Annotated in this window: 66 protein-coding genes, 1 tRNA gene, 1 other RNA gene and 1 pseudogene (2 of these 69 only partly in view); 8 read left to right on the top strand and 61 right to left on the bottom strand. The window is 58.5% G+C overall.

Features of this window, described 5'->3' with window-relative positions; genetic code table 11:
• The 11 genes from bfr to Q675_RS33440 form a co-directional block, all read right to left on the bottom strand.
• Positions 1–367: the 5' portion of a bacterioferritin gene (gene bfr, locus Q675_RS33390; protein WP_011784002.1), read on the bottom strand. It extends 110 nt beyond the left edge of the window; 367 of the gene's 477 nt are visible here — the first part of the coding sequence; its start codon is at positions 365–367; its stop codon lies beyond the left edge, outside the window.
• A 116-nt stretch (positions 368–483) separates the two neighbouring features.
• A complete protein-coding gene (locus Q675_RS33395) occupies positions 484–690 on the bottom strand; it encodes a bacterioferritin-associated ferredoxin (RefSeq protein WP_011784001.1) in 207 nt (68 codons plus the stop codon).
• A gap of 99 nt (positions 691–789) precedes the next feature.
• On the bottom strand, positions 790–2,079 hold the full coding sequence (gene pepQ, locus Q675_RS33400; RefSeq protein ID WP_011784000.1) for a Xaa-Pro dipeptidase: 1,290 nt from the start codon (positions 2,077–2,079) through the stop codon (positions 790–792).
• Between the two features lies 1 nt (position 2,080).
• Complete coding sequence (locus tag Q675_RS33405; protein ID WP_011783999.1) at positions 2,081–2,986, bottom strand: LysR family transcriptional regulator; 906 nt, start codon at positions 2,984–2,986, stop codon at positions 2,081–2,083.
• A 75-nt stretch (positions 2,987–3,061) separates the two neighbouring features.
• A complete protein-coding gene (locus tag Q675_RS33410) occupies positions 3,062–4,072 on the bottom strand; it encodes an ABC transporter ATP-binding protein (protein ID WP_011783998.1) in 1,011 nt (336 codons plus the stop codon).
• Positions 4,069–5,067, bottom strand: a complete 999-nt coding sequence (locus Q675_RS33415) for an ABC transporter ATP-binding protein (RefSeq protein ID WP_023008397.1) — start codon at positions 5,065–5,067, stop codon at positions 4,069–4,071. The genes Q675_RS33410 and Q675_RS33415 overlap by 4 nt, the downstream gene beginning before the upstream one ends.
• 4 nt (positions 5,068–5,071) lie before the next feature.
• Complete coding sequence (locus Q675_RS33420) at positions 5,072–6,004, bottom strand: ABC transporter permease (protein ID WP_011783996.1); 933 nt, start codon at positions 6,002–6,004, stop codon at positions 5,072–5,074.
• Positions 6,001–7,050, bottom strand: a complete 1,050-nt coding sequence (locus Q675_RS33425) for an ABC transporter permease (RefSeq protein ID WP_011783995.1) — start codon at positions 7,048–7,050, stop codon at positions 6,001–6,003. Before Q675_RS33425 ends, Q675_RS33420 begins: the two co-directional genes overlap by 4 nt.
• An 81-nt stretch (positions 7,051–7,131) precedes the next feature.
• Positions 7,132–8,694, bottom strand: a complete 1,563-nt coding sequence (locus tag Q675_RS33430) for an ABC transporter substrate-binding protein (RefSeq protein WP_023011774.1) — start codon at positions 8,692–8,694, stop codon at positions 7,132–7,134.
• A 156-nt stretch (positions 8,695–8,850) separates the two neighbouring features.
• The gene (locus Q675_RS33435) at positions 8,851–9,573 is read right to left on the bottom strand and encodes an LrgB family protein (RefSeq protein ID WP_014420317.1); all 723 of its coding nucleotides are present in this window, start codon (positions 9,571–9,573) and stop codon (positions 8,851–8,853) included.
• Positions 9,566–9,931: a CidA/LrgA family protein gene (locus Q675_RS33440; protein ID WP_022992106.1), complete on the bottom strand. Its 366-nt coding sequence runs from the start codon at positions 9,929–9,931 to the stop codon at positions 9,566–9,568. The genes Q675_RS33435 and Q675_RS33440 overlap by 8 nt, the downstream gene beginning before the upstream one ends.
• Before the next feature lie 78 nt (positions 9,932–10,009).
• Here Q675_RS33440 and Q675_RS33445 point away from each other — a divergent pair, with 78 nt between their 5' ends.
• Positions 10,010–10,555 (top strand): YaeQ family protein, encoded by a 546-nt coding sequence (locus Q675_RS33445; RefSeq protein ID WP_022992105.1) that lies wholly within the window; start codon positions 10,010–10,012, stop codon positions 10,553–10,555.
• Between the two features lie 90 nt (positions 10,556–10,645).
• Positions 10,646–10,722: transfer RNA gene (locus Q675_RS33450), tRNA-Arg, on the top strand.
• Positions 10,723–11,123: 401 nt separating this feature from the next.
• On the opposite strand, the gene Q675_RS33455 is transcribed toward Q675_RS33450, so the two are convergent.
• The 7 genes from Q675_RS33455 to Q675_RS33485 form a co-directional block, all read right to left on the bottom strand.
• Positions 11,124–13,283: a hypothetical protein gene (locus tag Q675_RS33455; protein ID WP_023011775.1), complete on the bottom strand. Its 2,160-nt coding sequence runs from the start codon at positions 13,281–13,283 to the stop codon at positions 11,124–11,126.
• 2 nt (positions 13,284–13,285) lie between these two features.
• Entirely contained in the window at positions 13,286–13,879 is a 594-nt protein-coding gene (locus tag Q675_RS33460) for a YmfQ family protein (RefSeq protein WP_023011776.1), read from the bottom strand.
• Positions 13,867–14,928, bottom strand: a complete 1,062-nt coding sequence (locus Q675_RS33465) for a baseplate J/gp47 family protein (RefSeq protein ID WP_023011777.1) — start codon at positions 14,926–14,928, stop codon at positions 13,867–13,869. Before Q675_RS33465 ends, Q675_RS33460 begins: the two co-directional genes overlap by 13 nt.
• Positions 14,929–15,378 (bottom strand): phage GP46 family protein, encoded by a 450-nt coding sequence (locus tag Q675_RS33470; RefSeq protein ID WP_023011778.1) that lies wholly within the window; start codon positions 15,376–15,378, stop codon positions 14,929–14,931.
• Positions 15,375–16,103, bottom strand: coding sequence for a phage baseplate assembly protein V (locus Q675_RS33475; protein WP_023011779.1), 729 nt, complete (start codon positions 16,101–16,103; stop codon positions 15,375–15,377). The genes Q675_RS33470 and Q675_RS33475 overlap by 4 nt, the downstream gene beginning before the upstream one ends.
• A complete protein-coding gene (locus tag Q675_RS33480; protein WP_031211641.1) occupies positions 16,094–17,134 on the bottom strand; it encodes a phage baseplate assembly protein in 1,041 nt (346 codons plus the stop codon). The genes Q675_RS33475 and Q675_RS33480 overlap by 10 nt, the downstream gene beginning before the upstream one ends.
• A gap of 142 nt (positions 17,135–17,276) precedes the next feature.
• Positions 17,277–18,440, bottom strand: coding sequence for a DNA circularization protein (locus tag Q675_RS33485; RefSeq protein WP_023011781.1), 1,164 nt, complete (start codon positions 18,438–18,440; stop codon positions 17,277–17,279).
• A gap of 34 nt (positions 18,441–18,474) precedes the next feature.
• Here Q675_RS33485 and Q675_RS33490 point away from each other — a divergent pair, with 34 nt between their 5' ends.
• The gene (locus Q675_RS33490; RefSeq protein WP_023011782.1) at positions 18,475–18,975 is read left to right on the top strand and encodes a hypothetical protein; all 501 of its coding nucleotides are present in this window, start codon (positions 18,475–18,477) and stop codon (positions 18,973–18,975) included.
• 2 nt (positions 18,976–18,977) lie between these two features.
• Here Q675_RS33490 and Q675_RS33495 read toward each other — a convergent pair whose 3' ends face one another.
• The 41 genes from Q675_RS33495 to Q675_RS38660 all read right to left on the bottom strand — a co-directional run bounded on the left by Q675_RS33495 (position 18,978) and on the right by Q675_RS38660 (position 46,427).
• Positions 18,978–20,873, bottom strand: coding sequence for a phage tail tape measure protein (locus tag Q675_RS33495; RefSeq protein ID WP_152525373.1), 1,896 nt, complete (start codon positions 20,871–20,873; stop codon positions 18,978–18,980).
• A 107-nt stretch (positions 20,874–20,980) separates the two neighbouring features.
• The gene (locus Q675_RS33500) at positions 20,981–21,361 is read right to left on the bottom strand and encodes a phage tail assembly protein (protein ID WP_023011784.1); all 381 of its coding nucleotides are present in this window, start codon (positions 21,359–21,361) and stop codon (positions 20,981–20,983) included.
• Complete coding sequence (locus Q675_RS33505; RefSeq protein ID WP_023011785.1) at positions 21,361–21,714, bottom strand: phage tail tube protein; 354 nt, start codon at positions 21,712–21,714, stop codon at positions 21,361–21,363. Before Q675_RS33505 ends, Q675_RS33500 begins: the two co-directional genes overlap by 1 nt.
• Positions 21,715–21,762: 48 nt before the next feature.
• On the bottom strand, positions 21,763–23,253 hold the full coding sequence (locus tag Q675_RS33510; protein ID WP_023011786.1) for a phage tail sheath subtilisin-like domain-containing protein: 1,491 nt from the start codon (positions 23,251–23,253) through the stop codon (positions 21,763–21,765).
• A gap of 3 nt (positions 23,254–23,256) precedes the next feature.
• Positions 23,257–23,466: a DUF2635 domain-containing protein gene (locus Q675_RS33515; protein WP_200861846.1), complete on the bottom strand. Its 210-nt coding sequence runs from the start codon at positions 23,464–23,466 to the stop codon at positions 23,257–23,259.
• A gap of 5 nt (positions 23,467–23,471) precedes the next feature.
• Positions 23,472–24,008 (bottom strand): hypothetical protein, encoded by a 537-nt coding sequence (locus Q675_RS33520; protein WP_023011788.1) that lies wholly within the window; start codon positions 24,006–24,008, stop codon positions 23,472–23,474.
• Positions 24,005–24,466 carry a phage virion morphogenesis protein gene (locus Q675_RS33525; protein ID WP_023011789.1) on the bottom strand — a complete coding sequence of 154 codons (462 nt, stop codon included), beginning with the start codon at positions 24,464–24,466 and terminating at the stop codon, positions 24,005–24,007. Before Q675_RS33525 ends, Q675_RS33520 begins: the two co-directional genes overlap by 4 nt.
• Positions 24,463–24,879, bottom strand: coding sequence for a gp436 family protein (locus tag Q675_RS33530; protein ID WP_023011790.1), 417 nt, complete (start codon positions 24,877–24,879; stop codon positions 24,463–24,465). Before Q675_RS33530 ends, Q675_RS33525 begins: the two co-directional genes overlap by 4 nt.
• A 1-nt stretch (position 24,880) precedes the next feature.
• Positions 24,881–25,177, bottom strand: coding sequence for an HI1506-related protein (locus Q675_RS33535; protein WP_023011791.1), 297 nt, complete (start codon positions 25,175–25,177; stop codon positions 24,881–24,883).
• An 81-nt stretch (positions 25,178–25,258) separates the two neighbouring features.
• Entirely contained in the window at positions 25,259–26,182 is a 924-nt protein-coding gene (locus Q675_RS33540; protein WP_023011792.1) for a Mu-like prophage major head subunit gpT family protein, read from the bottom strand.
• Between the two features lie 11 nt (positions 26,183–26,193).
• Positions 26,194–26,595, bottom strand: coding sequence for a hypothetical protein (locus tag Q675_RS33545; RefSeq protein ID WP_023011793.1), 402 nt, complete (start codon positions 26,593–26,595; stop codon positions 26,194–26,196).
• Positions 26,595–27,617, bottom strand: a complete 1,023-nt coding sequence (locus tag Q675_RS33550; RefSeq protein WP_023011794.1) for a phage protease — start codon at positions 27,615–27,617, stop codon at positions 26,595–26,597. The genes Q675_RS33545 and Q675_RS33550 overlap by 1 nt, the downstream gene beginning before the upstream one ends.
• A gap of 273 nt (positions 27,618–27,890) precedes the next feature.
• On the bottom strand, positions 27,891–29,165 hold the full coding sequence (locus Q675_RS37960; RefSeq protein WP_023011795.1) for a phage minor head protein: 1,275 nt from the start codon (positions 29,163–29,165) through the stop codon (positions 27,891–27,893).
• Positions 29,165–30,733: a DUF935 domain-containing protein gene (locus Q675_RS33560; RefSeq protein ID WP_023011796.1), complete on the bottom strand. Its 1,569-nt coding sequence runs from the start codon at positions 30,731–30,733 to the stop codon at positions 29,165–29,167. The genes Q675_RS37960 and Q675_RS33560 overlap by 1 nt, the downstream gene beginning before the upstream one ends.
• Complete coding sequence (locus Q675_RS33565; RefSeq protein ID WP_023011797.1) at positions 30,733–32,247, bottom strand: terminase large subunit domain-containing protein; 1,515 nt, start codon at positions 32,245–32,247, stop codon at positions 30,733–30,735. The genes Q675_RS33560 and Q675_RS33565 overlap by 1 nt, the downstream gene beginning before the upstream one ends.
• Positions 32,247–32,795, bottom strand: a complete 549-nt coding sequence (locus Q675_RS33570; RefSeq protein WP_023011798.1) for a DUF3486 family protein — start codon at positions 32,793–32,795, stop codon at positions 32,247–32,249. The genes Q675_RS33565 and Q675_RS33570 overlap by 1 nt, the downstream gene beginning before the upstream one ends.
• A gap of 3 nt (positions 32,796–32,798) precedes the next feature.
• A complete protein-coding gene (locus Q675_RS33575) occupies positions 32,799–33,098 on the bottom strand; it encodes a hypothetical protein (protein WP_023011799.1) in 300 nt (99 codons plus the stop codon).
• Positions 33,095–33,481, bottom strand: a complete 387-nt coding sequence (locus Q675_RS33580; RefSeq protein ID WP_023011800.1) for a hypothetical protein — start codon at positions 33,479–33,481, stop codon at positions 33,095–33,097. The genes Q675_RS33575 and Q675_RS33580 overlap by 4 nt, the downstream gene beginning before the upstream one ends.
• Positions 33,481–33,705 (bottom strand): TraR/DksA C4-type zinc finger protein, encoded by a 225-nt coding sequence (locus Q675_RS33585; RefSeq protein WP_023011801.1) that lies wholly within the window; start codon positions 33,703–33,705, stop codon positions 33,481–33,483. The genes Q675_RS33580 and Q675_RS33585 overlap by 1 nt, the downstream gene beginning before the upstream one ends.
• Positions 33,698–34,276 carry a 3TM-type holin gene (locus Q675_RS33590; protein ID WP_023011802.1) on the bottom strand — a complete coding sequence of 193 codons (579 nt, stop codon included), beginning with the start codon at positions 34,274–34,276 and terminating at the stop codon, positions 33,698–33,700. The genes Q675_RS33585 and Q675_RS33590 overlap by 8 nt, the downstream gene beginning before the upstream one ends.
• A complete protein-coding gene (locus Q675_RS33595) occupies positions 34,276–34,767 on the bottom strand; it encodes a D-Ala-D-Ala carboxypeptidase family metallohydrolase (protein ID WP_023011803.1) in 492 nt (163 codons plus the stop codon). Before Q675_RS33595 ends, Q675_RS33590 begins: the two co-directional genes overlap by 1 nt.
• A 158-nt stretch (positions 34,768–34,925) precedes the next feature.
• The gene (locus Q675_RS33600; RefSeq protein WP_023011804.1) at positions 34,926–35,132 is read right to left on the bottom strand and encodes a hypothetical protein; all 207 of its coding nucleotides are present in this window, start codon (positions 35,130–35,132) and stop codon (positions 34,926–34,928) included.
• 104 nt (positions 35,133–35,236) lie between these two features.
• Positions 35,237–35,461: a hypothetical protein gene (locus Q675_RS33605; protein ID WP_023011805.1), complete on the bottom strand. Its 225-nt coding sequence runs from the start codon at positions 35,459–35,461 to the stop codon at positions 35,237–35,239.
• Complete coding sequence (locus tag Q675_RS33610; protein ID WP_023011806.1) at positions 35,458–36,072, bottom strand: BRO family protein; 615 nt, start codon at positions 36,070–36,072, stop codon at positions 35,458–35,460. Before Q675_RS33610 ends, Q675_RS33605 begins: the two co-directional genes overlap by 4 nt.
• A gap of 257 nt (positions 36,073–36,329) precedes the next feature.
• Complete coding sequence (locus Q675_RS33615; protein ID WP_023011807.1) at positions 36,330–37,091, bottom strand: hypothetical protein; 762 nt, start codon at positions 37,089–37,091, stop codon at positions 36,330–36,332.
• 223 nt (positions 37,092–37,314) lie between these two features.
• Positions 37,315–37,719 (bottom strand): Mor transcription activator family protein, encoded by a 405-nt coding sequence (locus tag Q675_RS33620; RefSeq protein ID WP_023011808.1) that lies wholly within the window; start codon positions 37,717–37,719, stop codon positions 37,315–37,317.
• A gap of 1 nt (position 37,720) precedes the next feature.
• The gene (locus Q675_RS37760; RefSeq protein ID WP_023011809.1) at positions 37,721–38,236 is read right to left on the bottom strand and encodes a hypothetical protein; all 516 of its coding nucleotides are present in this window, start codon (positions 38,234–38,236) and stop codon (positions 37,721–37,723) included.
• Positions 38,233–38,832: a gp16 family protein gene (locus tag Q675_RS33630; protein ID WP_023011810.1), complete on the bottom strand. Its 600-nt coding sequence runs from the start codon at positions 38,830–38,832 to the stop codon at positions 38,233–38,235. Before Q675_RS33630 ends, Q675_RS37760 begins: the two co-directional genes overlap by 4 nt.
• Complete coding sequence (locus tag Q675_RS33635) at positions 38,829–39,242, bottom strand: hypothetical protein (RefSeq protein WP_023011811.1); 414 nt, start codon at positions 39,240–39,242, stop codon at positions 38,829–38,831. The genes Q675_RS33630 and Q675_RS33635 overlap by 4 nt, the downstream gene beginning before the upstream one ends.
• 247 nt (positions 39,243–39,489) lie before the next feature.
• Positions 39,490–39,729 (bottom strand): hypothetical protein, encoded by a 240-nt coding sequence (locus Q675_RS38140; protein ID WP_023011813.1) that lies wholly within the window; start codon positions 39,727–39,729, stop codon positions 39,490–39,492.
• A gap of 192 nt (positions 39,730–39,921) precedes the next feature.
• Positions 39,922–39,987, bottom strand: an RNA gene (locus Q675_RS37970) — hammerhead ribozyme type II.
• On the bottom strand, positions 39,986–40,249 hold the full coding sequence (locus Q675_RS33645) for a hypothetical protein (RefSeq protein WP_023011814.1): 264 nt from the start codon (positions 40,247–40,249) through the stop codon (positions 39,986–39,988). Before Q675_RS33645 ends, Q675_RS37970 begins: the two co-directional genes overlap by 2 nt.
• A gap of 135 nt (positions 40,250–40,384) precedes the next feature.
• Positions 40,385–40,999, bottom strand: a complete 615-nt coding sequence (locus Q675_RS33650) for a DUF3164 family protein (RefSeq protein WP_264673086.1) — start codon at positions 40,997–40,999, stop codon at positions 40,385–40,387.
• Between the two features lie 17 nt (positions 41,000–41,016).
• A complete protein-coding gene (locus Q675_RS33655; RefSeq protein WP_023011817.1) occupies positions 41,017–41,373 on the bottom strand; it encodes a hypothetical protein in 357 nt (118 codons plus the stop codon).
• Positions 41,370–41,609: a hypothetical protein gene (locus Q675_RS33660; RefSeq protein WP_023011818.1), complete on the bottom strand. Its 240-nt coding sequence runs from the start codon at positions 41,607–41,609 to the stop codon at positions 41,370–41,372. Before Q675_RS33660 ends, Q675_RS33655 begins: the two co-directional genes overlap by 4 nt.
• 3 nt (positions 41,610–41,612) lie before the next feature.
• A complete protein-coding gene (locus Q675_RS33665; protein WP_023011819.1) occupies positions 41,613–41,933 on the bottom strand; it encodes a transcriptional regulator in 321 nt (106 codons plus the stop codon).
• Positions 41,926–42,540 (bottom strand): hypothetical protein, encoded by a 615-nt coding sequence (locus Q675_RS33670; RefSeq protein ID WP_023011820.1) that lies wholly within the window; start codon positions 42,538–42,540, stop codon positions 41,926–41,928. The genes Q675_RS33665 and Q675_RS33670 overlap by 8 nt, the downstream gene beginning before the upstream one ends.
• A 3-nt stretch (positions 42,541–42,543) precedes the next feature.
• The gene (locus Q675_RS33675; RefSeq protein ID WP_200861847.1) at positions 42,544–43,254 is read right to left on the bottom strand and encodes an AAA family ATPase; all 711 of its coding nucleotides are present in this window, start codon (positions 43,252–43,254) and stop codon (positions 42,544–42,546) included.
• Positions 43,255–43,350: 96 nt separating this feature from the next.
• Positions 43,351–45,612, bottom strand: coding sequence for a Mu transposase C-terminal domain-containing protein (locus Q675_RS33680; protein WP_023011822.1), 2,262 nt, complete (start codon positions 45,610–45,612; stop codon positions 43,351–43,353).
• Positions 45,609–45,935: a hypothetical protein gene (locus Q675_RS33685; RefSeq protein ID WP_023011823.1), complete on the bottom strand. Its 327-nt coding sequence runs from the start codon at positions 45,933–45,935 to the stop codon at positions 45,609–45,611. The genes Q675_RS33680 and Q675_RS33685 overlap by 4 nt, the downstream gene beginning before the upstream one ends.
• A gap of 114 nt (positions 45,936–46,049) precedes the next feature.
• Positions 46,050–46,427, bottom strand: coding sequence for a helix-turn-helix domain-containing protein (locus Q675_RS38660; protein ID WP_152525374.1), 378 nt, complete (start codon positions 46,425–46,427; stop codon positions 46,050–46,052).
• A 167-nt stretch (positions 46,428–46,594) separates the two neighbouring features.
• Between Q675_RS38660 and Q675_RS33690 the strand changes: the two genes are divergently transcribed.
• The 3 genes from Q675_RS33690 to Q675_RS33700 all read left to right on the top strand — a co-directional run bounded on the left by Q675_RS33690 (position 46,595) and on the right by Q675_RS33700 (position 50,032).
• A complete protein-coding gene (locus tag Q675_RS33690) occupies positions 46,595–47,272 on the top strand; it encodes a helix-turn-helix transcriptional regulator (protein WP_152525375.1) in 678 nt (225 codons plus the stop codon).
• 896 nt (positions 47,273–48,168) lie between these two features.
• Positions 48,169–48,753 (top strand): hypothetical protein, encoded by a 585-nt coding sequence (locus Q675_RS33695; protein WP_023011825.1) that lies wholly within the window; start codon positions 48,169–48,171, stop codon positions 48,751–48,753.
• A 100-nt stretch (positions 48,754–48,853) separates the two neighbouring features.
• Positions 48,854–50,032 (top strand): hypothetical protein, encoded by a 1,179-nt coding sequence (locus Q675_RS33700; RefSeq protein ID WP_023011826.1) that lies wholly within the window; start codon positions 48,854–48,856, stop codon positions 50,030–50,032.
• Between the two features lie 84 nt (positions 50,033–50,116).
• Here Q675_RS33700 and Q675_RS38470 read toward each other — a convergent pair.
• Positions 50,117–50,336: pseudogene (locus Q675_RS38470) on the bottom strand (transposase); the annotation flags it as partial.
• A gap of 482 nt (positions 50,337–50,818) precedes the next feature.
• Between Q675_RS38470 and Q675_RS33710 the strand changes: the two are divergent.
• Positions 50,819–51,772, top strand: coding sequence for a DNA-binding protein (locus Q675_RS33710; protein WP_081698879.1), 954 nt, complete (start codon positions 50,819–50,821; stop codon positions 51,770–51,772).
• A 770-nt stretch (positions 51,773–52,542) separates the two neighbouring features.
• On the opposite strand, the gene Q675_RS33715 is transcribed toward Q675_RS33710, so the two are convergent.
• Positions 52,543–53,214, bottom strand: coding sequence for an SOS response-associated peptidase (locus Q675_RS33715; RefSeq protein ID WP_031211662.1), 672 nt, complete (start codon positions 53,212–53,214; stop codon positions 52,543–52,545).
• A gap of 310 nt (positions 53,215–53,524) precedes the next feature.
• Here Q675_RS33715 and gmtY point away from each other — a divergent pair.
• Positions 53,525–53,937: part of a gamma-mobile-trio recombinase GmtY coding region (gene gmtY, locus Q675_RS33720; protein WP_023011830.1), annotated on the top strand (this coding region is incomplete at its 3' end). Its footprint extends 843 nt past the window's final position; the window shows 413 of its 1,256 annotated nt.

A 53,937-nucleotide genomic window follows, 5' to 3' on the forward strand; every position in this document is an offset into this window, starting at 1 on the left:
TGCTCCGGAACAGTTCACGGCTGGCAAAGTCCTGAACCTGCTCGCAGTAGATGATGGCTTCTTTCAGGTCTGTGTGCGCGGTGTGCTCAAGCTTGAGATCGCACTCGATCATTTCCTGAACATTCTCGCCAATCAGCAATTTGTTCAGATCCTGCAGATTTGGCAGGCCCTCAAGGAAGAGAATTCGCTCGATCAGCTGATCGGCGTGTTTCATTTCATCGATGGATTCTTCGTATTCTTTCGCCGCGAGCTTGGTGATACCCCAGTCTTTGTACATTCTCGAATGCAGGAAGTACTGGTTGATGGCCGTCAGCTCGTTGGCGAGGACCTTGTTCAGATGCTGGATGACTTTTTTGTCGCCTTTCATAACCGGATTCCTTGTGTCGCGAAAGCGTTAATTCACAAGGATAGTCGGTTTAACGGCAATAAAAAATCACGGATGGGAAAGAGGTGCAATTGCAATATGTGGACAGGCCCGCCCGCTCAGGCGGGTTGCGCCAGCATATTGGCGAGCGCCATATAATCCGGTGACCGGGACTCTTTCAGAATTTCCCGGGCAGTGCAGGCGCAACGACCGCACTGGCGACCGACGCCAAGTTCCTTGCCGAGCTGGCGCATGGAACTGACACCGCTTTCAGCGGCTTCGCGGATTTCTCTGTCTGTTACCCCGTAACACAGGCAAACGTACATAGGGCGCTCTCACTAACAGCAATAAAGTTAGTGATAATTATTGTTATTAACAAACAGGATTGCAACCCTTTTGCAGTCAGTTTTTGTAGTAAAAAGTGACTATTCGCATTCTCGCGTTAAGTTCCGGGCCCCGGCCGCTGTGACCACCACATTATCTTCAATCCGGATTCCACCACAGCTCTTCAGTTCATCAATCAGCGCCCGGTTCAGATACTGGGCTTCAGGCCCGTTCAGCAAAGGCTCCAGCAGCGATGGAATAAAATAGAGCCCCGGCTCGATGGTGACCACCATGCCGGCTTCCAGGGTGCGGGTCAGGCGCAGGAACGGCGCATCTTCCGGGGACGGCGTCGGTTTGCCGGCGACATCGTGCACCTGAATGCCCAGAAAATGCCCTATGCCATGGGGAAAGAACGCCCGGGTAATGCCCTGCTCCACCATGGCTTCATCCGCTAAACCGGACACCAGCCCCGAAGCTGATAGCAGGGTCGCAATGCCCAGGTGAGCCTTGCGGTGAATGTCCACGTAGTCCACGCCGGGCGACACCATCTCGCATAGCCGCAGCTGCAGTTTCTCCAGCCCGTGAACCAGCGCGGTGAATCTCGGCTCATCCGGCCCGGCGGTGGTGCGGGTTATATCTGAACAGTAGCCACGGTAGCGCACCCCGGCATCAATCAGCAGACTGCGGGGCCGGCGGGGAGGCTTCAGGTCGTAGTACTGGTAGTGCAGTGTGCCGGCATGTTCGTTCAATCCGATGATGCTGTGATAAGGCGCCTCCACTTCCCGCTGGCCGGTGGCCTGCTGGTAGGCGAGATTGATACCGAATTCGCTGTCGCCGGCCAGAAACGCCTCTCTGGCCGCCCTGTGACCAGCCAGGGCGATCCGGTTAGCGTGTGCCAGGCATTCAATTTCGTAAGGAGTTTTGCGCACGCGGGCTTCTTCCACGGCTGCCACCAGTGCCGCCGGGTTATGATCTCCCGGCACGCCATCCAGCACCAGCGGATCACCGATTACCACCAGCCGCCCCGGGCTATCGAGCTCCGGGGCGCCAGATTGCTGCCGGCTGCGCACGTCTACAACCTCTAGCCAGGGTTCTTCAGCCATCACCGGGTTGGCGTGCCAGAAGTCCACCGGCTGGTATAGCCAGAGCACCGGTTTCTGGCCGGGCCGAACCAACAGCCAGCTGTGCTCCTGGCCAGCCAGCCCGGTCCAGTGCAAAAACGGGCCGAAGCCCTGAAATACATAGGCCTGATCATCCCGATACCGGTAGGGCGCCGCGCCCGAGGCAATCAGCAGGCTGTCATAACCGTGATCAGCCATGGCCCGTTCGTACCGGTTCTGCAGCTCACGGATGTGGGCAGGCTGCAGGTCGAGGATGTCTTGATTTGGCATATCAGGTTTCCAGTTGTTTCCAGAGATTCAGTATGTCGTCTGAGCGGGCGTCACTCAGGCGGATCAAACGTATTTCCAGCGGTACGTCCCAGCGCTCATCACCAGCCCGTACCAGGCGCCCAAACTGTTCGCTTTTTTCCGTCATCCGCTTGGGCAACCAGCCCATGCCGAAGCCCTGTTTGACCAGGGCCTTGATGCTCGCGGACTGGGTATTCTCGTTCAGTGGTAAAAGATTCGCCGGCAGCTTGCCGCGTTGCAGATGCCCGTCGATAGCCGACTGCAAAAAACCACGGCTGTGGTAGGCAATCAGAGGCACAGGCTGTTCATTGGTGCCCGGCAACCGGTAACGGGGCTCGCCCTGCTCATTGGCGATACTGACCGGCACCAGTGCTTCCCTGCCGATGGTCTGCCACTGAAACTTGTCACTGGCCAGGCGATCCCCCCAGGGCAAATCCGGGTGCCAGTAACACAACACCAGGTCACATTCGCCGCTTTCCAGGGCATCCAGAAACTGCTCCCCCACCCAGTTGGTGGCGGTCAGGTTCAGTTGAAGGCGCTCGGCAATGCCCATCTCCGTCGCCCAACCCTGATAGAAATGCGAAAACAGCCCCTGGGTAGAACCAACGCTGATGCGGGCAGACGCTTCCGCATCCAGAGCGGCTATCCGGTCCCGGGTGTCCCGGACCTCCCGGGTGATGCGTTCACACAGTTCCTGAAACACTTCTCCGGCCGGGGTCAGGGACAATGGCAGAGTCTGCCGATTGATCAGGGTGGTGCCCATGGATTCCTCCAGCAGCTTGATGCGCCGGCTGAACGTAGGCTGGCTCACGTGCTGCTGTTCGGCAGCCCGTGAGAAGTGGCGCGTGCGGGCAAGCGCCAGAAAGTCTTCCAGCCAGCGTATTTCCATGGGAACCCCTGAGGTTTGGCAATGATCACAACCGGTACGTTGCTGCAGGCATGATAGCCTATGCGCGCCCGGCCGTTACAAACGCCCTTCCTCAACGGCGTGACAGGCCACCTGCGCCCCGCCGTCGGTGGCGATCAGCTGTGGAACTTCCTGCCGGCAACGCTCATTGGCGTAGGGGCAGCGGCCGTGGAACACGCACCCCGAGGGCAGATTCACCGGCGTGGGCACCTCGCCCTGAAGGCGAATGTGATTGGGCCGGTCATCCTCGAGTTTCGGGATGGCCGACAGCAACGCCTGGGTATAGGGATGCCGGGGCATGGCGAACAGGGTTTTGGTGTCTGCCAGCTCACACACCCGGCCCAGGTACATGACGGCCACCCGGGTACCGAAGTGTTCTACCACCGCGAGATCGTGGGTAATGAACAGGTAGGTCAGACCACGGCTTTCCTGGGCATCCATCAACAGATTCAGCACCTGGGCCTGGATAGACACATCCAGGGCCGAGATGGGCTCATCGGCAACGATAAATTCCGGGTCCACCGCCAGGGCGCGGGCAATGGCAATCCGCTGGCGCTGACCACCGGAAAACTCGTGGCCAAAGCGACTGCCCCAGTCCGGATCGATGCCCACCGAGTGCATCACCTCGTGGATCTTGTCCCGCACCTGGGTTGGAGACCAGTCCTGATGGTGAAAACGGATCGGTTCTTCCAGGGTCTGCTGAATCGTCATCCGCGGGTTCAGGGACGCATAGGGGTTCTGGAAAATCATCTGCATCTTGCGCCGGTATGGCAATGCCGCCTTGCCGCCCAGGTTGTCGATGCGTTGACCGTCGTAGTGAATCTCGCCGGCACTGGGGGAAATCAGCCCCATCACCGTGCGGGCCACGGTGGATTTTCCGCAGCCGGACTCCCCCACCACGCACAGGGCCTCGCCCTTGTTCACATCCAGGTTCACGCCGTTGATGGCATGCACGGCTTCCTGCTTGCGGCGAAAGCGACCGCCTTCAAACTGAATCTGTTCCAGAAAGCCGCCGGAAAGGTCAAAACGCTTTTCCAGGTTCCGGATACTAACCAACGGGGAGGTCATGATTCCGCCTCCTGCATGCGTTTCTCCTGCTCAATCAGGTTGGCAACTTCGTAACAGGCGACATCGACATTGCCCGAGCGCACATACTCCGGCATGGCGCGCTTGCACTGGTCGGTGGCGAAGTTGCAGCGGGGATGGAACGGGCAACCCGAAGGCACATTCTTCAGGGATGGCATGGAGCCCGGTATCTGGAACAGCCGCGCTCCCGGCTCACCCATCTGGGGCAGCGCGTTGATCAGCCCCTGGGTGTAGGGATGCTGGGCATCGTTGATGATTTCCCGGGTCGGGCCCTGTTCGATGATCCGGCCGGAGTACATGACCAGCATGCGCTGGGTCACCTGCGAGACCACCCCGAGATCGTGGGTGATCAGCATCAGCGCCACGTTTTCCTGCTCACACAGGTTCAGCAGCAGGTCCATGATCTCGGCCTGGATGGTCACATCCAGGGCGGTCGTGGGTTCATCGGCAATAATGATTTCCGGGTCCAACAGCAGGGCGATGGCAATGATCACCCGCTGGCGCATGCCCCCCGACAATTCATGGGGATACTGGTCCAGCCGCTTTTCCGGCGAGGGAATCTGCACTTTCTGCAGGCGATCCAGGGCAATGGCCCTCGCCTCTTTCTTGCTGATCTTCCGGTGTGCCAGGATCGCCTCCACCATCTGGGTGCCGATGGTGAGCACCGGGTTCAGGGTCATCATCGGATCCTGGAAAATCATGGCGATGCGGTTGCCACGGATTTTGCGCAGCTCCCGCTCGCTCATGGCGGCCAGATCTTTGCCTTCAAACAGAATCTGGCCACCGGCGATATAACCGGGCTTGGCAATCAGGTTCAGGATAGAGAAGGCCGCGACTGATTTGCCGGCACCGGATTCACCCACCAGGCCCAGCCGCTCGCCCTTGTCCAGGCTGAAACTAATACGACGCAGGGCGGTCAGATCGCCACCGCGCACCGCGAAACGTACATCCAGATTTTTCACTTCCAACAGTGCCATGGTGTTACCCCTTATACAGCCGTGGGTTCATCACATCCCGCAACCAGTCACCCAACAGATTGATGACCAGCACGAGCACCACCAGCACCAGACCCGGGATCAGGGTGATCCACCAGGAACCGCTCTGGATGTAGTCAAAACCGGATTTGATCAACGAACCCAGTGACGGCTGGGTTTCCGGCATGCCAAGGCCGAGGAACGACAGCGCCGCTTCGGAGATAATGGCATTGGCAATCTGTACCGTGGCAATCACAAAAATGGGCGACAGGGTATTGGGCAGGATGTGCCGGAACATGATGCGTGGCGTACCGAACCCCATCACCTTGGCCGCGTCCACATACTCTTTCTTCTTCTCCGCCAGCACCGAGGCCCGCACGGTACGGGCTATCTGCGGCCATTCCGCCACCCCGATGATGAAGATCAGCATGTAGATGGCAATCTCACCGAACATCAGGTTGCCAAAACTGGCCTTGAACACCGCGCCGACAATGATCGCCACCATCAGGGTGGAGAACGACAGCTGCACATCGGCAATGCGCATCAGGATGGCATCAACCTTACCGCCCAGATAGCCGGCCAGCAGGCCAAACAGGATACCCAGCGCCGCCTGCAACACCACGGCACCAAAGCCAATCATCAGCGACACCCGGGTGCCGTAAAGTATGGTGGAGAGCAGATCCCGGCCCTGGGCATCCGTTCCCAGCGGGAACGCGGGATCAGCGCCGTCCAGGCCCACCGGTGGAAGCTCGGAGTTCATGATGTTGATCTGCGCCAGATCATAGGGATCGGCGGGCGCCAGCCAGGGCGCAAACACCGCCGCCAGCACCATGGCCAGCAGCACCAGAAAGCTCGCAATCGCTACCTTGTCGCGTTTGAAGCTGTACCAGAAAAAGGACTCGCGGAAGCGGTCCCAGCGGGAAACCGTTGCCGTTGTCATGCTTTCTTACCTGTCAGTTTGACGGTGGGATTGACCAGTCCGTAGATCAGGTCCACCAGTGTGTTGGTCACCACAAATATCAGGCCCACTACCATCAGGTAAGCCACAATCAGGGGAATATCACTACGGGTGATGGCCTCCAGGAACATCAGGCCCAGACCCGGCCACTGAAACACCGTCTCGGTCAGGATGGTGTAGGCCACCATAATGCCGATCTGTACGCCGCCCACGGTAATCACCGGCAGCATGGTGTTCTTCAGGGCATGCAGGAAATTGATACGGCCCGCGCTCAAACCCTTGGCCCGGGCATAGCGGATGTAGTCGCTCTGCAGTACTTCCATCATCTCGGCCCGGATCAGGCGGATAAACAGCGGCAGCATAATAGACGCCAGCGACACGCAGGGCAGCACCAGATGGGCCAGGCCTTCGCTGGTAAACAGGCCGGATTCCCAGGTGCCGAACAAGTGCACCAGGTCATCACCCCGGCCATAGGACGGCAGCCCACCTTCGGTGGTAAAGAAATCGTTGAGCCACTGGCCCCAACCGGTATCGGCCGGAAACCAGTTGACCGTCACACCAATGGAGAACAACTGAATCAGAACAATGGCCGTGAGAAACACCGGTATGGAAATACCGACCGTACTCACGCCCATGAAGAATTTGGACAGCCAGGCCTGGGGCCGGATGGCGGCGTACACGCCAATAGGGACCGACAGGAAGATGATGATCAGACTGGCGCCGATCACCAGTTCCAGGGTGGCTGGCAGATGTTCGGCAATCACTTCCAGCGCCGGCTTGCTGTAAAAATAGGAATTGCCCAGGTCACCCTGTATGGCATTACCCGCAAACCTCAGGTACTGGACCAGAAAGGGGTCGTTCAGCCCCAACTCCTCACGAATGGCTTCCCGCTCCTCGGCAGAGACGGACATGCCCACCATTTCCTGAAGCGGGTCCCCGAGGCCATCCTGAATGGCAAAGGCGATGATGCTGATCACAAACATGACCAGCAGCGCCTGGGATATCCGCTGAACCAAAAACGCTAGCATGAAGGATTTACCGTTGATGAATACGTGAAAGCCTCTCTCCCGCACCGGGAGAGAGGTTGGGTCTCAGGGAGCGCGCTCCCCTTATTCGATAACCAGATCGCCCAGGTAGGGGAAGTTCATGACATTGAGCACCGGCTCGATGTTCACGCCCTTGCGGGAGGCCCAGGCCAGGTCCTGCCAGTGCAGCGGTACGAAGGCTGCGTCGTCGTACAGACGCTGTTCCACTTCCTGCAGCATGGCCGCACGCTTGTCCAGGTCGGTCTCCACGTTGGCTTTTTCCACCAGGGCATCGATTTCCGGGTTGCAGTAGTTGCCGGCGTTGTACTGGCCATCACCGCTGTCAGCATCCGGGCAGAAGGTGAGGAATTCATAGAAGTTGGCCGAATCCTCGCTGTCTGCGTGCCAGCCAATCAGCATCATATCGGCGGCACGGTTATCATACTCCGGCCAGTACTGGGCTTTCGGCAGGGTTTTCAGGTCCACCTTGATGTTGATGCGCGCCAGCATGGCCGCCGCTGCCTGCGCGATCTTGTCGTCGTTCACGTAGCGGTTGTTGGGGGCCATCATGGTGATGGTAAAGCCGTCCTCATAGCCGGCTTCTTTCATCAGCTGCTTGGCTTTCTCAACATCGAAGCGAGGCTTCAGGTTTTCGTTATGGCCCTGGTAACCCGCTGGCGACATCTGTGCTGCCGGCGTGGCAAAGCCTTTCATGATCTTGGCAGCAATACCTTCCTGGTTGATGGCGTAGGCGATGGCCTGGCGAACTTTCGGGTTCTTGAAGGCTTCAACCCGCTCCTGATTCATATGGAACAGGATGATACGGGTGCCGCTCATGGTCACCAGTTCGCTGTTGCGGTCGCGCTTGATGCGGTCCAGATCATTGGGTGGAACCGGAGCGATGAAGTCGACACCGCCAGACAGCAGGGCGGATACCCGGGTAGCGTTTTCCTTGATGGGAGTCAGCACGATCTTGCCCACGTTGCCCGGAGACTCGGTATCCCAGTAATCATCGAAACGCTCGAACTCGACACGCACGCCCTGTTTACGCTCGGTTACCGTGTAAGGACCGGTGCCGGACAGGTTCTCGGAAGCGAAGGAGTTGCCGTGCTTGAGGATGGCGTCCTTGTCTTTGCCATCTTCGGTCTGGCCGGAATAGAACTCACTGTCCAGCGGGAAAATGTAGGTGGCGGTGTTCAGCAGCAGAGGGTAAGGCTCGCTGGTGACCAGCTCGAAGGTGTAATCGTCGATCACATTGATGGCGCTGAAGGGTTTGAAAATCGCCTTGAAGTCCTGGCTTTCCTTCAGTCGCTCAAAGGTGAACTTCACGTCGGCCGTGGTCAGTTCGTTACCGGAATGGAACTTCACACCTTCGCGCAGTTTGAAGCGCATGGTCTTGTCGTCCACACGCTCCCAGCTTTCTGCCAGGCGCGGCTCGAAACCCAGATCTTTGGTCCAGCGCAACAGCGGATCAAAGGTCATGTGGGACAACTGCAGAATGCCGCCAGACAACTGCTCATGAATATCGAGGGTTACGGGATCGGCGTCGTACGCCATTTTCAGTTCTTTGGTCGCGTCGGCTGCCAGGGCCAGAGGCGCAGACGCCAGGGCCATGGAGCCAACAAAAGCTGCCAGTATTTTTTTCATCGCGTTTTCCGTCGCTGTTTTAGGAATTTTCACGGAACATCGGTGCAGGACGGCACCGATTGCCTGGCAAACAAGCTAGTCTCGGAAAACCCTTACGGCAATCGAAATTGCAACATGGACCTATTCGTATGGTGAATGACCCAAAAAGCAGCAGCCTCAGAACGGAAAGACAAAGGGCAAAAACAGCGCCGTAAACACACCCGTCAATCCCATCCCCAGGGAGGCAAAAGCGCCCGCCGTGGGGCTGATCTCAAACGCCCGGGCAGTGCCAATGGCATGGCCATTAAGCCCCAGGGCAAAACCCACCATTCGGTCATCGGAGATCTTCATCCATTTGGCACCCCAGTCCACAAATACCGAGGCCAGCACGCCTGTAATCAGCAGACCGCCGAGGGTGAGTGCAACCGAGCCACCCAGCTGTTCCGCAATACCCATGGCAATGGGCGCGGTAACCGACTTCGGCGCCAGCGACGCCAGTATGGAAAGCGGAGCGTCCATCAGCCAGGCAATACCCACCGCATAGACGGCTGCCAGACTGGCCGCCAGTGGCAAGGTGCACAGAATTGGCCGCCAGAGCGCGCGAATATGGTGCATCTGCTGATACAAAGGCACACCCAGGGCCACCGTCGCCGGGCCCAACAATACCGTTAACCAGCGCGCCCCCTGCTGATAGGTTTCATAGCCAATACCACTGGCCGCCACCGCCGCCGCCAGAATCACCGCCGCCATCAATACCGGCGGCATCCACAGGGGGCGTCCCACCTTCGCGAACAACCAGTTTGCCGCCATAAACGCCGCCAGCGTCAGGGCAATGGAAAGCATCGGGCCTGTGGTCCAGACCAGCAGCAATTCCTGCATTCGTCCGTTGAACTCAGTCATGACTGTGCCCCCGGGTGCGATCTCCCGCTGTTTTCTTCATCAGCCACAGCGTGGTCACGGAACTCAGCAAGGTACCCGCAACCAAAGCCACTGCAACGGAAGACCAGTGGCCCGCAAAGCGATCGGCAATAAAGAACACCCCGACAACACCCGGTGAAATCAGCAGCACCAGCACCGAGATCAGCCCGCGACTGGCTTCCGCCAACTGATCACTGACCCGCCCCCTCAACATCAGAGTGGCCGTGACCATCACCATCCCCAGCACGCCACCACTGATGGGCAGGCCGACCAGTACCCGCAATGCCTCACCCAGCAGAAAAAACACCACCAGAACCAGAAAACCCCGCAACAACACCATGCTGCTATGCCCCGCCACGCTCAATATGCTCTACACTAACGCCCTGACCCGCCCAAAGACCACAGGACTATTCATTCAATGGCACTGAAAGCCACCATCTTCAAAGCCACCCTCCATATCGCCGATATGGACCGGCACTACTACGCCGACCACCATCTGACCGTTGCCCGCCATCCCTCTGAAACCGACGAGCGGATGATGATCCGGCTGCTGGCCTTCGCCCTCAACGCCAACGATAACCTGGAATTTACCAAAGGCCTGAGCACAGACGACGAGCCGGAACTCTGGCAAAAATCCCTGACCGGAGACATCGAACTCTGGGTGGAACTGGGCCTGCCCGAGGAAGACCGCCTGCGCAAGGCCTGCAACAAGGCCAACCAGGTCATTCTCTATACCTACGGCGGGCGTGCGGTGCCGGTGTGGTGGGACAAGCACCATAACAAGCTGGAAAGATTTAGCAACCTTACTATTGTCGACCTTCCGGCAGAGGAAACAGCGGCATTGGCCGCCTTGGCAGAACGGTCTATGACCTTGCAGGTAAGCATTCAGGATGGCGAAGTGACCATCAGCAACGAGCATAACCTGGTCAACCTGACGCCAGACCAGCGGCTACCCCGAATCTGAACGAAACGGTTAATGGCCGGGGCTGGACAGAAGCCGCCGGCACACGTAAGATTGCGCACTCGAAATTGACGAGCACTCGTTATTTCGAATGCGCCCGTAGCTCAGCTGGATAGAGCGTTGCCCTCCGGAGGCAAAGGTCATAGGTTCGAATCCTATCGGGCGCGCCATATTTTTCAAGGGCTTGCAGGCAACTGTAAGCCCTTTTTCATTCTCTCTCCTCGAAAAATAACCACTCTTGTAACCACACGATACAAAGCGAAACTTCTATCCGGACGCCCGCCAGTCAAAACACATCAAGAGACAACGAATCTCCAAAGAGCATTCGCCCCAAGCCAGTATTGCAGACTGCCCAACCAACCCGGCCCGAGACACGCCTCTACTGCTAGCTCCTTTTAGACTAGACGCCACTATAGACACGAAAAAACCAACAGGTAGGTGTAGGCCGCCAATTAGATTGAGACGGAATGTCAAAAGATTAGAGACTAAATGCGATTGACGCTCGTGATACCAATGTTAGCTCCATGCTAACTTCGTCGTTTCAATAGTTTTCCAGAAAGGATCCGGCCGTCTAGACCCTCACGACTTCCCAATCAACAGAAACGCTATTCCCGGCCCCAGGTGCCGCTTCAAGTGCAACCTGAATAGATCCTAGGTTTCTTCCCGTCACTCGCGCCCTCGTTGCCTCTATGGGCGGGGACCCGCTCACTCCGGAAACCGTTACAAAAACCTTATAATTGTAATCCGGCTCAGTCACTGGGAGGCTCGGGAGCGCCGACGTCTCTGCGTCGCTGATTGTCACGGTTCCTTTATTTTGGTTCTCAAAGTTGCGGCCGATCTCATACAATCGGCCAAGCCCGTTAACCCAAAACGTAATGCTCTGCCCGAACTCGTTAAATACTACATTCCGGTAGCCTTTAAGAATCACTATATCGGTCGGCCCGCCGCTTTCCAGCGTAACCGGAAACCCGTTCTGATAATTCCACAAGGTGAAGAACTGGTGGCGCTTTAGTCCGGTGATGGCTGATATCGTGGTCGCCGCGCTAATCTGATTTCCGAGCTGTATCTCTCCTAATCCTTGAGCGTTAAGCGTTGCCGTCGCTGTGCCTATACCGTCTATAGTACCCCTTGAGGTTCCTTCCCCTGGGTTTGATCGGTACCCGTAGATCGGGAGCGCAATAGTCCCGTCCGGGGTACCGTTGTTGATAGCATACGGGGCGTTGTTTCGGACAAAAGGCCGACCGGCTGAAATGGCCGGTTCGATAAAGTTAAAACCGGTGCAGTCCAGAAACTCATTATTTCGGTGGTCCACGTGGTCCGTCTCAATGTGTACGTCCGTCCGGTTTCTGGATATTTGTTCCGCGTTCCTGAACTTGTTACAGATAACGCCCGCCCCCTTAAATGCGATTTTTCCGAGCCGCGAAAAGTCGGAGCTTGGGGCATGGCGGGTTTTAGTAAAGTCGTTATAGGACGACTGATCTTCGAGGATGATGTCGTATTCTTGATTTTCGAAATACGCGTTGACCTCGTTGCTGTAAGCTCGGATCAACTTGATACCGAAGCTGGTCGAACCGTCGCCCGGCCCCCCGGTCGGATAACCGTCGTTATAGGGTATATTTGAGTCGATGTATGCTTTGTTGAACTTGTTACCGGTCGGATAGGGAGGCCCCCCAGTGCCGTCGATAAGCACGCCGCCGACCCGGTTCTGTCGGATTTTCGCCCCGCTGAAATCGTTCAGGTTCGTGTCAGGTGCCAGTAGGCGGACGCCGATCTGGTTGAACATGAATTCGCAATCGCCCACGCACTTGTTGTTGTAGCCCCGCGCTATTGTTAGGCCATACTGGAACCCATAGGACTTAAAATTGATAAACGTGCAGTCGAAACAGTCCGCTAGAGCCAGGCCGGAACCAGTAGAGGGGGGCGTGTATGTCGCTCCTGGAAAGTAGATGTTTGGCCCGCCGATGGTTATGTTTTCCCAGGTATGAGCACCATAGTTTTCATTCTGCCCGTCAAAAATGAAGCCGTCGCCATTGTGGGTAACATTGATATTACAGTGATCAACGCTATAGAAGCGGTATTCTTTACTAAGCGGATCGAGCGTAACCGGCGAATCTAACCGCAGTTGGGTTGGCAGTTCAATCGCGCCTGTTAGGCCGCGCGCGGCGATAGCTGCGGATAGCTGCGAGGCGCTGTCTTGCGATTGGTCATTGTACGCGCCAAAGTCTACGGCCCGTATATGATTTTCAAGACGAACAAAGCACCCTGTTCCAGTGGAATCTGTTTCACCAACGCCATCCAGATAATCAGAAATTGAAAGCTGTGCACTCAGCGCTGGTACAGTTGGGCTGATTACTGTCCCGCCGTTGTGGTCACTCTTTGGCCTGTCGGACTCAAATACAAAACGCCCACCACCGACCGGGTTGGCCATTACCGCACCGCCAGCGTGCCATGCAATTACTGAATATTGTGCATTCGAGATAGGATCTGTTAGGCCGCTAAAGGACTCCGAAACACTACCAACCCGAATAACGCGCCGGCCAAAAACCTTCGACAACTGTGTAGAATCGGACTTCTCCAAAACCTGCCCGTCGCCCTCTATCGATTGTGCAACTTCCTCCTGGACCGAATTAAGCCATTCATCGGTGACAACCGTTGCCCTCGTCCCATTCGCCGGATCGCCCTCAGAAAACTTGTTATCCGGCGTTGCTCCTGGACCATCAATACGAAACATGTTTATTCCCCATAACTAAAGTTAACAATGGTGTGTGCGGGCTTGAGTTGCTCTATTGGGCACTCCAGCCGGTCGTCTCCCCAGCTGCGCACGGGTTCGCCGGCCGCGCTTTGGCCGGCGCTGAATTCGGTGACGGCGGTTTCCGCTGCGTTGACCATCCAGTAGTAGAGCCAGCCGTCGTTAGTCAGGCTATCGCCTGCGGCTGAGAATCCTGCCCTGAAGGGGCGGTATTCGGTGATCGTTACCTGGTAGCCGAGGCTCTCGGCTAGCTCGATGAAATAATCAGGGTTGGCGCCACCGACGCGGATCAGTTTGGCTTGGGCGGCGAGACGGCGTTCCTGGATGGTTTCGGGCAAGGTGTCGCAGGGCCCGGGAAGATCCAGCAGACGCTCCCAGTCGGTCAGCAGTTCGTTGGTGCTTTCCGGGTTGCCTTCCTTCACCAAGTCATGGAGACGGCCATCCAGGCGGGCGTATTCTTCTGCCAATGCCTGCAGCAGTTGCTGCCAATTGCTTTCTGACTGATCTGTCAGGGCTTCCCCTGGTGGTACCAGCGCCGTCAGCTGTTTGCGGTATTGATCAGCAGTCAGGCGGTCCATGTGAACACCCCGGGTGTGGCTATTTCATTGGTCTGATGGGTGATATCAGCTGCGGGACTGATCAGCGTGTGACGGCTCTCACCGGCGGCCACGTAGATGATGCCGTTAAGCTGGCTCAGGTAAATGGTGGTACCTGGTTCCGGCTCGCGGCGAAGATAATCCCGTACCGCCAGTTCGATCCGGTCACGAACCGTTTGAGTGTCCGGAGTAATGGTAATCTGCAGATCCAGCGGTACCGCCACCGGAGCGATCACATAAGGCACGGATGCCACCGGTCGCACTGATTCGATGTATGCCAGAACCGCGTCGACCACCTCGGTTGTGGGGGTGCCATCGGCCGTGGCTTCGTCGGTCATGATGCGGGTGGTGACGGAGCCGTTCTCCAGTTCGTTTGGATAAACCCACGCCCTGGTGACATCCGGGTGGCCTTCCAGGGCCCACTGGATGTAGTCGTCCCTGCTGCCACCGTGGGCCGGCCGCTGGATTCGCGCCAGCAGGCGCTCGCGCAGGCGTTCTTCTGTTTCCGGGTCGGTACCGCCGGTCAGGCCTTCAGCGCCAACGGTTGCGGTGCCTTCAACTCCGGAGGGGCTGCTGACTAACTCCAGCTCGGTTCCAGCATTCTGGTTGCCGTCTTCTCCGGTCTCCGTGGCGGTAACTGAAACTGTAGCGGTGCCAGCGGCGATGGTGACTGCCGCATCCGTAAGGTACTCGGCGCCGTTCTTGGCCTGCAGTCGGGTGTCTTGGGGAATGACGACATCATCGTTACCCGCAAAGGTCACATTGCCTTTGGCGGCAACGGGATCCACTGCCGGGACGCGCCAGATCCGCGCCCAGCGCTGCAGGTACTCGGATTCAGCAGTGTCGGGGAACAGCTGGGTGGCCAGGAAATCCAGGTACCCATAAACGCCGTGGATGCCACCGGCCTCAATGTCGGCCAGCACGCCCAGGAGGGAACGCCGCAGCTCCGGCTGAGCGCCAGGCAGACGTGCGCGGATATCGGCACGGATGCGCTCTTGGAGTTCGCTCAGTGACGGACGTTCAAACGGCATTTAAAGGCTCTCCCAAAGGTTGTTAAAGGTCTCTTCAATGGCCTGGCCATCGCTGCGGATAATCCGGATCTTCATGCCCAGGCGATCGGTGGCCACCGTTTCGGCTTCCACTTCGATGGTGTTGGCGATGCCGTCTTCACGGAGCCATTCCAGGGACTCGGCTGCGTAGGTTTCGGCCCGGCGCCGAACCTCGGCCAGGTTCTTCTCGCGGGAGAGCAGCCAAAGGCGGGAACCGAAGCGATCGCCACCGGCCCGGGCCAGCATGTCTGCCCACCAGCCGCGCCGATCGTCGCTGCCGTCCGGCAGGATGTCGCCCGGGTTTGCTCGCCGATCGGTGAGCAGGGAAAGGACAACAGCAGTGCGCAGGCCGTTGTCTGCGACCAGGTCGCCGTCCTGCAGCTGGATATCGATGCGGCCATCAAGGCCTGGCTGGAGTGCGATATCGGTCATTGCGCCGGCCCCGTGGTTCCGCCGGAGTCACCGGGATGGGTGTGGCCTTTGAGGGAAATGTTGTCCGCTTTAACGTCACCGCCATTGATCTGCATGTTGCCGTCGACACTGGCGCCTGAGCCGCCACTGACGGCCATGCCACCCTGACCAGTGATCGCGCCCTGGACCGTCAAAGCACCAGTTATGGTCACCTGTGGCGTATCCAGGGTGACCGATTGAGTAGCCGCCACATTGGCGGTATCGCACTGTCCCGTGATCTCGGGTGCAGTTGCCGCAATCTTCGTGGCCGCGTCAACATTCACGGATCCGCCGGCGGTCACATTGGCATCGTTGCCAACAACCACTTCCAGGTCCTGCCCGACGTTCACCTTCACGATGCGGCCCCGCTTCATGTGGATGTAGTCGCCCTCGTCGGTGTACAGGGCCACTTCACCGTTCTTAAGGTTATTCATCCGGTGCCGGCGGTCATCCACCGCGATGGCCACCAGGTGGCCACGGGATCCGCCAACGGCTAAAGCGATCGCTTCGGCTCCGTCCAAGGGCCGACAGGTGAAACCGTATTGCTGGAAGCGTTCCATGGCCGCTGTCTCACCGGCCAGCAGATCCATCTGCACCACCTGCAGCTTGCGGCCGTCGTCAGACAGCCGCACAACACCTCGGGAAACGATCAGGCGCAGGCGGCGCCAGACAGGAGCCAGTAGGCGGACGATGTCTCTCATCCCCATACTGATTCCTCCTCATCCGGCTCCGGCTCTGCGGTCAGATCCCAGGCCGATGGCGGCACCACCTGGGCCTCGGCGCGCTCGCCCTGGCCATCCAGCAAAAGCTGGACGCCCTCAATGATCATGTCGTCCTGGATGCCCAGCCAACGGTCGCGCACGGACACCTCAAAGCCAGGCGTCCACAGGCCGCTGTCATGGCGCCAGCCGGCGACGGTGTAGGTCAGCCCCCGGCCACGGCCGCGACGGCGGCGGGTTTCGTTCTCGGCACGCTGCCGGCAGCCGGCCTTATCAACTGGCGTGTCAGCAACGATGACTTGGGTGCGGAATCGAATAACGGGGTCGGTGGCGGTGCCTTCCGGGCTGGAGGCCTGCTCACCTGAAAGCAGGTCATCACCAGGTTGCTGGCCCTGGACGATGATCTCGGAGAAACGGTCACGAACTGAGAAGCGGCCGGAACCCTTGCGGATGTTCTCACCCAGGGCCAACGCTGTGTCGATGCGGCCACGGGGTGGCTTGGTGATGACTAGGCGGCCCTCGGGATCACACACAAAGATCACTGCCCGGTACCGGCCCATCTGTTCCAGGGCTTCATAGTATGGCTGGCCAGCCTCCACGGCCGGGGCCTTGATGGGCGCACCGGTGTCGGCCTCCACCACCACCTCAATGCCGAACGGCTCGGCCAGCTCACGGGCAATGGCTTCCAGCTTGCGGGGTTTGCTCCAGGTCTTGCGGCGGGAGGAACAGTCCACCAGGTCGGCGGTTTTGGAGCGGCCGCTGACCACCAGGCTGTGCTGGCTGCCATCGTAGGACGGAAGTACTTCGTCGACGTAGCCGGTGATCACCAGATCGTCATCGATAAACACCTGGCATTCGGCACCGCTGCGAACCGGCGCGGGTTCCGTGGATTGGCTCCACTTTTCGGTCAGGGAAAGCTCGAAACGGTCCGCCACCTGGTTGAGGCCACGACGAATATTCACGGAGGTCCAGCCACCGTGTCGATTACCGTCAATGAGAAGTTCAACCCGTGAAGACATAAGGCCCGCTTGCATATGACCCCCGGCGCGGGCTGGTCGCCGGGGGCCTTCAAAAAACTCTGGTAATCAGCCCGTAGAGTAGGTTTAATGGTGGCCTGATCACGCAGTAGCCTTGGGCCTGAAGCCCTTCAGCCTTGTTTCCTTATTCCCCCAGTACTTCCAACGCTTCACCCGCCGGTACCCGGCCCGGGTGCGCTACCCGATTGCGGCTTATCAGCTCATCGGCCCGGCTTGCGTCCCCGTAGAGTTTCTGTGCCACCACCAGGGCTGGCAGTGGCTGCTGAAGGGTCACGGAACGAAGGCGGGGAAGCTGGGCCCCGCGTTGTTCCAGGTCCCGCACTACCGCCGCACGAACGGCCGTCAGGCTGGCGTACACGTCATTGGCCGGGACGAATTCGGATGTCAGTTGCAGTTCAATGCCAGCAGTGATGGTGTCCCTGGCCGCAATGGCGTCATCCGCTGCCAGCCAGTCCGTGGCGGCCGCCACCTGGGCAGACTGGAGAACGGCCGCTCGGCGCACCAGGTTGTTGCCGGCACGGATAGCTGCCATCTGAAGCTGACGCGGCTCCGGATCCAGCGGCGATGTCAGCGGTGGTTCATCGCCGGCGCTGAACAGATCGTCGTAAACACCCAGGGCACGGCCAGGTTCATTGACCAGGTCACGAACCGTGGCAATGCTTTCCAGAATCTGTGCACCCAGCTCGGCAGGGCTGCGGATCAGTTCCGATATCGGGCCGGTGACATCGCCGACGGTGCTCTCAATACCTCGCAGGGCGTTCTGCAGCCCGGTCTCGATGGCCGCCACCCGATCGGTGGCCAGCTCCAGGATGTTGAAGTTCTCTTCGAAGTCATCGAGCACGGCCTGTTCCGCCTCGGCAACGGTGCGCTGCACCTGGCGCTGTGTGTCCTGGGTAACGCGGGGCAGGCGCGGCTCGTCGTCGGCACGCACTACCGTGAAGGAAACCCGTGCAATGCCACCCTCGCGGGTGCTCTCGCGGATCCGCATACCACCAACCAGGACCACCTGGTGTGTGCCGTAGTACGGATGCACCAGCTCACCTGCACCTGGTGTTTCGGCTGCGTCGACAAGGCGCTGGCGTGCCAGGTCGTAATCCGGGCCGATCAGGAAGCCTTCAACCTGCCATTCGCGCTTGTTGCGGCCGAGATCTTCGGCGTAGGGCTGATCCCTCAGCGGGTATTCATGAACTTCCACCCTGCGTCCCGGCGTCTGGCTGGTGCGCTCCAGGTGGATCTCTATGCCACGGAAGGTGGCTACGGCTTCGCCGATACGATCAGACCAGGGCATGTGCTAGGCTCCTTTGAAAAACAGGAGAAATGGTATGTTTCGAACACTGAAAACCGGCATCTTCGCCTTCACTGCGCTCTTCACTTTCCTCGTCGTTTATTCTCAGTCGGTTAGCGTCAGCGCTGAGGAGAACGTGTCTTTGCCGCCAGAAGTTGAAGCGATCAATAAGCATCCTGCTACGGCAAAGCCTGTAAACTTCGATAGTGAGAATATTGATCATTATCGAACCATAGCGGCTGAGCTCGGAATGGATTACGACAAGTCCTATGGCTACAGGGAATGGGCTGATAGCAAACGCCAGAATGAAATCGGGATTGCAGGCCACTACGAGATGCTGAACTTTTCCACAGAAGGTGACCCAGACGATCAACAGGCAATGTACGCAAGCATGAGAGAACCGCATCATTGGGAGTCTTTCTATTTCTCCAACCACGACGTAACTATGCTTTATGTGATCAAACCGGCTGAAGCTGGCAGGTCTTTGGTAAAGATAATAAAAGTCGAAAGAGGCAGAGTACCGGAGATTCATCAGTAGGTTCATGGCATCAGCCCTGATAAACCAAGGTCTACATCAAGATCCGGTCCCTCAGGGCTCTTTTCTGCAGACAAATCGAATCGGCCATTCTCAAATTTTATATTTAGCGTTCCCATGTTTGGGTTTGGATTCCGGCGAGCGACCTGAGCCAAGCGATCGGCCTCGTCATCCAGATTTTCTCTAGGGCCAAGATGGCTCGTAGCCCGTTTAGCTTCTTCCACGCCAACCGTTGCCAGCAACTTAGCCAAGGACTCTCCGATCCATTCGCCCGTATCTTTTCCAAGTTTGGATCCGAGCAATCCTTTGTCCGTCAGCAAGTAATTATTCGCGAGAGATCCAACACCGTATCCGGCAGCACCAGCCGCTCCAACCGCAAGACCTGCAGTCCCTACAGCACCCGCACCCAAAGCCCCAATAGAGCCGACGGGCGCCTTGCCAAGATTTCGCATCGGATTGAAAATCCTACGACTGCGGCCAGCAGCCCCGCGACCAGCCCGACCACGACCACCTCCGCCGCCTAATCCAGCACCGGGAAGATTGACGACGTAAACAGGTATTGGAGCAGCGCCAGAGACCGCACCCCCCAACGCACCGGCGACACCACCACGGCCACGTCCAAGCACTCTTCGACCTGCGTTTAGATAGTCGGACCCGAGCTTGCCCAAGAACCGGCCGCCAACGGCAACTCCAAGACCACCAAGCGCAATTCCGCCAATCTTCAACCAACGATCGACAGTTTCCTGGTCCAGGCTATTAAGTGCGTCTGCAGCCGATTGGACAGCTCCGGTCATGTTCTCGTCAGCAAAGTTGGTCCAGGCCGATGTCAGGTTTCGCATCGCGCCTGCCATCGTGTCTGCAGCCCTTGCTGAATCGTTCATGGTCGCTGAACCATCACCATGGACGTCCATGAACTTCTCCAAGCTGTTGATGGAGCCTGTTCGCTGAAACTCGCCAGCAGCTGCGTTGAACGCCCGCATCGCCTCAGCATCGAATACGGAGGAAAGACGAGTGGTTCGACCGTCCACTGCTTGGATAATCTCCACCATCAGTTCGTTGATTGGGCGCAATACCTGGCGCCCTTTTTCCAGCTCCTTCGGGTCGAATACCTGAATTCCCCCTTTCTGAAGAGCCTTGACCTTGTCAGCGTTCTGGAGTGTCCGGAGCAATGCCTCGAAAGCTGTCGCAGCCATCTCAGATGACCCGGTACCCATACGGATAACCTGTAGGGCTGCGCCCATTTCTTTGATGGCACCAGCACCTTCGCGACCCATGGCGGTGTAGGCTGTGACAACCCGGGGGCCGAGAGAAGCAAGATTTTGCAGGGTGAAGGCACCTTGCTTGCCTTGTTGGTTCAGGGTGTCGAGTACCCGGAGGATCTCACCAGAGTCCTTGATATCCATCTTCTGGAACTCGGCCATGATCTCGCCGATGTTCTGGCCAGCTGCGCCAGTGGCCGAGATGGCCAGACCGATGTTGCGGATGTTCTCCTGGGCAAATTCCAGGTCGCCGGTCTTCTCGACGATGGATTCGATTGCGCTGGTGATCTGGGATGGATCAACGCGGATATCCGGGGCCCGGGCGGTCTCGAAGATCTTCCGGCGCAGGCCTTCCATTTCCTCTTCGGACTTGTTGGCCTGGATACCCAGTCGGGTGAATCTCTCTTCCATCTGGGTCAGGGCGCGCAGCGTCCCAATACCGGCAGCGCCGGTGATCAATGCTGTGTAGCGGTTGCCCATGGCATCGAGGCCGCGCCCAAGCATCTGGGCGGAACGGCGCACCCGGCCAAGGTGGCGCTCACTTGAACGGCTGAAGGAACCAACGGCCCGACCGTAGCGCTCCGCGCGCTGCTCGAAATTACCGGTTAGGTTAAGGGCAACACTGGCCTTCATTTCACTCATGAGATTCGCTCGCGATTCGGAGGGTGGTTATAAGGCGGCGAAGGGGCAGGCAGTCGATGTCGTGCGGGGCCCAGCCAGTAGCTCGGGCGACCCGCACAGTCACACGTTCAAGGTTTGGCCTGGCCCTCATCAGCTCGCCCCCGCTGCGCCACCTCGCGGGACGCAATGGAGGTAATCACCGCCTGTTCCAGCTTGCTACATTCCTCGTGCAACAACTCCAGATCGATTGGGTGCAGCTTGCGCATTTCCGCCAGAGACAGCGGTCCTTCGACATTCCCGATTTTCGCAATCTGCCGACGCAAGGTGTGGATGCCAACAGCGCTAGGGCTGGCCACGAGTTGTGGTCCTTCCTCCGTGTGAACCACTCGCTCAGAATCGGCCTGTGCATCGAAGATGTCACCGGCGGTCAGCTCACGGATCACTGCCGTTTTCTGGGTTTTATCACCCACGGTCAGGCCCATCTCCAGTTCAACTGTCACCTCAGCCATTACACACGCTCCAGTGCCAAGCCGGACATCTCAAGCTGCACGGTACCGGCGCCCACATCCAGCGGAGTCGGGCTGGTGGTGAAGGCTCCACGCAGCATCCATGTCTGCCCGGTGTCGGTGTCCAAGATGATGGTGGCATCCGTGAGGTTGGATAGCCGCACGATGTCGGTGGCCTGAGTGTGGTGGATGGTCACGCTAAGGGTGGGCGCCACCGGGTTCTCGGTATAGCCAACCGGTTTGCGGCCATTCAGCTTGGTCTCACGCTCAAACCCGCCCGGGTTGAGGGTGCCCTTACCATCGGTCAGCAGCTCTTCACCACCTTCCCGAATCTTGACGTTGCCAGTGATCTTCATAACGGAGTTACTCCTGTCTCAAACCGGATTTACGAAGCCCTTAAAGGCTCACTTCCGGAACTGTGTCTGCATGGCGTGGATGCGGTACTGGCCAACCAGCTTGGGTGAATCAATAACGTTCAGGCGCCCCGGGTTCTGGGTGTCGATCGCTGCATCCAGGGATTCGGCATAGCCCTCGTAATCCTGCGCCCAACCCCGGCTAAGGAAATCCCGGTACAGGCTTAGCAGCTCTGCCTTGGCCACGTTGGGCGTAACGATCGGCTGGCCGGCGCCGAAGTTGTCGGCATCGGCATCCTCGGCCAACTTGTGGCGTGGGAAGCGCTGCAGGATCCGGGCGCGCTGGTCGTAGCGGATCCGCTCCAGGGTTTCGGCCACGTTGATGTCCAGGTACGAGTCGCTGGGCACACCGCTGTCGGTCTCCTGGAAGGTGGTTACCTGGCGCTCGATGCTCACGGTGCCATCGTTGGCCACCTTAAAGGTGGCGATGCCGTCGTAGAGCAGAAGGTTGCGCTCAGTATCGGTGAAGCGATCGGCTTCCTTCGGACCCAGGATCAAGGGCAACTGCAGGGTCTGCAGAGGCCGGGCCGGGTCGATCGCCAGCGCCTGGCCAGCGACGGCCGCATTCACTGCACACCACAACCAGGTGGGGCTGATCGCCTTGCCGGTGCCCATCACGGACAGGTGTGGGCTGTTGTGGTTGCCACCAAACGTGCCGGTCTCGCCGTGGGTGCCACGGAATGCCGCAAAGGCCCGGCCACCAATCTGGCGCATTGGGCCGAAGCGATCGTCCAGCTCGTCCTTGAGCGCCGTCAGGTTCGCCGTGTCGGTGTAGGGGCAAGCAATCCAGTTGTACTGCTCGGGGCCCAGGGCGGCGATCGCGTCGACCAGGTCCGGGTTGCTGGCGCCACCGGTCATGTCGGTGATGGTGGGCGTCACACCAGCAATACGGTCCTCGCCCAGGGCAGAAAATCGAATGTCGATGTCGTTGCCGGTCTCACCGGCCCAGCGGCAGGTTATGTCCACCTCCGAAGTGACAGTGGCGTTGACCGCTGCAGTCACCGGCAGTTGGGTGTCTGCGTTGATGGCGTCCACCAGAGCCTGGGCAATGATCGCGCCTGTGTCACCCACGGCTACGCCAATGCGAACCCGGTAGCCGGCGATGTACAGCACCATGGCACCAGCGGCGCTGGCACTGCCGGCCAGAGCAATCTTGCCCGTGGACTCTACGCCTCCGGATGCGGACTCAACATCGTCCAGGGGTAACGCCCATGTCTCAAGGTACGGCTGGGCATTCAGTGAGTGGCGCAACATTTCAGCCAGCATGGAGCCTCGGCCGTAGTAACGCTCTGCCTGTTCGGTGTTGGTGATTCGCTCCAGCTCCAGAGCGTTACGCTCACCGGTGGCCAGGCGTTGGCCCATCACCAGGAGGCGACCCTGAAAGGCGGAGTTGCCTGCCAGGCGGTCATCGAACTCGATGTAAACACCAGGCACCCGCAAGGCAGCGGGGATTTGGTTATAGATACCGGCACTGATCGGCATGGCTTATGACTCCTGCTCGGTGGATTTGGCGTTCGCCTTCGGCTTGCGCGGCGGCTGAGCCGCGACCACGTCCTGGTCCCGCAGGCGGCGGCGCCAGAATGAATTCAGCGGTACCTGGCCACCGTCCGCTGGTAGCGGCTTGCCGTTCTCCTGGCGGATGCGCAGGCCTTCACGGGGTTTCACGTAGATGGTGTCTTTCTTCAAAGCGCTCACGGTCATTACTCCTGGGGCAGTTCAACCCGGTCTTCGGCAACCGGGCCGTCACCCACTTCATGGGTGGCGGTGTAAAGGGTGAAGTCCGCCAGTTCGGCGATATCGGTAGTGCGCAGGCTAATACCTTGCTGCCAGCTCACGGCCCACAAGGCGATGCCGTGGCGGTCGAGCTGGCCGCTGTACAGGTTCTCGGCGGCCACGCGGGTGGGGTTCTGTGTGTTGTCCAGTTGCCAGGTGTTTTTGCGCACCAGCCGCATCAAGGCCTCGGAATAGTCCAGAGCGGCCACATCCCGGGTGGACTGGGCTGTGTCGCGCGTGACCAGGTAAGCCACCCAGCGAACCTCTGCAATGCGCGTTGAGCCATCTTCGATAGACGGTACCGAGACAGCCGCCACCAACACCGCCGGGGCCTGTTTGCTCCAGCGGTTCAGTTCATTCAAATCGAAGCGGCCGCCGTGAGCCTCACACGTGTAAAGATCCGGCAGTGCCGTCTTGATCGCGGAAACGATTGCGTCCCGTGTCAGCTTGATGTCACCGCTCATGCTGCCTCCAGGTGTTTGTCGAGCCAGCGATCAGCCACGCTTTCGATCTCATCCAGGTTGTCCTGGGAAAAGCCCAGATATTCACGAGCTGGAATGCCTGCAGGGCCCGGCGCCATATCAGGCGTGCCACCGTGTTGATGGATGGCGGCATAGACCAGGTTGGAGCCGATCAGGGCTTCATCGCCCTCGATTTCGCTGGTGATACTGTCGACCAGGTCGCCCTCGCCCTGTAGCAAGGACTGGCCACCGTGGCGCGTGGCCGCATAGTTGGCGCTCCAGGCCTGCCAGGGCTCACCGCCTGGTGATTTCTGCTCTTCACTGATGCGGCGGCGGGTCTGGCTCTCGGCCACGCCGGCCAGCTGCTCCAGCAGTTCCCGGCGGTCGAGGTTCCCCAACTTGGCAATCCGCTCCTGGAGGCGGGCCACGCCGGCCAGGTCGTACTGCACCCCAATGCTCATGTCAGCCTCCGATCACGGCCCCAGCGGCGGGGGCGATAGTTGATTGAAGGCTTGATGCTGACCGGGCTCTGTTCCTGGATGCCCAGGCTAACTTCGCCCCTGGCGATCCGACGCAACAAGGCAATGGCGTTGTCGTAGCGGCCGCGTCGGTGTTCGGTGGCGGTGTCCGCCTCCGGTGACAGCACGTGAAAGGCGATGTCTACCGCCAGCTTGGTGAGGATGCGCGGCACCTTGGGCAGCGGCAGCTTGTACTGCTGGCCCACGTAGGTGTCGATCTCGGCATCTGCATCCAGCAGCGCCTTGTCGACAACGTCCGTGTCCATCTGGCCGTCCCGGTCCCGATCGGACGCCACGAGAACGGCATCATTCCCGAAGCGGTCGATCAGGTCCTGGAGCGTGGCGTAGACAGCCATATCAGTCTTCCTGGCCTACCGGGCGAACTACCAGGCGCGGCTCTTCCTGGATGGCCTGGAGCTGCTCATCCGTCAGGCGCCGCACGTCCAGGATCCTTTCAGTACGGCTGAACTCAAAGCCGGCACGGCGGAAGCTGGGCGTCATCGACTTCACCGCGATGCGCTTGGTCTCCGGCGCGGTGGTGGTCTTGGCGTCGGCCGCAGGCGGCGTGTTTTCCGGTTGCGTTTTCGGATCAGTGGTGCCGGCATTAGCGGCAGCCTTGTCAGTGCTTGCCTTGCTGGTTTTGGTGGCAGCCATGGCGCCCTCCCAATGCTTGTTCGGTTTTAAAAATGGCCAGGCACAGGCCCGGCCATTTTCAGGTCACTCGTCAGGCCGGCCTTAGACCGCCGTGCCGTCCGAGCCGTAGGCCATCTGCCAGAAGCTGTAGCCAGCCGCGCCGCGAGCTTCCGCGCCGTAGCGGTACTTCTTCTGCAGGAACACGCTGTCGCTGTCCATGTTGGTCTGGGAGACGAACACGGGCGCCTTGCGCTCCTGGAAGATGAACGGTTTCACGGGTTTGGTGGTGTCCAGCAGGAACCACGCGGTGTCGGAGGTCAGGCGGGAGGAGACCACCACTTCCGCTGCATTGCGGTAGGGGTTGGGCTTACCGTCCTCCAGTCGCTCCACGCTCATCAGCGCCCGGGCAGTGTCTTCCAGTGCCGGCGGCACCAGCAGGACGTTGGGCTTGATGTTGAGCGGGCGCTCCTCGTCGTCCTTCATCTTGCGCAGCGCGGTGCGGGCGGCACCGAAGCTGCCCTGCGCAGCGGCCAGGGTGGCAAAGCTCAGCTTGGCCGTGCCCTTATTGGAGACGCTGACCACAGTGCCGTCCTTTTTGCCCACCGGGTGGTCGGTGTCGAAGAACGGCTGGCCGTCGTAACCCAGCTCCACGAAGCCGGCGTTGACCAGGTCAAACACCAGTTCATCCGGCAGGTGGGCGGAGCTGTAGCCCGCCATCTCGGCTTCCGGGCCGTAGATGCCCAGGGTGTCGTCCTCGATGTCGTTGCGGTCCACCTCGATGGTGGCCTCAAAGTCATCGTTGATGATGGTGTAGCCCTGGCCCTTGAGCTGTTTGACTACCTTCTCCCCAACCCACTTGCGCATGGCCGGGAAACGCTCCATCCACTTGTAGCGGTTTTCGGAGGAGGACGAGGTCACCTTCATGGCGATCTTGTCCCACTCGGGCTCGGCGGCCTGGAGGGCGCGGTTGTACGTGGTCTTCAGGTTGAAGAACACGCCATCGAGTGCACTTTTATTAACAATCACTGATGCTCTCCTTATTCGACCCAGACGCCAGAGGTTTCGACAGCCAGCACTGTTCCGGCGGCGGAACGAGTCCCGGTGGCGTCAGTGGCGGCGACGGTCTCGTCGTCCAGGATGTAACAGGTTTTGCCGACCAGGGACTGGTCGACGGGATCGGCGTCAGAGTTCTTCCAGAGGAAGGCCTTGCGCCGGCGGACCAGTACGATCTTGTCGCCATCGGCGCCGGCGCTGTTGTCGACGTGTTCATCGGCACGGCCGATGTAGGTCAGCCCGGTAGCGGCTGAGCCAGCCACCAGGAAGCCAGCGGCGTTGGTCGCAACCAGCGCGCCCTGGAAGATTTGCGCGCCTGCGGCGACGGCAAACGACATTACCTCGCCGTCGCGAACCGGGGTCATACGATCCTTGGTAAGTGCCATCAGTTCACACCTCCGTATTTCTTGAGGTCCTCTTCAGAGTTGCCCATCATGCCGGCAATCTTGAGGGTCTCGGAGTTGAGTGCCTTGTCCGCGCCCGGGGCCTCGCGGCCATCCAGCCCGGAATCACCGGTAATGGCTGGGGCGCTTTCAACAAACGTCTTGAAGCGCTCAAGCCCACCCTCGGTGCGGCACTGTGCTTTGTGGTAGTCCACGGTGGCCGGGGCGATCTTGCCGTCTTCCAGGGCCTGGTTGATGGCGGTATCGATCGCCTCGTCCTCGCGCTCCTTCTTCAAGGTCTTCAGAGTCTGCTCCGCATTCGCGGCGCGAGTCTGGGCCTGATCGAAGTCGGCGCGGGGCACATACTTGTCAAGACTCGGGGTTACCTCCCGATTCTTTGCGGTTTCCAGATCCGCCTGGACTTGATTGAGGGCAGCAATTGCCTGTGCCTCAGTCGCGTCCTCGGGCAGACCCAGCTTTTTGAGCAGATCTTTCCACACGGGGAATTCCTCCTGGTGGGTTTGCTGGTTGAGCGCCTTGAGCGCCAGGTTGGGTTGGTTGGTCAGGCCCGCGCTGGACAGCCGAACGATCTGGTGGTCATCGCGGGTGAAGAGAAACACGGGGGAGAGGTAGCGGTATTCCTTGCGCTGCAGCTGCGCGGCGGCCTTCTCGGTCCATTCCACGCGGCCCCAGACGGCACCCTCACGCACGGCCAGCTCTTTGACCCAGCCGGCAGCCGGAGCATCCTGGCCATTCGGGGCCCGGTGCTCGCTGGCATGCTCCCAGTCAATAACCAGGTCAACGTTGCGGGAAACGAACTGATCGACCACAGCCTGGGGATTGCTGTTGCGCCAGGTGCGGCCGTCACGGCCCATTACCATTTCACCTGCTGGCAGAAGCTCCACCCACTCGGGAAGTTCCCCGGCAGGCAGCTCGACGTTCAACGCCAGGCGCTGGCCGAGGGTGGCGGCTTCGGTGTTCAGGGCCTTGGCAAGGCCAGTGCGGAGTGCGTTTGTTTTTTCCATGCCGCCAGACTAGCGACAACATAGGCAGCGCAATGGCCTGAAGGGGTTCAGGTAAAGAATCAACTAGGAGGGGAAGGAAAAACGGAACCGGGCCGGTACCGCTGATAACAGATTATCTGACTCGGCCTGCGGTTGGCAATCGCCGAGACCGCATTTAAAGCCCATTTAAAAACGACGGTCAGGGCTTGACCCCGGCCATGGTAGCTCTCAGCGCTTTAACGTCCTTCTAGCGCTTCTGAGAGCGTTCTACGGCGTGAGCAAAACTTGAACAGATCAAGGCTGTTCTGAGGCTCGGATCACCTGGCCGCGAAGGCGGACTTGTTCCAGGTCTTCATCGGTGGCCACACGATAGTCCGTTAGATACAGGCGTTGGTCGTCACCACTGCGCTGGACGGTGGCCATCCACCATGGATTTCCGGTGTCGCCTTCACGGCTTCGGAATATCACCAGGCCGCCATCGTCCTGGGCAATCAGTATACCCCGATTGATCACATCCGGCAGCTGCCGGTAGTCCTCAACGGCCAGGCTGTCCGGATCTGGCAGGCGGCCAGGTGCCAGCCGTACCACCTGAGTGTCAGCTCTCAGCGCCGTCTGGGCTCGGCGCTCTATGATGCCGGCAGGAAGTTCGCCATCCGGTTGGCGCACCCAATCTGCCAGGATCGGGCTGTCCATTACGTCCCGTGTGGTCGCCTGCGCCAGGCGTTGGTCGACGGTGTCCAGCTTGCCGGTCATGCGATCACGCAGCACCCGCACGCGGTCCTGCCCCGGGTTGGTTGCCCAGGCCGGGTGCAGGCCCTGGTCCACCTGGGTAATCTCACCGGTGCGCCTGTTGGTAAAGCTGACGGTACGGGTGGGCGGTGGCTCACGGCGGACCGGAATCGTGCGGCGCTGGCGCCGGCCAGTCGGCAAACCAGTTTCCGGGTCTGTCTCAATCTCGGCCAGCGGATCCTGGATGCCTTCACGCTCCATGCGCTCGGCTTCAACCTCCGACACCTGGCGTACCCGGCACTTGCAGCCGTAGCCGTTGGGTGTCATGTGGTCCCGCCACCATGGGTGATCCACAGGCAGCAGCGTACCCGCCCATGCCACATGCTGTTCCCGGTGGTTCTCGCTGGGGCCCAGCTCATAGAGCAAGTACGGCTGGGTTTCCTTAGTGCGCTGGATGCGCTGCCACTGGCCCGCCGATCGGGCACTGCGCAGGTTGGACTGGTAGATAGTTTTCAGCCGGCGCGGGGATCCAAGCTGCACCTGGCGGCGCTCGCCGGTGTTTGGGTCCAGTTCTTCCTTGATGCCCCACCAGCCTTTCTCCTGGAGCTTTGGCTTCAGCTCCCGGGAGAAGTCGCGGAAGGTCTTGCCTTCGGCCAGAGCCTCGTCGAGGCCGGCGCGGACATCGTCCAGGATGTCCAACTTCATGGCCTTGGCCACGGTGAACGCATGGGCATGCTCCCGCCCCCAGACATCCTGGAAGTCAAATCCAACGCGCAGATCCTTGTCGCGGAAATACGCCAGGGCGTCACGCGGTACCGGACCAGCCTCGAAGTTGGCCATCAGTCATCCCCCGCATCGCCAAGGCCTCGGGCCTTGAAGGTGCTGGAGGCCAGGCGGCGGACCAGTTCCGTTTCATCCATTTCGTCGAGTACTTCACCCAGGCGTGCCAGGAAGTCCTCCTCATTGCCGCCTTCGTCGGCCACACGCCGCGCCAGGCGTTCGATCGGATCCACCAGTGGAGCGAGTTGCACCTGCCAGTCATCCTCCGCCTCGGCGATTTCCGCAAAGTCCGGCTCACTTTCGGTGACCACGGATTCCCGGTTTTGAGCGGTCTTTAAAGATTGGTTACGGGCCGATTCAACGGTGGTTACAGCCTGCTGCTCGGGCATGAGGATATCGGCATCTTTTTCCGGATCCGGCAAGCCCAGCTTGTCGGAGATCACCGAGCTTTCCACTTTCAGGCCTAGCGGTACCAGATCCTTCAGCGCCGTGACCAGCTGCTTGAGGTCTTCCGGCTCCGGCACGTGAATGCGAATATTGGGATACCGCCGCTGTACGCCGTAGTTGAGATCGATAAACGGCTTCACCAGATCCCGATTAAGGCTCACACCCAGATGGCGTGCGTCTGCCCGCTGGATGTCCTCGCGCACATCGTTGTGCACCGTGGCCTGGGCCTGGCTGGAGCCGTCGTCTGTGGTCATGGTCTGGCCAAGTACGGCCTTACTGGTCTGTTTGTCGATCCACTCGGCCAGGCCCTTGAACAGGTCGGCGCCACCCTGGGTGTTGGCGATTTCCTGGAACTCGATCTTCATGCCTTCCGGCAGAATGGCGGCTGCATCAGAACCGAGGTTGGCGACGGCCGCCCGCAGGATATCCACCTCATCTGGCTTGGCGCTGTCGTTGTAACGGCCCAGTCGCAGCGGCATACCGAACACCTCGGCGAACGCCAGCCAGTCCGTCAGCGTGTAACTCTTGGCCATGTACGACACGGCCACCAGGCGGGCCAGACCACCGCGCAGCGGGATGCCAGCCTTGAGCCGGGGCTTGTGCACGATGAACTTATAGGGAGCAAGCGGCACACCCTGGGCCACGTTCTCCGGATCAATCAAGCGCAACTCGCGCCCGGTTGCCTGGTCGAACCGGAAAAAGCGCGGATCCCGCCAGACGTATTCCCGTGGCCACCACTGACCACCCCTGGTGTTCCACATGATCTCAGCCACGGAATAGCCCTTGCCCAGGGCATCCAGCAGATCCTCAATCAGATCCCCGAACACGGCATCACGCACCAGGTCGCGCACGGCATCGGCCAGGCGAACATCGGCTGGGTCGTCGGTGGCTGATTCCACCACCACGTCCAGGCCGCTGACGGCGCGCTTTCGTGTGCCCAGAACGGAGGCGTAGTGCGGCTCACGTTCTTCCATTTCTTCGGCCAGGGTGAGGTAGTCGTGGCCATCGTTGTTCTCGGCGGCCCGCAGGATCATGCCCAGACGATCGGGCGTCAGGTTGCTGGCAATGCCGTTGTGCCAAACCTGGCGTACGCCGGTCATCGAGGGCGCGGCCAATTCCTTCTTCAGTTCAGCCTTCCGGATCGGACGGCCGTGTGCGTCCACAATGGTTGATTCGGCCATTACAGCAGTCCTCCTCGGTTACGGAACCCGGCGGTGGCGCGGACCGGCCGGTGGTGTGTGTGATCCGGGCCGGAACGTATGGCTTCGTAGCCGTACGCCAGTGCGCCCTGCTGGAAGCTCGCGTAGTAGGCCATGGCCAGTGCAATTGCGGTATCGCCGTGGCGCGCCTTGTCATCCCCGGTCTTGCCCTCCGGCAGTTTGGGGATCCCCTTGATCACCTGGAGAGCCCGGAGATCATCGAGCACATCGCTGTCGCGCGGGATCTCAATGCCGTCATCCTCAAAGGCCGCCTTGAACTTGGGCATGGTCTCCAGGTACCAGGATTGCGACAGCATCACCGCCTCCACGCGTTGAGAGCCGTACTGGTACTGCGCCTGCTCCGCCAGGTACTGGCCATTGCCACGGGCATCCAGGGCGCCGTATTGGAGATTCGGCAAACGGTCGACGATGTAGAACAGGATCTGTTCCTGCTGCTTGAACGGCACGTTACGCAGCTCCACCAGGAATGGCACGCAGCGCTTCAGCTGCTGGGTAATCTCCATGGGCGCGACGCTGGTTAAGTCGCCACTGCGGCCAAAGTCCTCGCCAAAGCAATGGCGGCTGTCCGGGTTCAGCGTTTCCAGCAGCGGCAGCAACTCGCTCTCGCACCAGTCGTGGATCTCCGCTTTGCGCAGGTGCTCCGGCCAGGCGTTGAACTCCGCCGTGCCTTCGTAGCGCACCACCGGGGCCTCGACCATGCGAGCCTCGATCAAAGCCCGGGAGATGTAAGCGCCGCCGCCGGATTTCGGTACACAGTAGTACTCCTCCAGAGCGTCCTCACGGGTGGCGGTATCCTTCAGCAGGTTTTCTTTCCACTGTTTCTCGGCGGCCAGGCTCCATTCCTTGCCGCGCACCTGGCATATGCGCTTATACAGTCCCTGGTCACAGGCATCATCCAGCGTGAGGCGGTGCACGCTGTAACGCTTCTTGCCGGCCCGGCTGTCCTGGATCAGTTCGTTAAAGAGGTTTTCAACGCCGTTATGGGTGCTGATCAGGCGAACCTTGGCGCCCCACATGGTGAGTGCCAGGGCGGCCTTGAGTACTTCAGCCAGCTCGGCGTGGAAGGCGGCTTCGTCAATGGTGACGTTACCCTGGCGTCCCCGCAGGTTACTGGGGCGGCTGCTCAGCGCCTGGATTTTAAAGCCGCTGGCAAAGTGGATGTTGAAGGTGAGGATGTCCTTGTCCTCGTCTTTCAGCACTTCCTCCTGGATGGTAGAGGCGGCTTTGTCGAAAGCCCGCGCCCACATGGCGCAGGCGTCAATGAATTCGATGGCCATCTCTTTGTTGGAGCCCACATAGAAATGGTTGGTACCGCCGGCGGATTTGGAGGCGCTGGCTGTCAGTACGGCGTCTGCCGCCTCGCCCCAGGTCAGCCCGGTTCGCCGGCTCTTCTCGGCGATCTTGAGTTCCGAATCATCCTCAATCCAGGCCTTCTGGTATGGCAGCAGTACAGAATCCGGCAGTGCGTTGGCCATCAGGCAATCCCCAGGATGTCACGCTTGATGGCGTCAATGGATTCGCGGGTCATACCCTGACTGGCCATGCTGGTTTCTGCCGCATCGGCGGCTTCCCTGGCCACTTCCTGACGAAGTTCGCGCGCCCACTTCTTCTGGCCGAGTGACACCCGGCCGATATCGGCCAACGCGCGGGTCACACTGCTGAGGTGTTTGGCGGCCTTCTCCGGTTCATGCTCCGCCTTGCGCATCGCGATGGTGATGCGCAGCAGCTGGTCCTGCACGATCCGGGCGGTGGCGTCGATCAGATGGCCGCTCTCGTCTTCGTTCTCGGCGGTCATCGCCTTGGCCAGTTCCGTGGTTTTGCGCACGTCGCCCATGGCCTCTTCAAATTCCTCCTGGAGGCCACGTCCGTAACGATGGACAGCGGACCGAGAGAGCTTGAAACCGCGCTCTTCCAGCCAGTCGGTCAGGCCGTCGTAGTCCTGGAAGCCGGTATTGACCAGCCGTTCGTTCAACTCCTCCCGGAGATCCTGGGGCAGATCGTAAATCTTTGAGCGCGGCGGCATGGCTTAGGCTCCTGGCAGCGGGCGGGCAACACCAGGAACGCGGGCGCGGCCTTCGGCTACGTCGGCGCCCCGGCTGGTGAGTGTGGCAATCCATCCAGCGCGAGGCTGCTGGCAGATCACCAGGCCCTGTTCTTCCAGCCAGGCCAGATCGGTGTGAAGCTGGTCTTTGCTCACGTGGTGGCCATAGTTGCCGCCCAGCTCGTCATTGAGGCTGTACTCGTTCGCGGTGAACTGATTGCGCCGATGCAGGATGCGGAGAATCCCCAGACGGCGGCCTTCGGTCTGAAAGTCCTGGTAGCTCATTTAGGCTGGTCTCCCTTGGCGTTTAACAGATAGCTGTTCACCATGGACAGCTGGTGCGACAAACCCCGCATCTGGCCGCTGACGCCAGACAGATCCTCCGCCACATCGTTCAAGCGGTCGTACACTTTTGAGAGGTCATGATGCGTGGGGGCCCCATCCATGCGACTCTCGAACACGTCCTGTCGGCGCTCGCAGCGCACCACCCGTTCCTCCAGGTGGTCGTACGTCGCCTCCATGTCACCTCGCACGGTATTGATCGCGCTGGAGTTGGCCTTGGATTTGTTGGTGATGTGGGTATAAACGAACAGCGCCACCAGCCCCAGAATCTGCAGGAAACCCATCCAGAAACGAGCGGCCTCGTAGTCGAACTGCGACAAATCCATTACTTCCCCCTGCGGTCATGATCTGTCTGGCATTCCACGCAACGCACGGCCTGTGGATTGGCCTTCAAACGGGCCGCAGAAAGGCAGCCATCACAATCAAGGCAAAGCCGCTGGCCATTCACTTCCAGCGGCGCCTCCAGGTGGCATTGCAGAGCCTGCTCAATGCCCGCCCGTGTGATGCGTTCGGTCAGCGCCTGGGCCTCTTCAAATCCGCGTTCATCCATGGCGCTTTCCCTCCAGCGTGTCTGCCAGGCGATCCAGCAGGCTGCGGCCGTCCTGCCCGGCGGAGGCTCGTTTATCGCGGCTGCGGGCGGTAATGTTGATGCCGAGGATGGACAGCGCAATGCCCCACATGGGCGTAAGCGCAGTTACCGCGTTGATCAGATCGGCTGCATTCTCGGGTGCGCCTACCATGGCCCAGGCGATGGCCACCGATTGCACCAGCCAGGTGATGGCCACCATGTAACCAAAGGTGGGGCGCCAGCGGCGCACGTAGCCGTCCTGGGCACTGGCCTCGGCACGCATGGTTTTGTTGATTTCGGCCAGGCGCGCGGTCTCGGCCTCCAGCACCATCTGCTTGAGTTCGCGCTTGTGCTCGCGTTCCAGTTCCTTGAGTTTGACTAGGGCCTGGGGATCCGCCTTGATCGCCTCTGCGACCGCATCGGGGTTGTCGTCCACACCCAGTGCGGTGGCAATCAGGGTACCGACGGCACCACCGGCAGGCCCAAGGGCACTACCAAGCAGCGGCGCGGCCTTTGCAACAACGTCTTTAACTCCGTCCCAGCTCCAGTCCATCAGCCGGCCCTCCGGATAGCCTCGGCCATCGAATGAATCCCGTATAGGTACGCGGTGCGGCCTTTCACCCTGGCGGCAGTGAGCAGCTGTTGGCGGGGCACCTGGCCCTCCGGCACGATGCCCACATGCACCCACTGGCCAAACTCGTGGATCACCTGGTCGAAGGCAATGCCGCTGGCCTCGAACCAGCGCGCCACCTCCAGCGGGCTGTGGCCGCTCACGGCAATATCCGCCGCCAGGCCGTGCACATGGGCGCTGGTGGAGCTGCCGCCGATGGCCCGGTTGAGCGCCACGGGGCGGTAACCGGAGCTGATAAAGATCGGCCCCAGCGCATCGCGCGCCGGTTGCAGGGCCAGCTCGGCCAGGAGTTTGAGGTTTCGGTACACCTCGCTGCCGGGGGCGACCGTCATGTCGATGCCGTGGCGCGCCGCAGTCTGGGAGCGGGTGAACTCGTCGAGGTAAAAATTGCGAGATAGCGGTTGTCGTTTCATGGCCGCAGAGTAGCGGCGGGGGCTGGGTGCTCAGGGCCTGAACCCCTTCAGGGGTGCGGGGTTTGGGGCAAGCGAGGGGATGCGCAAAGAGTAACCGCCGGCGGCGGGATTGACAAGCGCCGCAGAAGCGGGGCGGCGTGCGCCGCCCCGTGGTCCGCTCAGGCGGTGAGCTTGAGCAGGGGTTGCAGTTGGGCCATGACTTCCTCCTCCTGGCTGTCCAGGTAGCCCAGGAGCTGGCACAGGTTGTCGCGGTTAACGGCGCTCAGATCCGGCTCCGGCACCATCAAGTCGGCGATGGCCCGGCGGCAGCTTTGCAGCCGCTCCAGTTCAGCCCAGCCATCCATCGCGCTTTCAAATCTCGGCATGTTGATCTCCTCTTCAATCCAGATTCACAACCAGCTTACGGCCGTTTCAAATTTCCAAAAGGCGAGTAAGCGCGTTTTTTTGGCACTTACTCGCCCGTTGCCGGTTACAGGCCGGATGCGTTGCCGTAAACCCGGGTGAACAGAGCGTCCAGCTCGGCCACCGCGTTCATCAACTGGCCCACGGTGATGTCCTCCAGGGGCTTGCCGTACTGTTCATGCAGCATGGCCGCCAGGCGATGCACATAGTGGGCGTTGCTGTCGGCCAGGTTGCCGATCTCCTGCGCCGTTCTGGACAGGTGCAGGGCGCGTTCGACGGTTGGGCAGGTCATAGCGCACCTCCTTTTCGGGCCTGGCGGATGGCAGTTACCACGGTGCCTTTGGTACGGCCAACCCGGCGGGCAATCTCGGTGGGGCCGTGGCCCTGTCGGGCCAGTCGGAGAATGGACTGACGCTCATCCGAGCTCAGCGCCCGCCGGCGCGGGCGGCTCTCGGCCCGGGCCTTGAGCAGCTCGCAACGCTCTTCCAGCAGGGCGATGTAGTCGTCCTTGCTGATCGTCATCTGGTTGGGGTCCGGCTCAACCGGCTCCGGCAGGGCCGGCGCCAGCAGGCCGTGCCGGTAGGCCTTCAGCACCTGCACCGCCCAGCGGCGGAACTCGGCGGCCTTGGGCTGGCGCGACAGCATGGTGATGATCATCACGCCTTCTTCATTGAACAGCCGGCTGGGCCGTCCTCCGTCGAGGTTTTCGGCCAGTTTGGCCGTGATCGAATATTGTTCAAGTTCTTCCCGGTGGCGCCGGAATATCTTCTGGACCTGGTCGTTTGATCGCTCGTAGCCCAGCGCCCGGCCGATATCGTGCGCCGTAAACCAAGCATCGTTCTGGAGAGTTATCACTGAAAGGCTGCTGCCATTAAAGTCAGCAGTGGCGGGAATGGTAGCCATGATGGCCTCCTGTACGTTCTTCGAAAATACCCATAAGCCGTATGGGTGTCGGGAGGTTCGAAACAGCCGTACAGAGCTGCGCTAGGCTTTTCCCTTTCGGGTGTTCTATGGCCTGAGCCCTCCCGACTTAACGGGAGCCGTGCCGGTTTTTGGGCACAAAAAATCCAACACTTTCGGGGCTGGGGTTCCGCTGTACGACTGAGGTTTCGAAGCCTCATTTACAAGCATAGTCCCAACCGTGTCTCAAAATCAATGTCTCACTTTTGGCGTGTGCTCTCAGATACAGGCGTCAGAATTGGGCCTCGGCTTTCGTCTGCCCAGATATAGTGGCGCACAGGGCCTTCGTCAGTGTTCCTCTCAACGGTATGAATATCCAGATGGCCATTAACCGCATCTTGCAGGATGGACCAGGCAATGGTTCCAACCTCTGATTTCATATAGTCGGTGCGTTCAAGGTCGTCTTTGTAGAAAATCATGATCTTCAGATACTCGCATGGGCGCTCACATTCAACGATGTGATGAAAGTTACCGTCGATCATATCGATCTGATAGGTGTCATCCTTCCTGCCAAAGTAACGGGCCATCACCAGCTTGCTCGTTGCTTGCCCTGAATCTCTTTCGTATTGGCTGGTTACGGGCTGGTAGCCGTATTTGCTGCCATCTTTGAGAACATAGAAGTGTCCAATTTCGACAGGCTCTGGTTTGTCAGAAAGCGACTCCGCCCCCTCTGCAATGTCTGGAATAGTCTTGTCAGCCGGTGTGGTGCTCACTACCACCGGGTTTTTGGGCTCCGACTTTAATCCCTGTTTCGGTGTTTCATCCTCAACCGAGTAATTAATTGCAATAGCAGCGCCGACAGCGGTCAGCAGGAAACTCAGCAGGAGGTATCCACCAAAAGCCATCGTTCGAGTTTGGACATAAGACCGTCGCAAAACCAGCCTCGGTGAAAAGAGGCCAACGATAGCGGCAAAGAAAGCAATAAATGCCAACACCAAAAAGAAAACTCCCAATATCTTCATTACTATCTCCTGTCCAAAAGCCGACAAGTGTAGCCTTTCTGGCGCAAAGTATTGAGTCTGTGCCGCCAGTCGTCTTTTTCATTCTGATCTTCAATCGTGGTCAACCAATGCCGGATCCACTGCGGGTGGCGGTTCCGGACCATAAGCCATGCTTCGTGCCAGCGCCTCTTTTTGCGCTCGATATCGGCCCGGGCCTCCGCTGATTGCCTGGCCAGGTTATGGCTCACCGTGCCTCACCCTCACTAAACATATCCGCCTGGCGATCGTCCGGCATACCTTCTGAAAGGATCTCCCACACCCGGCGTTCGGTGAGCCGGTACCGGCGGGCCAGCACCCTGGCCGAGTCGCCGTCCGCGTGCTCCTGACGCATGTTCTGGTTACGCACTGCCATGATGGCGGCCTTGGCATTGGGTACGTCCAGGCGCTCCTGGGCGTAGTGGTGGGAGAGCTTGCGGGCGGCATCGATGCCGAGCAGATCGGCCAGCGGGTGGTCCTCCGGCATCTTGGTGGGCACCGTCAGCCGCACGCCGCCGTACTCGCTGACAAGGCTTTGCGTTGCCTGCAGGCCGATCACGTCGACCAGCTCACACAGGGATGGCGGTAAGTAGTCGGTGTCCCAGGTGGTCATATCAGCCTCCGGTCTTCCGGTTGGTGGTGAACTTGTCAGGATCTACACCCAGTTTTTCCATATTCCGGCGCCATGCTGCCTGGGCCTGTTCGGGTGTTTCCTCCATGCCCTGTTTCTTCTCGGTCACGTTTGGCCGGCGGTTGTCCGCCTCTGCCGCTGGCTTGCGGGCCTCAGGTGCCACCGTGGCCAACACCTGCTTGAGGTAGTTGTGGTTCTTCAGAGGCTGCACCTGGCCCCTGGTGCGCTTGTCGTGAATGCTGCGGATGGTGTCCTGCAGGGCGGCCACCAGGCTGTCACGGTCTGCCAGTTCCAGGGTTTCCTGGGCAAGGCGCAACGCACGGGCGTTGCTGAGGTCTGACTTGGCAGGACGGAACAGGCCCAGATATTGAACCAGCGGACGTGCCAATGGGCGCCCCAGGCCAGACAGAAGACCCAGCAGCTCGCTGCCGGCGTCGTCCTGGATGAGCGCCTCCAGCTGAATGTGGCTGTGGCAGATGGGGCAGCGGCCTAGCTTCATTGGCTACCGCCCTCCCGGTGCGCTTCCAGCCACGCGTCCGGCATCATGTAGTGAGCGCAAAGGCGGCCCAGACACTTCCGGTTTCTGCGCCAGTTCTGAGGCAGTTCCGGATGCAGCCGTTCGATGTCATCCAGCGACATGGCCCGTGCCTTCATGGCCGTCTCCAGTGAGTCCAACAGCCGGCGCTTTTCCAGCTCTACGTCCAGGGCTGCAATCAGCGCCCGCAGATGTTCCGGCTTCTTCAGCCAGGCCACCTTGGCAATGCCGGTTTGCTGCCTTGCGATCGCATCGGCATAGCTCCAAGGCGCTTTCATCTCGGCCAGTAGTGCCTCCACTTTCTGGAGCATCGGCTCCCGGTCCAGGTTGTGAGGAGTGCCTGGGTGCTGGGCAACCCGTTTCTTTGGCCGGGCCTTGAAGCCGCGATCCTTGAGGTGCTGAAGCACCTGGTAAAGCTCTGCCACGTTGCAGTCTGAGCAGGAACGCTTGCCGCCAGTGACGGTAGCGATCATCTGGCGGTAGGTGTCTTCGTCCAGCGCCAGTTGCTTGCGGGCAATGTGGATCTGAGCCAGGACTTTTTTACGGTTTGTCGCGGTCATTTGCTGGCATCCAAATCAGGCTCCAGGATCTCCAGATCCGGGAAGTGCTTTTTCAGGTGCCGAACCAGGCTCTTCGGTGTGTTCCAGTAAGGCATGAATGCGCAGGTTTTCAGTGCCGTCATTTCGTCTGCCCTTTTCTTTCCGAAAACCTTCTTAAGGTCTTTGTATTGGCTCAGCTTCCATGGCCGGGTGCGATAGGGCTTCCAAAACATTGCCTGAGGATTTTCAGGCTCGCCGTCGGCTGTGGCCCGTGTCCACTCACCTCTTATCCAGCCGTCCACATACACCGCGACTACAAGACGCTCCTTGTCCACCTGCTTTTCGAGGCTAATCTCATGGCCTCCAGCGAAAGCTTTCACACTGCCAAATACCCCTGAAAGCCTGTCTTCAATCTGTTGCCACTTGTTCATCGACAATCCTCCACTGGGATGTAATGGGCCTTAAGGGCCTTTACCTGGGAGATCAAATCAGCGTCAACGTCGTCTTCCCACATACGTCGAATCAGCTCCGCTTTGGCTTCTGCAAAGCGGGGTGATGCAAACTCCCAGCCTTGCTCGCCTGCGCATCATTCCGGGCGTTCTTTGATAATCCAGGCATCCACCTGGGCCGCCTGCATTTCACCGCGCAGAATGTCAGTTTCATTAAATCCGAATGCCTTCATGAGGCGCCCCTTCGATCATTTTCTTTATTTCGTGACCGGTCACGCTCGATTCGGTCCGCGTCGTCCAACACCAGCCTCACCAGGTACTCGGTTTGATCCGTAAAGCCCCGGGCTTCGGCATTGCTGGCGATCAGCTCTCGCTCACCCCAGGCCAGATTCAGCTCCATGCGCTGCATGCGCAGGTGTTTGTTCCGTTCGCGCTGGGCCTGCTTGCGTTCGGCATCTGTCTTGGCCATGGCTTACAGCTCTCCTTTTCCGGGCCGCCCTGGATGGCAATTGCGCGTAGCAGGCTTTACAGGGCTGCTGTGTCTTACCGTGTTTGGTGTAGAAGAACTCGGCATCATCCGGCCAGAACTCGTCACACTTGGTGCAGCGCCGTTCGGTGCCTAGCTCTGTGGTCTTTGTCATGGGGGGCATAGCTCCCTCCGGTTCGGCTGCTCATCAGTGCCAGGCCACCACGCCTGGCAGACGCCCCGGCTGGGGGCGTTTCGCTCAATGGGTTTTGGGCTTCTGATCCTGGTAATTAGGCCGACGAAGCACTTCCTCATTTGTGACCTCATAGCGTTCCCGGATCCAATCACGCATGGCTTCAACGCCAACAAGCGCTAGTTTCTTCATTCCTTCCCGCTGACTCTCGTCAACCGCGTCACCGTGAAACTCCACTGCAATCGCCAATCCCTCGGGAAGCTGCTGGATCTCAATGGTTGCTCCGTTTACAGCGCCGGTTTCGGGCTTGGCTTTCTTTTCTTTGCTCATGCTTAGATCCTTTTAAAATTGGGCTACCTGGAGCAGACGGAAGGACCGGCCAACCTGGACGATCAGCCAATCGCTTGGCCGATCCTTCCGTTCCCTCGCAAACTTCGCTTCGTAGTAATTCATTGCCGGCACTCCCTACAGGGCCGCCACATCCAGCGAGATCTGGCGATAAGCGCCGTCCTCGCCCTGGCGTTCATAGAACCGCAGGTAGCTCTTGCTGCCGGTCACCTGGATGGAATCCATGATGGCCTGCATGGCTTGCTGCCACTTTTCGTTCTTGATGTTCAGGCTGCGCAGGCCCAGGACCCGGGCGGTGCTGATCTTGCCGGCGCTGTCGGTCTGGAAGGCATGCTCCACAAGCGCCTGAACCTCGGAGCTGCTGCCGGCCGTCCACTCATGGATGCATTGGTCGATCAGTTCCTTCGCCACCTGCAGGCGCTCATCGAACGCCAGGTGATCTGCCACGGCGCGCACAATCCGGTATTGGCCATCGAACGATGAGAGCGTGACGTTGCCTTTCTTGCCGCCGTAGTTGGTGTCGTACTCCCGGGCGGACAGTTCCAGGAACGCCTCCACTTCGGTGGAGATCTGCGCTTTCACGCGGCGCATTTCTTCCTGCAGCGCCATCACCTTGCCGATGACTTCTTGCACCAGGTCATCGCGCAGCCGGTCGATATCCTTGATCTGGTCCACGGGCACCAGGTGGCCCTTGGCGTTGCGGCGGAATTGGTCCGCGTTGTTGGCTTGCATGTTCATAGGGCTCTGCCTCATGTGGTTAGGGGTTTGGTCGGTTTAAGCGAGCGGTTACGGCAGCTCGCAATGCCACGGCGTTTGGGGTGGCGCTTGTGGTGCAGTGGCTCGAACGGCCGCACGTTGTTCCGTGGCAGGCCGTCCAGCTGCTGGGCGATTTCCTCGGCTTGCTCCTGGAGGACCTCTTCACGGATCAGCCGCACGCGCACCTTTGTCTGCGCTGGCGTCAGAGGGAACGGAGCACCCAGCAGGTGCTCATACCGGCCCGGATCCGCCAGGTACTGATCCAGCGTTACTCCGTGCTTGTGCACCAGGTGCGCTGCGTACACGTCGGCGTGGTGCTCCAGATAGGCGGTTGGGTACATGCGGCTCACAGGTCACCTCCAGCTTTCTGATAACGCTTCGCGAACTCCACCGCGACTAGCAGGTTGTTTGCGATATTGGCGGCCTCATCCAGAGAGAGCTCAAGGCACAGAGAAGCTGCTGAATCCTCATCACTGAGCTGATGAATGTTCAAAGAAACAGGCCTCACAGGGTCTGCAGCATCACTGTCAAATCGGGCATCGATTGCCGCCTCGTCAGGGTTTGTGGCGCGGGTTAGATGTGCCATAACTTAATCCTCCTCAATCGAGCTGTTCGGACAGCCGCTGCGGCATGCTCGGTATAGCCGGACGCGTTGCGCGTTTGTGGCAGCGAAAGGTTGGCGCTGACAGTCCAGACACTCACGAACCGAGATCCGGCCAAGCACAGGGCAGTCAACCGACGCACCCATAAGCTCTCCCTCAACGCGCTTGCGAAGATTTGTAAGGTCGCCCGGATACTTCCCCTTGAGCGCCTGGCTGATCATGGCTGCCGACACGCCCAACCGTTTGGCAACGCGGTTTTGGCTGCTGTGACTGCAGGCGGTCTCAAGACTCCGAAGCCAATCACTCATCGTTTGTCTCCTTCGGCCAGACCACAGTGCCGGTGTTGGGGTCGAAGACCTGTTTGATGCGCTGCACCATCGGCGCTTGCGGGCCGGAATAACGGCTGGGAATCATCCGGTACCTGGCCGCTCTTCCAGGTTGGCCGGGCTTCACGCAAGCCAGATAACCGGCCTTGTTCAGGTGGTGAACGTAGTCTTTGGCCTCGTTCTCTTTCACTGGGTGGCTATCAGTGCTGGCCTGCACAGCCAGCTCGCGGAAGTTGAATTCGCCAACAATGCGCATGGTGCGCCACATCTGCTCACGACCCCGGCCCTGGGTAACCGGTTTGCCGTCCTTTGTGACGCGCGGGGCCTCAATGCCGCAGTCGTTTTGGAGAGTCCACCAGAGGGGGACGCTGCGCGGATCCTTCGGCGGTACCGGCGGGTCAATTTGCGCCAGGTAACCGGCGTTGGTCAGGCCATGCACGTATGTGTGCAGCGTTTTCTCATTGATCCGGGTGGCATCCTCCAGATCCGCAAGCCGGAAACGGCGGAGCTTCCGGATAGCTTCCCAGATTACCTGGCGGCCTTCCGGCCGACGGGCGTTGGCGCTGAGGTGTATAGGCTTGCGCGGCATCAGTTACACCCTCCGTTTCGGCGCTTCGCCGCTGTAGATGGGACGGTCTCCCCAGGTGGCCAGGTCCATCTCGTCGGTGCCGTTGCCCAAGGCCTCCTGGCGGATCAGTTCGATGTTCACGCAGATTCGGCGGGCGGCCCCGCGTGAAACGTCAACGACCTTCTCCAAAAGGTCCTCCGCAATCGTCACTTCCCGGCAATAGAGTTTTGCCAGCTGCGTTGCATCGGATAGATCGCACGGCTGCGCCGGTACCCAGCTGAGCATTCGGTTGTGAAAGCGTTCCCACTCGCGAAGCTTGGCGGGCAGCAGCTCCTCGCCGATCAGGAGGATGGCGGCATTGCTGGATTCGTAGATGTCGCGGATCACTTCCACCGCTTTTTTGGTGACGATGTGATCCATCTCGTCAATGATCAGCGGGCGGCCCGACAGCACCAGCTGTTCACTGATCTGGTCGGCCATCTCGTAAAGGGTTTTGGCGGGGGCGATGCCCATCTCGGTAAGAATCGACGACAGCAACGCCTTCTTGGTCCAGGAGCTTTTGCACTCCACGTAATAGGCACGGTGGCGATTGGCACAGTATGCCGCTGCTGTGCTCTTGCCCCAGCCGGAAGGCCCATAAAAGGCCACCAGGCCAGGCAGGTGAGAGGGCCGGTTCATGGCGGTCTGCAGGGCGCCGTTGCACCGGGCCACGTTGGTCAGTGGTGCGGTAGTCAAGTTGACCTGTGGTTCGAATTGCGACATCATTTTCTCCGTTTTTGGGTAGTACCTTCTCGCCTGCGTTGCCGCGCGGGCGGTCTCTTAAAGGCCAGTTCAAGCGCCCTTGATCTGGCCGAAATCCTCGTAAAAATCCTTCATTGCCTTGCACTCCGCGCTCTCCGGGTAAAGCCGGTGGAAGCGCTCGTCTTCCGGAGGCACAGTCGCCCCGGCTTGCAGTTTCTCGTCGATCGTCAGCCAACGACGGAACCGCTGCTCGGGCGTGTCCTGGCGAATAGGAGTTACCGGTGCCACGCGGACTTCCTGCTCAAACTCCGACTTGAACTGCGCCTCCATCTCGCGGTCTTTTTCAGACACCTGGCGCTCGGGTTGGCGGCCGCGGCCAGCAGCCAGGCCGGCTTGCTCCAGTCGGTCGGTTGAGTATTCGGTGGCGCGGAATTGAACGGCCTCGATGTTTTGGCTTTGGGCAATCCGGTGTTCCAGTACCGCCTGGGGAATGTCCTTCTTGATTTCCTTGCCAAAGGCCTTGATTTCCCGGGCCTGCTCGGCCACCAGTTTCTTCTGGCGGCGTTTGATCGCGGCGGCCATTTCCTGTTTGCTGATGCCTTCCACTTCCGGGCACACCGCCCAGCACAGGAACCGCCCATCGGCGTAGACGGCCAGGCGGCCGATATCCTGCTCGTCGTACCGCAGCTCGACCTGCTTGCCTTCCATCAGGCCCATCTCGCCGTTGAGGTCCCGGTAGTAGCGGGTATCGAACTGGATGCCCTTCTTGCCGACAACGCGGGTGCCAGCCACCGGGGCCAGCAGCTCATCGAGGGCGTGAACGTTGGAAATTCGGCGGATCTCGTGCGGGCTTTCGTTCGCCACCTGCCAGGGGGTCTTTCCGTTCAGGCCGGAATGGGGGTTGTGCGCGTACACGTGGTCCGCCCACTGATCGAGCTTCTCCTGCAGCTCAGCCGCTGTCAGTTGAACCTCGATCTCACCGCCCTCCATGACACGCTTGGCAAAGGCTTTGCGGGCCTCGATCTCTTTCTTCTCGGCGACGTTGTGGCCACAGAACCCGGGTAGTAGCTCCAGCAACCCGTGGCTCATGGTTTGGAAAGCACGCTCAATGCTGGCCTTTTCCTCGGAGGCAAAGGGCAGGCACACGTACTGGTTGATTTCCAGATCGCGCAGCAGGCCAGTGAACTCATCCGCCAGGTAGTCTTTACCGTTGTCGGTTTTCACGCCCTCCGGCACGCCCCAGTCCAGGATGCAGCGGCGGGTAAGCTGCTTGACAGCAGCTGCTGTAGAGGTCTTGCTGACGAAGTACTTCGTGCGCTTCGAGTAAAGGTCGATGGCGCCAACCACCGTATGGCGACCGTCGATCAGCCCCCAGTCGCCCGGTGTGGAATCCAGCTCCCAGAGCTGGTTGATGCGCACGATGTGCTCGTCCTGATCGCCAAAGCCGGACATGTACACGTTCTTCCAGCGGTCCGGGTTGGTGATGTAGGTCCACAGCTGCGCGTGCTCTTTTTTCCAGCTCGACATGAACGCCTGGATACGGCGCAGCGACACGATGTTGAGGTCCGGATATTCCGCTTCCAGGAATTCCTTGATGCGCTTGGCCTTGATCTGGGGGTATTTCACCATCGCCCCCAGAACCACCTTGTACAGGCGCTGGTTGGTGAAGATCTTGGACTGCCCTGCGCGGGTGCCGTAGCCATCCGTCAGGGCCCAGATGCCGCCGTTATGCATCTGCCAGTCCCAGCGCCGGATGGAACCTTCACTGAGGCTAGGGCGGCCGGCCCGGTGGTTGATGTGCTCCATGATCCAGGCCGGCGGCGTGATACCCCCCCGGTTTACCTGGTTCGCGAAATCCCCATGGGCCTGGCGCTTGGTCAGGCCGGTTTCGCGCATGTGGTGAGCAGCAGCTCGAACAATCCAGTAGCGGGCCTCCGCCCGCTGGCGCTTCCGGCTTTTCTTCGGCAGGGCGGAGAACTTGGCTCGTCCATCGGCAATGCGCTGGAGCCGCTCCTTCTCGGAGCGCAAGCGCTTGTCTGCCTCGGTTTCAGCCATCTCTTCGGCAGCCTCCTGAGCCTCCCTTGCCTTGCGTTCCTCCAGGGCAACGATCTCAGCCGTCAGCCGGGTGGACTCTTCCGCATTGACCAGCTTTTTCTGCAGGTCTTTCGGCAGATCATCGAACGCGTGGAAGATGGCCTCGCCACCCCGGACAGGCTTCCGCTCGGCCACGGGCCACGGGCGCTCACCTTTCTTCGGGCGCCCGTTGGCGGCCCGCTTGTTGATGGCTCGCCGTGTGAGTCCTGCCAGTTCGGCGATTTCCTGCTGGCTGTAAACCGGCTTCTGACTTCTCATTTACGGGCCTCCAGGTACCGCTTCAGGGCGACTTTCTGCTTTTTCAGGTCAGCCTCCATTTTTTCGATGCGCCCGAACTCGGCCAGCACTGCCTCATCCCCCACCAGAACGGAGCAGCCCCGGTACCGGGCCAGCAGGTTGGTCAGGCAATAGGATCCCGTGGCCTGCTCGAAGGCGGCGGCGTATCGGAACGGGAAGTTGTGGTCGGCCCGGCTTTCTGCGGTGTACGCGTCCAGCATGTACTTGCTGATTTCGCGCCCGGTCAGGCGGCTCATCTCGGCAGCGACGTGGGTGCCGGTCCTGGTCTGCGTGGCGGAGCGCATCGGAAAGCGCTTCGCGCAACGGCAGGTCCAGGTCGAGGTTGCCGGCAGTCGGTGCAGTGGGTGTCGGGATCTGGAAGAGATCCAGGGTTAGAGAGTCGCGGACTTTTTTCATGTCTACGCACCCCCCTCAATGTTTACATTGATGGAACTGCTGCGTGTAGTAGACTTGTTTTGTTGGTTTTCGGATAACTTTCTTGGTCTTTTCGAACCAGGATTATGGGTCGGGGCGCCTCCAACGCCTCTCAGTGGCCTGCGGTCGTCGTATCGGCTTGGCCAGATGGTTTCCGGGGACACTCCAAGCGCTTCGGCAATGATCCGCTCTGCATTCGGGTAGGGCTTATCCAGGGCCTGCCTGACCAGAGTGGGCGCATAGCCGTAGTGAATGGAAAGTTTCCGCATCGTCCAGCCCGCCTTTTCGAGGGCGCACTTGATGTCTGCGGGGTGCCAGTCTTGGGGAAGGCTGGCTTTTTTTGGGTGTATAGGTCTGTTCATAGTTTTATACGGTAAGCCCAATAAATATGGCTGTCAACCACTATAAAATGGTTCCAGCTTTAAACAAATTGGGTTTTTAATCGAAGATAAGCCAAGTTATTGGTTTTTCTCGGATAAAAACAAAGCTGGAACCATAATTTAGTTCCAGCTTTCGGAGGGCTTTTAAGTTGGAACCAAAAAAATTGGGGAAAATGCTGAAGGAGTGGCGCGCCCAGGCGAATTTGGGGCCGGTTAAAGACGCCTGCAAAGTCCTGGGCGTCAGTCATGGCGCACTTGGAATGTATGAGAGAGAGGAGTCGTTGCCAGACGTCGACTTTCTGGCCGTGTTCGCGGAGAAGACCGGCGCCAACTTCTTCAGTCTCCTGGAGGCGCGGCTGCGCAGCGGGAAAACAGAGCAGGCCCGCGACCTTGCTGACCTCATGGCCAGCAAAGGCCTGGACGTTGTAAGGGCTCAGCTACCCCGGGGCACCATGGACCCCGGGCGCTTCATCGCGGAATCGGCGGGCATTGACGGTCTGACGTTCACCAGGGAGTGGCTGGAGCGCAAGGGTGTGCAACCCAAAGACCTGGTGTTTACCAGGGTGCCGGATGACACCATGTCCCCGACTGTCAGAGAAGGAAACCTCGTCGTGATTGATGGCACCAGGGATTCCTTTGCCACCGATGGAATCTACGCCATGATGATTGATGGCGAGATCGCTGTTAGGCGCGTTCAGCGGCACTTCACGGGCGGCATTATTTTCAGGTGCGACAACCAGGCCTACGCAGACCAGCACCTTTCGTCGAAAGAAATCGAGGACTTGTTTATAATGGGGAAGGTGATCTGGGCGGGCGGCGAGATGTGAAAAGCTGCAACTGTCGCAATCCATCCGCCACGGCGTCATTTTTGCGTTAATCCAAGCGTCCGTGGCAGTTTCCTTAAATTGCGCTTTACCTTCCCTTGAAGGCCTTTAATTACGCGGCTGTCCCACCATATCCGCCGTCATCCCACCTCTTCCCATCATTCTCATAGCAAATGGCATGTCACAGTAGGACTGGCAAAAAGAAAGGCTCATCTGGCCTGAATATGGACGGCGGCCCACCTAATCGAGTCCTGAGAGTCTATGGCCCCTGAATTGGCCACTCAGCCCTACCAGCCCCTTGACCGACAGACCACTGAACTGAGCCACAAGCTCCGCGCCTGTAACGATACATATCACTGTATCGTTACATATCATGGGACCACCACGTATCAAACTGTATCGTTACAGTGATACGTATCGATACAGGAACGATTAAACGAAAAAGTGTTCTTGAGCTCATAGTTTAGCCGGCCGTTGGCACTGAAGAGTGCCCGCCTGCTTGCTAGATAGTGCTGACATCATCGGAAATTCCGGGTGGCCTCCGGACTAACGAGAACGAGTCGAACTTAACCGGCAGAACTAAGGAGTGAGGGATTCAGCGATTGGCGACGGCGCACTGGCGACATACCTGGGGCGGAAAACTTTAGTCAACATTGCGATTGAAACCGGGATGCTCGCAGATTGATTGGCGGAAGTACAAACGCAAGCTACGGTCGCAAAGCGAACATGCAGGTTCACTTCGTAAGGCCTCTTTTTCGGGGACGGAGATTCCGTGCCTACTGGAGCGATTCGAACTTCTTCAAACACACCGATCACGCTAACCACTGTTTTGAGTGTATCCTTGTCAGAGCGAATACACGTCTGAAAGCTCTTACCAAACATCCGTCATGGAGGATCCGGTGGACCCCCAGCAAGCTCTCACCATTAAAGACTATTGGGATATTGGAATAGGGGTATCCGGAGTGTTTTTGACACTCATAGCAGTAGCAATCGCGATCTGGATACCCGCCTGGCAGCGCGGAATTGAAATGAAAGAAAAAATGAACTTGCGTAACAGCCAGCACACAGCAATATTCGCCTGGATACGAAATGATTTGGATGGGCTAGAGCGAACCGTAGAAGAGCGAGTAAAGAACGACCCAGATCAATTCGGGGATATCAACATGAGTTTTGACGGCCTCGACCACTTTAGAATTAAAGAGCCAAACACAATAAAGGAACTGAGGAACTCTCCGGGTCTAATGGTGTTATGTCCAAACTCAGTGTTGAAGCTGATCTGGAATCTCGGAGAGTTAGACCTAGACATAGAAACAATGAAATCGAAACCAGAGGAGCTCGAAGAGAGCACATACGCCGATCTTCATGAATATTACGTGAGCATGCATTATGAAAATCTGCTCCTAGACCTAACAGACATCTATCACGCAAGCCATAAACTGGGGCTTGATGTTGGGCAGTCAGAATACCGGGGGAGTGCCAGTTAAAGAAATCCGATCAGTGATCATTTCAAAGTGTTCAGTAGTCTGGTAGCTGATAATCTTTGCTACCGGATCACCCTTGTCAAACGACTAAGAAGGTATTTTGATGTATCGATTCCTGGTTTACCACGATGGCCGCGCTGGCGACGCCATGCAGCAAATGATGTTTCGTTCCGCTCCTCTGCATTGGGCACTTTATGTGTTGGCACACCTTTACGCTTTTGAGTGGATCGACAGGAATGTTGTCTCCTGGTTCCTGGCCCATGGGAACACGGGGGTTGCGGGTGCTCTACGCTGGGTCCTAGACCTACTCACGTGGGGCAATAATTATGATTTAGCCAGTTCCATGAAGATGGCTTCGGTAGTCCTTGTCGTCACGATGCCTTGCTGGGTATTTTTCTGGGGCTTACGAAAGATTATCAGTGAAAGCGCCCAGGAAAATATTCGGGCAGAGGATATTCGCAAAAAGTCCGAACGGAATAGCCAGGCATTGGCGGAGGCACGAAAAATTCCCGAATGGGTGGGAATGGAAAAAGAGCTTGCAAAAGTAGGCGACATAGCGCCGAGCTCGTTTTCCTCGGAAGAACTCGATAAATACTCTGACCACATCCTAAAAAACGAGATTGAAGCCATCGTCCAGAAGTACCCCGACAAGATTAAAGCAAAGCAGTCCACCGACGGAGAGCGTGTATTTATTGGCGCACCGGTTTTAACCCCAGACAAAGACATCCTTTTCTTTCTCGATGACCGAGTATTACGGTATTCCCCTGGAGATGATCGTATAACAGCAGACATACCGATCAATGACGTACCGCTTCAAAAGTTAACCAAATATCTCGGTAGCCCTATGGGTAGGGCTGCCTATATCTACGATGAAAACGAAAGGCGCTACAGGCCAGAATATTTGTATGGCGATGACAAGCGCGAAACTGAGTTATGGTGCTTTGATATCAGGGCTGTGAACAAGCTCCGCCAACATGAGCTTGAGAGCCATTACGGATGCAGTCTGGCAGGTAGCGTTTCCGATGAGGACAAAAATCAAACCATTTATGATGCTGCCAAGTCGGTTAATCTGGCTCGCTTTATGACAGGTTTGGAGTCAGGCTTGGACGATGAGCCGTATCGTGGCTTTAAACCCTACGTAATATACATTCCCATATCGCGGTCACCTAAGCCGAATGACCCGGTAGTCAATATCGACCGTGGTGGAATCCGCTTCGGAGGCCATCGATCTTGGGAGCAGGCCCAGAAAATAATGGATCTGAGTAGCCCAGCACTTCTTTAGCCCGGACTTCTCATTGCTACGCAGCACACAAGTCTCGCTGACTGGGCAGGCGGTATACCACTATGAGCGCGCAGGTGCGGGAATCTACCCCAGAACCAAGCGGCCTACTAGACCCGCGAATTGCTCTCTTTGGGGTAGTTTTCAATTGCCAATACTCGGATTCGGCGAGTGTTGCGAGTGACGACCGCGCCAACCTTGACCAGCTTCAGCTGGCACTGATCCGTTTGAAGGACGTCTTTTTCAAGTGCGCTCGTAATCGTTCGAACAAGGTGTAAGCTAAGCCAGAAAAGATCAGCCGCCATCGGCAGCCCTGAATTTGTGGGTGGACTGATGGCGTTAACGGCTGGACAGCATCTGCTGGCTAGCCGTTTCATTCTGCCGACTGGCAATCATACCGGATGAAATGGTCGTGGTTAGCTTATAGGCCCTGGAGAACAGCCTTACTCGAATGTCCGCTTTTGTTTAAAGGGGCCTAGACGGTGATGGTCAAAGTTAGGGGGTGGTCGCCGAATCAAAATCCTAATCACCTACTGGAGTCCATCCTTAGTGCTACTGCCCAGAGCTCCGAGCAGTAGCAGCTGTAGACTGCAGCCTCTCACATTCATGGATAAACCAACCTCATCTCGACTGACACCCCAACCTGTCTGGACATCCTGTACAAGCGTGTACACCCCCCAAATTGGCCATTTTCCGGCCGTATACTTTTAGATGATCGCCTGACAGGCCAGGCATACCGATTTGTATCAGCGTTGATGCATCGATCAATCACGTTTTGGGGAATGTTATATGTCAAAAGGTCTAACGGAATTAGAAGTGTTCACCGCCGCTGACACTATTGCAGCATCCGGAGAAGTTCCCACCAATCGAGCAGTCAGAGCAAAGCTAGGAACAGGGAGCTTCGCAACGATTCAAAAGCATCTGCAAACATGGAGAAAGAACCGCCGACAGACTGTAGTAACCGACTACCAACTCCCTCCGGCCCTTATTCATTCCTTCGCGGAAGAAATCGATCGCCAGGTAGACGAAGCTACTTCAAGCATCAGAGCTGAGTTGACTGTTACACGCTCAGATATGGATGATCATGTCGACCAGTGCCTTGAATTTGAGGATCAGATTTTAGAGCTGACATCTAGTATCGAGGCTCTCGAACGGGAGCGCGATGAATATAAAACGATGGCCACGGCTCGACTCGATGAGATCAAACGACTCGAAGTCCAGCTGAGCCACACACATGCGGCCTCGGAAGAAACCAGAACCCAACTAGCAACTGCACAGTTGAAATGCGAAAGCCTCAGCGAAAGACTCGCCGCCTTCCAAAAGGAGGCCGAAGCTCATTCTTCAGAAACTAAAACCAAACTACACGAACTCCAACAAACAATGGAGAGCTCGAAAGCCTCCCAGCAAAATGCAGAACGAGAGGCTGCAATTGCTGAGGAAAAATTCAAAGCACAATACGAAAAAGCTATCGATCTGAAATCGCAGCTTGATGATTTACGAGCTCAACTACTAGAGTCGAGAAAGGAGATTCAAGATCTTCGCAGCGAACTTAAAGAAACCTATCAAAACCACGCGCAAGATTCCGATAAGTTGAGAGAGCAGATCGCACTTGAACGAGAACGCAATGCGGAACTGGAACGGGATGCGCTCGTTGCTCAAATCTCACCGGCAGGGCCGCGAGCGCCAAAACTAATACCTAATTTAGCGGAAGAAGTATCCGCAGACGCCAATACTCGACAGTAATCAACGACCACAACCATTGCGCTTTGGTTCCAGCACAGAATTGAGACGAAGCCAATGGCTGAGTCGATAACTGAGCGACTAGGCTCCGCCTAGTCGTGAAGGGAGGCCTAAGGCCGGAAGCAAGGGCCGTAGGCCCGCCACGCGATACCACTCAAGACCCGGCGACAATCATTTCCATTTCACTCAGCCACCTACCTGAAGCCGTGCTCCGATCTAAAAGAAGCAGTTAAAGACTGTGGCACCGATCACTTGGTTCAATCGATGAATATAAAAGTTATCCACAGGTGTGGTCCACCCTGGTCCACCCTGGTCCTCACTGGTCCTCACTGGCCCTTACTGGTCCTCACTGGCCCTTACTAGCCCTGGCTGGGCCCCATCGTCTCGACTGGCCCAAGCTCTGCCAGTGCAGAGTTGTGGCTCCCCGATCCTATGACAAACTAAAAGCCAAGTTTCAGAAACATCACCAACAATCATGCTGAACAACGCCCTGGGCATTCCCAATGCGAAATGCTTACGATTAAATTTGGTTTCAAAGGTTAAGTGGATTAGGATTGTTCTGCGCAATCTGTGTGGCTCATAGCGGCCTTACCAACCGCTCTGGCAAAGCGGCTATCTCACCAGCGAGATAGCCCCCTCCACCACATCGGTCCCACCAGAGCATCCGCCCATCAAACTATTCCATCACCTGCCACACGTTTGTTTTAGAAAGATTACTGGCTCGGTCTCCGCAGACCACATTTGCCCCAATTTTGTTGAGTGAAGCTCTGCTATTAGAGTGGGTCGATCAGAGAACTCCCATTGTTATCAGGACTAGACCGGTTAACGTCTGTTGAGACCGGCCAGTAAGCCAGGCTATCCCCTGAGGTCCTCCTTATTTTCCCCCTCAGTTCATCAGCCGTTTGGGCGGGGTCGAGCCACTGACTCAAGGAGCCTGGATGGACAAGCGTTGGCTGTCGGTCGTGTATGTGATGAATCTTCTTCGTTGCTGGCTCAGTGATGATTGCCACCCGAAGGGAAGTACCCTCCCCTGTTGGCGTATAGATGCCAGCAAAGAATAGGGCTTCACCTCTTTCAAGATCTGAGCACGTGATGTAGTAGGGTTGTTTCTGGCCATTCTCCAATCGCTTCCATTCATACCAGCCGTTGGCCGGAATCACGCAGCGTTGGTGGTTGAAAGCTTCTTGGAAGTAGCGGGACGTTTTGATTGATTCGATGCGAGCATTGATAGGCGCTGGCGCCTTCTTATCGGCCCAGGAAGGTCGAAATCCCCACCAGGCATAGTCAAAACGAGGCTCCCCAGATGGAGTCTGTCGAATGCTCGCAATCTGGGTACCTGGAGCAATGTTGTAACGGGCCACCATATTCCCGGTAGCCATTTGGTAATCCCAATATCGCCTGGCAATGAGATTTAGGGGTGTATGAAACACAAAACGTCCGCACATATTGAGTCTTTGCCCGCCTGATATCCTACCGGCAGCCTTCTAGAAACCTTGTCGCCCACGCCTTTTCATCGGGTGTGGGGGATAGCTCATATTTTTTCACAACCCGCACAAATCTTGCCACATATCCACACTGGCCTGACGGCGGCAACCATTCATCTGGCCCGCGATGTTGTTTGCTGCTTAGTGGAATAGAAAAAATATCCTAAAAAGCATCAAAAACCTATGCCAGAAATCGAAATCTGTTTTTTTTTGAGCATACATGCATATATAGTGGAATTACGAACATACTATTTTACCAATTGGAAATTGCGTGCTGAACAGCGTCTGCATAGAGGCAAATATCAAAGTAGACAACACGGGGACGAAGATAAGTCTTCCGGTGATCGTCACCCAAGATGGTTTGCTGAAAAGTTATTTGGATTATTTGATCGTTCATCGATACAAATCTCGGAGCTGGAAAGACAGGAGCGCGTTTGCGGTTCGACTCCTCATCGATTACACGAATCAGAATAAAGACTGCTTTGAAACTCCTCACCAACTGTTTCAGGAGTTTTCAAACAGCCTCTACACCGGAACGATTGGCGAGGGCGGTAGCGATCCGAGTTGGCTGCGGTGGAAACCACGCGAGGATAAGGACGCGAACTTTCTAATCAGCCTGATAACACAATACACAGACTGGCTCTCTGAGCAGTATGAAGAGAAAAAGCTTCAGATAAACCCAAC

The sequence above is a fragment of the Marinobacter sp. EN3 genome, assembly GCF_000475315.1.
GTDB lineage: Bacteria > Pseudomonadota > Gammaproteobacteria > Pseudomonadales > Oleiphilaceae > Marinobacter > Marinobacter nauticus.

Excerpts from the sequence above, each read along its gene's own strand:
- Q675_RS33395 (WP_011784001.1), bottom strand. The coding sequence starts at position 690 with ATGTACGTTTGCCTGTGTTACGGGGTAACAGACAGAGAAATCCGCGAA.
- pepQ (WP_011784000.1), bottom strand. The coding sequence starts at position 2,079 with ATGCCAAATCAAGACATCCTCGACCTGCAGCCTGCCCACATCCGTGAG.
- Q675_RS33405 (WP_011783999.1), bottom strand. The coding sequence starts at position 2,986 with ATGGAAATACGCTGGCTGGAAGACTTTCTGGCGCTTGCCCGCACGCGC.
- Q675_RS33410 (WP_011783998.1), bottom strand. The coding sequence starts at position 4,072 with ATGACCTCCCCGTTGGTTAGTATCCGGAACCTGGAAAAGCGTTTTGAC.
- Q675_RS33415 (WP_023008397.1), bottom strand. The coding sequence starts at position 5,067 with ATGGCACTGTTGGAAGTGAAAAATCTGGATGTACGTTTCGCGGTGCGC.
- Q675_RS33420 (WP_011783996.1), bottom strand. The coding sequence starts at position 6,004 with ATGACAACGGCAACGGTTTCCCGCTGGGACCGCTTCCGCGAGTCCTTT.
- Q675_RS33425 (WP_011783995.1), bottom strand. The coding sequence starts at position 7,050 with ATGCTAGCGTTTTTGGTTCAGCGGATATCCCAGGCGCTGCTGGTCATG.
- Q675_RS33430 (WP_023011774.1), bottom strand. The coding sequence starts at position 8,694 with ATGAAAAAAATACTGGCAGCTTTTGTTGGCTCCATGGCCCTGGCGTCT.
- Q675_RS33435 (WP_014420317.1), bottom strand. The coding sequence starts at position 9,573 with ATGACTGAGTTCAACGGACGAATGCAGGAATTGCTGCTGGTCTGGACC.
- Q675_RS33440 (WP_022992106.1), bottom strand. The coding sequence starts at position 9,931 with ATGGTGTTGTTGCGGGGTTTTCTGGTTCTGGTGGTGTTTTTTCTGCTG.
- Q675_RS33445 (WP_022992105.1), top strand. The coding sequence starts at position 10,010 with ATGGCACTGAAAGCCACCATCTTCAAAGCCACCCTCCATATCGCCGAT.
- Q675_RS33455 (WP_023011775.1), bottom strand. The coding sequence starts at position 13,283 with ATGTTTCGTATTGATGGTCCAGGAGCAACGCCGGATAACAAGTTTTCT.
- Q675_RS33460 (WP_023011776.1), bottom strand. The coding sequence starts at position 13,879 with ATGGACCGCCTGACTGCTGATCAATACCGCAAACAGCTGACGGCGCTG.
- Q675_RS33465 (WP_023011777.1), bottom strand. The coding sequence starts at position 14,928 with ATGCCGTTTGAACGTCCGTCACTGAGCGAACTCCAAGAGCGCATCCGT.
- Q675_RS33470 (WP_023011778.1), bottom strand. The coding sequence starts at position 15,378 with ATGACCGATATCGCACTCCAGCCAGGCCTTGATGGCCGCATCGATATC.
- Q675_RS33475 (WP_023011779.1), bottom strand. The coding sequence starts at position 16,103 with ATGGGGATGAGAGACATCGTCCGCCTACTGGCTCCTGTCTGGCGCCGC.
- Q675_RS33480 (WP_031211641.1), bottom strand. The coding sequence starts at position 17,134 with ATGTCTTCACGGGTTGAACTTCTCATTGACGGTAATCGACACGGTGGC.
- Q675_RS33485 (WP_023011781.1), bottom strand. The coding sequence starts at position 18,440 with ATGCCCTGGTCTGATCGTATCGGCGAAGCCGTAGCCACCTTCCGTGGC.
- Q675_RS33490 (WP_023011782.1), top strand. The coding sequence starts at position 18,475 with ATGTTTCGAACACTGAAAACCGGCATCTTCGCCTTCACTGCGCTCTTC.
- Q675_RS33495 (WP_152525373.1), bottom strand. The coding sequence starts at position 20,873 with ATGAGTGAAATGAAGGCCAGTGTTGCCCTTAACCTAACCGGTAATTTC.
- Q675_RS33500 (WP_023011784.1), bottom strand. The coding sequence starts at position 21,361 with ATGGCTGAGGTGACAGTTGAACTGGAGATGGGCCTGACCGTGGGTGAT.
- Q675_RS33505 (WP_023011785.1), bottom strand. The coding sequence starts at position 21,714 with ATGAAGATCACTGGCAACGTCAAGATTCGGGAAGGTGGTGAAGAGCTG.
- Q675_RS33510 (WP_023011786.1), bottom strand. The coding sequence starts at position 23,253 with ATGCCGATCAGTGCCGGTATCTATAACCAAATCCCCGCTGCCTTGCGG.
- Q675_RS33520 (WP_023011788.1), bottom strand. The coding sequence starts at position 24,008 with ATGAGCGGTGACATCAAGCTGACACGGGACGCAATCGTTTCCGCGATC.
- Q675_RS33525 (WP_023011789.1), bottom strand. The coding sequence starts at position 24,466 with ATGAGCATTGGGGTGCAGTACGACCTGGCCGGCGTGGCCCGCCTCCAG.
- Q675_RS33530 (WP_023011790.1), bottom strand. The coding sequence starts at position 24,879 with ATGGCTGTCTACGCCACGCTCCAGGACCTGATCGACCGCTTCGGGAAT.
- Q675_RS33535 (WP_023011791.1), bottom strand. The coding sequence starts at position 25,177 with ATGGCTGCCACCAAAACCAGCAAGGCAAGCACTGACAAGGCTGCCGCT.
- Q675_RS33545 (WP_023011793.1), bottom strand. The coding sequence starts at position 26,595 with ATGGCACTTACCAAGGATCGTATGACCCCGGTTCGCGACGGCGAGGTA.
- Q675_RS33550 (WP_023011794.1), bottom strand. The coding sequence starts at position 27,617 with ATGGAAAAAACAAACGCACTCCGCACTGGCCTTGCCAAGGCCCTGAAC.
- Q675_RS37960 (WP_023011795.1), bottom strand. The coding sequence starts at position 29,165 with ATGGCCAACTTCGAGGCTGGTCCGGTACCGCGTGACGCCCTGGCGTAT.
- Q675_RS33560 (WP_023011796.1), bottom strand. The coding sequence starts at position 30,733 with ATGGCCGAATCAACCATTGTGGACGCACACGGCCGTCCGATCCGGAAG.
- Q675_RS33565 (WP_023011797.1), bottom strand. The coding sequence starts at position 32,247 with ATGGCCAACGCACTGCCGGATTCTGTACTGCTGCCATACCAGAAGGCC.
- Q675_RS33570 (WP_023011798.1), bottom strand. The coding sequence starts at position 32,795 with ATGCCGCCGCGCTCAAAGATTTACGATCTGCCCCAGGATCTCCGGGAG.
- Q675_RS33575 (WP_023011799.1), bottom strand. The coding sequence starts at position 33,098 with ATGAGCTACCAGGACTTTCAGACCGAAGGCCGCCGTCTGGGGATTCTC.
- Q675_RS33580 (WP_023011800.1), bottom strand. The coding sequence starts at position 33,481 with ATGGATTTGTCGCAGTTCGACTACGAGGCCGCTCGTTTCTGGATGGGT.
- Q675_RS33585 (WP_023011801.1), bottom strand. The coding sequence starts at position 33,705 with ATGGATGAACGCGGATTTGAAGAGGCCCAGGCGCTGACCGAACGCATC.
- Q675_RS33590 (WP_023011802.1), bottom strand. The coding sequence starts at position 34,276 with ATGGACTGGAGCTGGGACGGAGTTAAAGACGTTGTTGCAAAGGCCGCG.
- Q675_RS33595 (WP_023011803.1), bottom strand. The coding sequence starts at position 34,767 with ATGAAACGACAACCGCTATCTCGCAATTTTTACCTCGACGAGTTCACC.
- Q675_RS33600 (WP_023011804.1), bottom strand. The coding sequence starts at position 35,132 with ATGCCGAGATTTGAAAGCGCGATGGATGGCTGGGCTGAACTGGAGCGG.
- Q675_RS33605 (WP_023011805.1), bottom strand. The coding sequence starts at position 35,461 with ATGACCTGCCCAACCGTCGAACGCGCCCTGCACCTGTCCAGAACGGCG.
- Q675_RS33610 (WP_023011806.1), bottom strand. The coding sequence starts at position 36,072 with ATGGCTACCATTCCCGCCACTGCTGACTTTAATGGCAGCAGCCTTTCA.
- Q675_RS33615 (WP_023011807.1), bottom strand. The coding sequence starts at position 37,091 with ATGAAGATATTGGGAGTTTTCTTTTTGGTGTTGGCATTTATTGCTTTC.
- Q675_RS33620 (WP_023011808.1), bottom strand. The coding sequence starts at position 37,719 with ATGACCACCTGGGACACCGACTACTTACCGCCATCCCTGTGTGAGCTG.
- Q675_RS37760 (WP_023011809.1), bottom strand. The coding sequence starts at position 38,236 with ATGAAGCTAGGCCGCTGCCCCATCTGCCACAGCCACATTCAGCTGGAG.
- Q675_RS33630 (WP_023011810.1), bottom strand. The coding sequence starts at position 38,832 with ATGACCGCGACAAACCGTAAAAAAGTCCTGGCTCAGATCCACATTGCC.
- Q675_RS33635 (WP_023011811.1), bottom strand. The coding sequence starts at position 39,242 with ATGAACAAGTGGCAACAGATTGAAGACAGGCTTTCAGGGGTATTTGGC.
- Q675_RS38140 (WP_023011813.1), bottom strand. The coding sequence starts at position 39,729 with ATGGCCAAGACAGATGCCGAACGCAAGCAGGCCCAGCGCGAACGGAAC.
- Q675_RS33645 (WP_023011814.1), bottom strand. The coding sequence starts at position 40,249 with ATGAGCAAAGAAAAGAAAGCCAAGCCCGAAACCGGCGCTGTAAACGGA.
- Q675_RS33650 (WP_264673086.1), bottom strand. The coding sequence starts at position 40,999 with ATGCAAGCCAACAACGCGGACCAATTCCGCCGCAACGCCAAGGGCCAC.
- Q675_RS33660 (WP_023011818.1), bottom strand. The coding sequence starts at position 41,609 with ATGGCACATCTAACCCGCGCCACAAACCCTGACGAGGCGGCAATCGAT.
- Q675_RS33665 (WP_023011819.1), bottom strand. The coding sequence starts at position 41,933 with ATGAGTGATTGGCTTCGGAGTCTTGAGACCGCCTGCAGTCACAGCAGC.
- Q675_RS33670 (WP_023011820.1), bottom strand. The coding sequence starts at position 42,540 with ATGCCGCGCAAGCCTATACACCTCAGCGCCAACGCCCGTCGGCCGGAA.
- Q675_RS33680 (WP_023011822.1), bottom strand. The coding sequence starts at position 45,612 with ATGAGAAGTCAGAAGCCGGTTTACAGCCAGCAGGAAATCGCCGAACTG.
- Q675_RS33685 (WP_023011823.1), bottom strand. The coding sequence starts at position 45,935 with ATGCGCTCCGCCACGCAGACCAGGACCGGCACCCACGTCGCTGCCGAG.
- Q675_RS38660 (WP_152525374.1), bottom strand. The coding sequence starts at position 46,427 with ATGAACAGACCTATACACCCAAAAAAAGCCAGCCTTCCCCAAGACTGG.
- Q675_RS33700 (WP_023011826.1), top strand. The coding sequence starts at position 48,854 with ATGTATCGATTCCTGGTTTACCACGATGGCCGCGCTGGCGACGCCATG.
- Q675_RS33710 (WP_081698879.1), top strand. The coding sequence starts at position 50,819 with ATGTCAAAAGGTCTAACGGAATTAGAAGTGTTCACCGCCGCTGACACT.
- Q675_RS33715 (WP_031211662.1), bottom strand. The coding sequence starts at position 53,214 with ATGTGCGGACGTTTTGTGTTTCATACACCCCTAAATCTCATTGCCAGG.